Origin of the sequence: Quyinboa mangrovi (assembly GCF_042219825.1) — a bacterium.
Classification (GTDB): domain Bacteria; phylum Bacteroidota; class Bacteroidia; order Bacteroidales; family UBA5342; genus JBHJHP01.
This window is the reverse complement of record NZ_JBHJHQ010000003.1, coordinates 200,253-257,923: the sequence shown is the minus strand read 5'-3', so window position 1 is coordinate 257,923 and position 57,671 is coordinate 200,253. Positions and strand designations below refer to the sequence as shown.

General features: G+C 36.6%; 50 protein-coding genes and 1 riboswitch (1 of these 51 only partly in view). Of the genes, 15 read left to right on the top strand and 35 right to left on the bottom strand.

Translation table 11 applies throughout. The annotated features are described in order from the left end of the window. The 25 genes from ACE1ET_RS07155 to ACE1ET_RS07035 all read right to left on the bottom strand — a co-directional run. A protein-coding gene (locus tag ACE1ET_RS07155; protein ID WP_375727693.1) for an acyltransferase crosses the window boundary here: on the bottom strand, positions 1-312 show its 5' portion. The gene continues 429 nt to the left of window position 1, outside the view; only the first 312 of its 741 coding nucleotides appear in the window; its start codon is at positions 310-312; its stop codon lies off the left edge, out of view. A 60-nt stretch (positions 313-372) separates the two neighbouring features. Further along, a complete protein-coding gene (locus ACE1ET_RS07150) occupies positions 373-1,317 on the bottom strand; it encodes a sulfotransferase (RefSeq protein WP_375727692.1) in 945 nt (314 codons plus the stop codon). Further along, the gene (locus tag ACE1ET_RS07145; RefSeq protein WP_375727691.1) at positions 1,314-2,855 is read right to left on the bottom strand and encodes an MATE family efflux transporter; all 1,542 of its coding nucleotides are present in this window, start codon (positions 2,853-2,855) and stop codon (positions 1,314-1,316) included. The genes ACE1ET_RS07150 and ACE1ET_RS07145 overlap by 4 nt, the downstream gene beginning before the upstream one ends. A 58-nt stretch (positions 2,856-2,913) precedes the next feature. Then, complete coding sequence (locus ACE1ET_RS07140; protein WP_375727690.1) at positions 2,914-3,408, bottom strand: alpha-1,2-fucosyltransferase; 495 nt, start codon at positions 3,406-3,408, stop codon at positions 2,914-2,916. A 374-nt stretch (positions 3,409-3,782) separates the two neighbouring features. After that, positions 3,783-4,826, bottom strand: a complete 1,044-nt coding sequence (locus ACE1ET_RS07135) for a glycosyltransferase family 2 protein (protein WP_375727689.1) — start codon at positions 4,824-4,826, stop codon at positions 3,783-3,785. After that, positions 4,813-6,354: an oligosaccharide flippase family protein gene (locus ACE1ET_RS07130; protein WP_375727688.1), complete on the bottom strand. Its 1,542-nt coding sequence runs from the start codon at positions 6,352-6,354 to the stop codon at positions 4,813-4,815. Before ACE1ET_RS07130 ends, ACE1ET_RS07135 begins: the two co-directional genes overlap by 14 nt. Before the next feature lie 75 nt (positions 6,355-6,429). Then, positions 6,430-8,952 carry an acyltransferase family protein gene (locus ACE1ET_RS07125; protein WP_375727687.1) on the bottom strand — a complete coding sequence of 841 codons (2,523 nt, stop codon included), beginning with the start codon at positions 8,950-8,952 and terminating at the stop codon, positions 6,430-6,432. Further along, complete coding sequence (locus ACE1ET_RS07120; protein ID WP_375727686.1) at positions 8,945-9,898, bottom strand: polysaccharide deacetylase family protein; 954 nt, start codon at positions 9,896-9,898, stop codon at positions 8,945-8,947. The genes ACE1ET_RS07125 and ACE1ET_RS07120 overlap by 8 nt, the downstream gene beginning before the upstream one ends. 88 nt (positions 9,899-9,986) lie before the next feature. Continuing rightward, positions 9,987-10,724, bottom strand: coding sequence for a methyltransferase domain-containing protein (locus tag ACE1ET_RS07115; RefSeq protein WP_375727685.1), 738 nt, complete (start codon positions 10,722-10,724; stop codon positions 9,987-9,989). Positions 10,725-10,905: 181 nt separating this feature from the next. Next, positions 10,906-12,228 carry an NAD(P)/FAD-dependent oxidoreductase gene (locus tag ACE1ET_RS07110; protein WP_375727684.1) on the bottom strand — a complete coding sequence of 441 codons (1,323 nt, stop codon included), beginning with the start codon at positions 12,226-12,228 and terminating at the stop codon, positions 10,906-10,908. Between the two features lie 57 nt (positions 12,229-12,285). Next, entirely contained in the window at positions 12,286-14,001 is a 1,716-nt protein-coding gene (locus ACE1ET_RS07105; protein ID WP_375727683.1) for a nucleotide sugar dehydrogenase, read from the bottom strand. A 154-nt stretch (positions 14,002-14,155) separates the two neighbouring features. Further along, on the bottom strand, positions 14,156-16,036 hold the full coding sequence (gene asnB, locus ACE1ET_RS07100) for an asparagine synthase (glutamine-hydrolyzing) (protein ID WP_375727682.1): 1,881 nt from the start codon (positions 16,034-16,036) through the stop codon (positions 14,156-14,158). 1 nt (position 16,037) lies between these two features. Continuing rightward, positions 16,038-17,237, bottom strand: a complete 1,200-nt coding sequence (locus ACE1ET_RS07095) for a hypothetical protein (RefSeq protein WP_375727681.1) — start codon at positions 17,235-17,237, stop codon at positions 16,038-16,040. Positions 17,238-17,563: 326 nt separating this feature from the next. Continuing rightward, complete coding sequence (locus ACE1ET_RS07090) at positions 17,564-19,906, bottom strand: GumC family protein (protein ID WP_375727680.1); 2,343 nt, start codon at positions 19,904-19,906, stop codon at positions 17,564-17,566. Between the two features lie 34 nt (positions 19,907-19,940). Continuing rightward, positions 19,941-20,681 (bottom strand): polysaccharide biosynthesis/export family protein, encoded by a 741-nt coding sequence (locus ACE1ET_RS07085; RefSeq protein ID WP_375727679.1) that lies wholly within the window; start codon positions 20,679-20,681, stop codon positions 19,941-19,943. A gap of 120 nt (positions 20,682-20,801) precedes the next feature. Next, positions 20,802-22,202, bottom strand: coding sequence for a sugar transferase (locus tag ACE1ET_RS07080; RefSeq protein WP_375727678.1), 1,401 nt, complete (start codon positions 22,200-22,202; stop codon positions 20,802-20,804). Positions 22,203-22,386: 184 nt separating this feature from the next. Continuing rightward, on the bottom strand, positions 22,387-22,653 hold the full coding sequence (locus tag ACE1ET_RS07075; protein ID WP_375727677.1) for a transposase: 267 nt from the start codon (positions 22,651-22,653) through the stop codon (positions 22,387-22,389). Between the two features lie 643 nt (positions 22,654-23,296). Then, on the bottom strand, positions 23,297-24,073 hold the full coding sequence (gene trpA / locus ACE1ET_RS07070; RefSeq protein WP_375727676.1) for a tryptophan synthase subunit alpha: 777 nt from the start codon (positions 24,071-24,073) through the stop codon (positions 23,297-23,299). Positions 24,074-24,082: 9 nt separating this feature from the next. Then, complete coding sequence (gene trpB / locus ACE1ET_RS07065) at positions 24,083-25,291, bottom strand: tryptophan synthase subunit beta (protein ID WP_375727675.1); 1,209 nt, start codon at positions 25,289-25,291, stop codon at positions 24,083-24,085. Between the two features lie 44 nt (positions 25,292-25,335). Then, positions 25,336-25,980 (bottom strand): phosphoribosylanthranilate isomerase, encoded by a 645-nt coding sequence (locus ACE1ET_RS07060; protein WP_375727674.1) that lies wholly within the window; start codon positions 25,978-25,980, stop codon positions 25,336-25,338. A 161-nt stretch (positions 25,981-26,141) separates the two neighbouring features. Beyond that, the gene (gene trpC / locus ACE1ET_RS07055; protein ID WP_375727673.1) at positions 26,142-26,933 is read right to left on the bottom strand and encodes an indole-3-glycerol phosphate synthase TrpC; all 792 of its coding nucleotides are present in this window, start codon (positions 26,931-26,933) and stop codon (positions 26,142-26,144) included. A 2-nt stretch (positions 26,934-26,935) separates the two neighbouring features. Further along, positions 26,936-27,922 (bottom strand): anthranilate phosphoribosyltransferase, encoded by a 987-nt coding sequence (gene trpD / locus ACE1ET_RS07050; RefSeq protein WP_375727672.1) that lies wholly within the window; start codon positions 27,920-27,922, stop codon positions 26,936-26,938. Between the two features lies 1 nt (position 27,923). Beyond that, entirely contained in the window at positions 27,924-28,496 is a 573-nt protein-coding gene (locus ACE1ET_RS07045) for an anthranilate synthase component II (RefSeq protein WP_375727671.1), read from the bottom strand. Positions 28,497-28,540: 44 nt separating this feature from the next. Further along, a complete protein-coding gene (locus tag ACE1ET_RS07040) occupies positions 28,541-28,906 on the bottom strand; it encodes a four helix bundle protein (RefSeq protein ID WP_375727670.1) in 366 nt (121 codons plus the stop codon). Between the two features lie 54 nt (positions 28,907-28,960). Then, a complete protein-coding gene (locus ACE1ET_RS07035; protein ID WP_375727669.1) occupies positions 28,961-30,376 on the bottom strand; it encodes an anthranilate synthase component I family protein in 1,416 nt (471 codons plus the stop codon). Positions 30,377-30,856: 480 nt separating this feature from the next. On the opposite strand from ACE1ET_RS07035, the gene rho reads away from it, so the two are divergent. From rho to tamL, 5 genes are all read left to right on the top strand, one after another. After that, positions 30,857-32,584 carry a transcription termination factor Rho gene (rho, locus tag ACE1ET_RS07030; RefSeq protein WP_375727668.1) on the top strand — a complete coding sequence of 576 codons (1,728 nt, stop codon included), beginning with the start codon at positions 30,857-30,859 and terminating at the stop codon, positions 32,582-32,584. A gap of 67 nt (positions 32,585-32,651) precedes the next feature. Further along, positions 32,652-33,662: a UDP-N-acetylmuramate dehydrogenase gene (gene murB, locus ACE1ET_RS07025; RefSeq protein WP_375727667.1), complete on the top strand. Its 1,011-nt coding sequence runs from the start codon at positions 32,652-32,654 to the stop codon at positions 33,660-33,662. Between the two features lie 3 nt (positions 33,663-33,665). After that, positions 33,666-34,697 (top strand): thiamine-phosphate kinase, encoded by a 1,032-nt coding sequence (gene thiL / locus ACE1ET_RS07020; protein ID WP_375727666.1) that lies wholly within the window; start codon positions 33,666-33,668, stop codon positions 34,695-34,697. Positions 34,698-34,704: 7 nt separating this feature from the next. Beyond that, positions 34,705-35,175 (top strand): DUF4268 domain-containing protein, encoded by a 471-nt coding sequence (locus ACE1ET_RS07015; RefSeq protein WP_375727665.1) that lies wholly within the window; start codon positions 34,705-34,707, stop codon positions 35,173-35,175. 47 nt (positions 35,176-35,222) lie between these two features. Next, positions 35,223-37,511 carry a translocation and assembly module lipoprotein TamL gene (gene tamL / locus ACE1ET_RS07010; RefSeq protein WP_375727664.1) on the top strand — a complete coding sequence of 763 codons (2,289 nt, stop codon included), beginning with the start codon at positions 35,223-35,225 and terminating at the stop codon, positions 37,509-37,511. A 1-nt stretch (position 37,512) separates the two neighbouring features. Here the strand turns inward: tamL and ACE1ET_RS07005 are convergent, their stop codons facing one another. Continuing rightward, positions 37,513-38,739 (bottom strand): aminotransferase class I/II-fold pyridoxal phosphate-dependent enzyme, encoded by a 1,227-nt coding sequence (locus tag ACE1ET_RS07005; protein ID WP_375727663.1) that lies wholly within the window; start codon positions 38,737-38,739, stop codon positions 37,513-37,515. A gap of 146 nt (positions 38,740-38,885) precedes the next feature. On the opposite strand from ACE1ET_RS07005, the gene ACE1ET_RS07000 reads away from it, so the two are divergent. Next, entirely contained in the window at positions 38,886-40,058 is a 1,173-nt protein-coding gene (locus tag ACE1ET_RS07000; protein WP_375727662.1) for a PAS domain-containing sensor histidine kinase, read from the top strand. On the opposite strand, the gene ACE1ET_RS06995 is transcribed toward ACE1ET_RS07000, so the two are convergent. Next, positions 40,039-40,197 (bottom strand): hypothetical protein, encoded by a 159-nt coding sequence (locus tag ACE1ET_RS06995; protein ID WP_375727661.1) that lies wholly within the window; start codon positions 40,195-40,197, stop codon positions 40,039-40,041. The two genes, ACE1ET_RS07000 and ACE1ET_RS06995, sit on opposite strands and share 20 nt — an antisense overlap. A 104-nt stretch (positions 40,198-40,301) precedes the next feature. On the opposite strand from ACE1ET_RS06995, the gene ACE1ET_RS06990 reads away from it, so the two are divergent. Both ACE1ET_RS06990 and ACE1ET_RS06985 read left to right on the top strand, forming a co-directional pair. Continuing rightward, a complete protein-coding gene (locus ACE1ET_RS06990; RefSeq protein WP_375727660.1) occupies positions 40,302-40,805 on the top strand; it encodes a TlpA family protein disulfide reductase in 504 nt (167 codons plus the stop codon). Between the two features lie 185 nt (positions 40,806-40,990). Then, positions 40,991-41,659, top strand: coding sequence for an inorganic pyrophosphatase (locus ACE1ET_RS06985; protein WP_375727659.1), 669 nt, complete (start codon positions 40,991-40,993; stop codon positions 41,657-41,659). Here ACE1ET_RS06985 and mutY read toward each other — a convergent pair. Then, positions 41,656-42,711, bottom strand: a complete 1,056-nt coding sequence (gene mutY, locus ACE1ET_RS06980; protein ID WP_375727658.1) for an A/G-specific adenine glycosylase — start codon at positions 42,709-42,711, stop codon at positions 41,656-41,658. The genes ACE1ET_RS06985 and mutY overlap by 4 nt on opposite strands. Positions 42,712-42,830: 119 nt before the next feature. Between mutY and ACE1ET_RS06975 the strand changes: the two genes are divergently transcribed. Further along, a complete protein-coding gene (locus ACE1ET_RS06975; RefSeq protein ID WP_375727657.1) occupies positions 42,831-43,004 on the top strand; it encodes a hypothetical protein in 174 nt (57 codons plus the stop codon). 50 nt (positions 43,005-43,054) lie between these two features. On the opposite strand, the gene ACE1ET_RS06970 is transcribed toward ACE1ET_RS06975, so the two are convergent. The 5 genes from ACE1ET_RS06970 to ACE1ET_RS06950 form a co-directional block, all read right to left on the bottom strand. Next, complete coding sequence (locus ACE1ET_RS06970) at positions 43,055-43,759, bottom strand: 2-phosphosulfolactate phosphatase (protein ID WP_375727656.1); 705 nt, start codon at positions 43,757-43,759, stop codon at positions 43,055-43,057. Continuing rightward, complete coding sequence (locus ACE1ET_RS06965) at positions 43,756-44,463, bottom strand: tRNA1(Val) (adenine(37)-N6)-methyltransferase (RefSeq protein WP_375727655.1); 708 nt, start codon at positions 44,461-44,463, stop codon at positions 43,756-43,758. Before ACE1ET_RS06965 ends, ACE1ET_RS06970 begins: the two co-directional genes overlap by 4 nt. Before the next feature lie 3 nt (positions 44,464-44,466). Continuing rightward, positions 44,467-45,114, bottom strand: a complete 648-nt coding sequence (gene elbB / locus ACE1ET_RS06960; protein WP_375727654.1) for an isoprenoid biosynthesis glyoxalase ElbB — start codon at positions 45,112-45,114, stop codon at positions 44,467-44,469. Between the two features lie 114 nt (positions 45,115-45,228). Further along, on the bottom strand, positions 45,229-45,552 hold the full coding sequence (locus tag ACE1ET_RS06955) for a biotin/lipoyl-containing protein (RefSeq protein WP_375727653.1): 324 nt from the start codon (positions 45,550-45,552) through the stop codon (positions 45,229-45,231). 20 nt (positions 45,553-45,572) lie between these two features. Next, positions 45,573-47,117, bottom strand: coding sequence for an acyl-CoA carboxylase subunit beta (locus ACE1ET_RS06950; RefSeq protein ID WP_375727652.1), 1,545 nt, complete (start codon positions 47,115-47,117; stop codon positions 45,573-45,575). Between the two features lie 323 nt (positions 47,118-47,440). On the opposite strand from ACE1ET_RS06950, the gene gyrB reads away from it, so the two are divergent. Continuing rightward, the gene (gene gyrB / locus ACE1ET_RS06945; RefSeq protein ID WP_375727651.1) at positions 47,441-49,402 is read left to right on the top strand and encodes a DNA topoisomerase (ATP-hydrolyzing) subunit B; all 1,962 of its coding nucleotides are present in this window, start codon (positions 47,441-47,443) and stop codon (positions 49,400-49,402) included. Positions 49,403-49,639: 237 nt separating this feature from the next. Beyond that, positions 49,640-51,538 carry a S9 family peptidase gene (locus ACE1ET_RS06940; protein ID WP_375727650.1) on the top strand — a complete coding sequence of 633 codons (1,899 nt, stop codon included), beginning with the start codon at positions 49,640-49,642 and terminating at the stop codon, positions 51,536-51,538. A 90-nt stretch (positions 51,539-51,628) separates the two neighbouring features. Here ACE1ET_RS06940 and ACE1ET_RS06935 read toward each other — a convergent pair whose 3' ends face one another. Together ACE1ET_RS06935 and ACE1ET_RS06930 are read right to left on the bottom strand one after the other, a co-directional pair. Next, positions 51,629-52,684 (bottom strand): DUF5074 domain-containing protein, encoded by a 1,056-nt coding sequence (locus ACE1ET_RS06935; protein ID WP_375727649.1) that lies wholly within the window; start codon positions 52,682-52,684, stop codon positions 51,629-51,631. A 21-nt stretch (positions 52,685-52,705) separates the two neighbouring features. Next, complete coding sequence (locus ACE1ET_RS06930; protein WP_375727648.1) at positions 52,706-54,553, bottom strand: TonB-dependent receptor plug domain-containing protein; 1,848 nt, start codon at positions 54,551-54,553, stop codon at positions 52,706-52,708. A 117-nt stretch (positions 54,554-54,670) separates the two neighbouring features. Beyond that, a riboswitch (cobalamin riboswitch) is annotated at positions 54,671-54,886 on the bottom strand. 183 nt (positions 54,887-55,069) lie between these two features. On the opposite strand from ACE1ET_RS06930, the gene ACE1ET_RS06925 reads away from it, so the two are divergent. From ACE1ET_RS06925 to ACE1ET_RS06910, 4 genes are all read left to right on the top strand, one after another. Further along, a complete protein-coding gene (locus ACE1ET_RS06925; RefSeq protein ID WP_375727647.1) occupies positions 55,070-55,660 on the top strand; it encodes a LemA family protein in 591 nt (196 codons plus the stop codon). A 2-nt stretch (positions 55,661-55,662) separates the two neighbouring features. After that, positions 55,663-56,100 carry a TPM domain-containing protein gene (locus ACE1ET_RS06920; protein ID WP_375727646.1) on the top strand — a complete coding sequence of 146 codons (438 nt, stop codon included), beginning with the start codon at positions 55,663-55,665 and terminating at the stop codon, positions 56,098-56,100. Then, the gene (locus tag ACE1ET_RS06915) at positions 56,078-56,923 is read left to right on the top strand and encodes a TPM domain-containing protein (protein WP_375727645.1); all 846 of its coding nucleotides are present in this window, start codon (positions 56,078-56,080) and stop codon (positions 56,921-56,923) included. Before ACE1ET_RS06920 ends, ACE1ET_RS06915 begins: the two co-directional genes overlap by 23 nt. Before the next feature lie 260 nt (positions 56,924-57,183). After that, positions 57,184-57,671, top strand: a 488-nt coding sequence (locus ACE1ET_RS06910) for a DUF4859 domain-containing protein (RefSeq protein WP_375727644.1), incomplete at its 3' end; no start/stop codon positions are given.

Here is a 57,671-nt window from a genome sequence, read left to right as displayed (position 1 = left end):
AAAATCCCCTATTATAAAAGTTCCATTAATTATTATTGATAATGTGCTGGGACTTCCTCCTTTATTAATAATATTCCCTTTCCCAATATGAACATGTCCGTTAATGATGAAATTAACATCCTTAATATCAGAGTTTTCTTCAATAGTCAGAACAGAGTTCTTCCCAATGTAGATTGTCGAATTCCGGATCTTAACATTCCTTGCAATGTTGATTTTTGCACCCTTTTCTCCTTTAAAAGTAGTTCGTTTGAAAAAATAGCGAAATCCTATTCTTCGAAAGAACCAAGCCCTATTTATTAATTTTGATATCATAATTTCTTTAGATATGTGATGTGTTTTTTTTCGGATTTCGATTACTATCTTCTATAGCTTTCAACTCAAAGTCTTTTTAAATTTATCATACACTATTTGTGTTTCTTTCATTATCAGTTGAAGTTCACTTTTATTAAACTTCTTCCATTCTTCTTTTGCCTTAAAAATTTTCTTCGCGGTAATTCTTGATGTATTTCCACCAAGCAGATGATGCTCTGCCGAGTTCAAATTCAACATTTGATTTTCCCAAGCTAAATTCAAAGAAAGTTTTTGAAATATCATTTTGGGATTTTGTGTAAAATCTTCATATAAAACAAGATCAGCCTGTGTGTTGAATATCTTATTAAGATTAAGATAATTAATTGTGATTTTTTTCCATTCTTTAATTGCAGCTTGAATATTACTCTTTGGTATCCTTTTCATTTTAACTGTTTGATCATCAAAGCGAACTAAAGCATCTTTTTTTAGCTGAGAATAGACGTTGCTGCGAGGATCGCGCATAAGGATAATATAGTGAAAAGAAAATTCATTTTTTAGATATTTCTCCAGAAAAAGAGCTCTCACATAGTTTTTTGATGCATCCACCAGGTATTCTTCGGATTTTAGTTCTGAAATAGTTTTAAGTAGACAAGCCTCGTTTTTTATTTGGTAGAAATAATTTCTGAACATATACGGGAATCCAATCCAATAGTAGAAGTAAAGATTTAAATATTTTATGATTGTTAAAATTTTATTAGCATTAACAAATGCAACCTTACTGGTATTAAATTTTTGAATTTCTTGTGTTTGTTTTTCTATTTGGGAAATAACATTTTTCCAAAAGTTACATTGTGTATAAGTTTTTTCACAGGAACAATACTTATCTTCTTCTTCTTCCTTTATTTTTTTATCAAAATAGTGAGGTTCACACAATGAAAACACCTTACTATGCGTATTAATGAATTTTGAAAATACAGTTGAACCACTTCTTCCAGGACAAACTATAAAGATTATTTTCTTTTTCATGTTTTATGTTTTAAGAATTTTCTCTTTACTGTAGTTATCATTTCAGAAATTATTGCTCTCTCTTTTTTATTTAAGCCTAAAAAGTAGGCAAAGCTGATAAATGAAAGCATATATAATAAAACTGTTAATACTAATCTAAATAAACCCTGATCAAAGTAATAAAAAGGGAATAATATTATTATTATTGGAATAATTGTAACGATCACAGATCTTAATATTATTTCTTTAAAATAAAGCTTAATAGGGAATTCGCTATGTTTTTTTACATAATATAAAGACAGACCAAAAGAACGTATGAAAACTGAAATCAAAAATATGACATACATTCCTTGTGGAGGATAACCAAGTTTAAAGATCAGATATGAAAATAGCAAAACAGAACTTGTTAAAATGGAGTTGCCAATTTGGTAACCCTTTATTCTACCGGTTGCACTAATAAGTGTATTTATTGGTTTGAATGGTTGAGAGATTAAATTCTGCAATAGTATTAATGTTGCAAAAATAATTGTATAATCCGGAACTTTTTTTAGCCATAAGTTTAAAATATAAGGCATTTCAAAAATCACAGGTATAGCAAATATTGCAAACAAAAAATACGATATTTTACTACCGGTAAGAACAGCCTGTAACTTTAAATTAAAATTTTTGGCTCCTTCACTTTTAACAATTACGGGATTCAATGCTTTTATCATATTATCCGAAAAGTTCTGAATCTGACCCGAAATCTGGGTCGATACTCCCTGTGCAGCGTTAACAGCAGTTCCAAAAAACATGTTTAGTATAATTCCCTGGCCATGATTTGTAATAATTATTACTGAATTTCCTAAAAGACTCCAACCCGCAAAATTTGACATTTCTTTCATTAGTGACGCACTGTAGTACTTTTTAATATTAAAGTCTACCTCCGGATACTTGATGTGACAGTAAATACGAGCTATTAAAAGTAATATAATTGCCATAACTGCCATAAGGAGCCCATAATGTATTAACTGATTTTTTGTATAAATAGTTATAAAAATTGCAATCCCAAGTTTAATTAATGCCTCAACAATTCCCAGAATTGAAACAAGTAGCATGTTCTCATGTGCATTTATTATTGCGGTATAAGGAACTGAAATTATTCTAAAAAAAGTACTTACAATCAAAAATTGATAAATGTACTTTGCTGATTTAATATATAACGGATCAATGTTCAAGATATATTTAAATAAAAAATATCCTGAGCCTTCCAATATCAGAACAATAATCAATCCGATGATAAAATGATAAACAATACTCACATTGAATATTGCTTTCTGTTTTTTTTCATCACCCTCTCCTTCAGCATAAGATATAAATCTTTGAGTTGCAGAAGTCATAGCATTGTTCAGAAAAGTCAACATTGCTATGGCACCTCCTACGACGGTAAATACACCATATTCTTCCACCCCAAGAGCGGCGAGGATTAATCTGGTGGAATAGAGGGATATGAAAATTGTAATTGCCATTCTGGCATACAAGAATCCTGTATTGGAAATAATTCTACTTGATGTTTTCATTAATTAAATAGGGATATAATTCTATATTGAGTGGTTATGAATGTAAACCGTAAAAAATCTACATCCATTTTTCTTCGATATGAAAAAAATTGCTTTTTTTAATAGGGCTAATGATTTCCTCAATAAAGTACAAGGGAACATGATGATAAAGAGATGCCCATGCAGAATACGTGGAAGGCGGACCTAAAATGTAGTCACATAAACTGAGGCCAATAATGTCCTGAGCCATATTGCTGTTTTCAATATTAAAACATTTTTTACCGGTAACATCGTTGAATTCAATTTTTTCATTACTTGCTATAAAAAAAATATTTTTAGTGTCTTTAAACTGTAGATTAACTTTATTTATAATTCCTTCATACTCTTCAACTGAGTAATAGTATTTTCCGTCATTAAAATCCTTGTAATCACCACGTCTGACATGTATCCCAATAATATTATCAAATTGCGACCTGATAGTGTTAAATTGATCTTTTACGGATTCAACTATTGCTTTCTCTGGATTTAGAATTCTCAAAACCGAATTTAAATGTTTACGTCTGAATTTTTTCATTTTAGGATATATCTCCAGACTTTCAAAATTTAAACCCGGGATCAGCCAAAAAATAATTTTGGAAATGAATATGGCATATTTATTGGCAAATATTATTCGAATCAGTTTAACATATTTATCGTGCCCTAATTTATTTGCAAAGGAATTCCAGTATAATGGGAAATAGCAATATTGTGAATTCTTGAAATCTGGAAAGTATTTGAGAGAAATGTCAGGGATCCAAATAACGAATTTTTTATTTTTCTCAATACAGTCAGACAGGTAATAACTGTATATCCAAAATTGATTACATGATTGACCTCTGGCATATATGACATCCATAAAATAAGTTATTTAAAAGTAATTGAAGCTTTTTTTATCTGCACATGTGAAACTCACATGTAAACTCTCTTCCTGTAATGTGGGAAGTTGAATAACCTGATAAGTACTAGTTTAAACTGAAACGGGAGTATTTGTAATACTCTGTAATAAATATGTTTATTTTTCTCGTATTTTGAAAAATGGGTGTATTCGGAAACATTTAATCTGGGATACGTTAAAATTTTTTTTGCATAATTTTTATACAAGGCTGATAATGTTGACGATACTTTTATTTTGAATACATACATAATTCCAAATCCTATTATTTCAAGCAATGCCTTCTCTTTAATAACCTGATTTGTCATTTTATCTAAAATTGCATATTCAGAAAGCACTATTTCCATGGCAATATCAGCGGTTTTCTGCGACAGGTTTTTCCCAAAGCTGGTTCTGGAAATACTTGTATCATGCAGGACATATTTATATGTAATATTTGGTAAGAGAACACAAGATGTGGCTATGTTAAATAGAAGAAATGAAAAGTGAAAATCTTCCATATATGGATGGGTACATTTAATGTCATTCTCCTTTAATAAGTTAACATTATAAAGTTTATTCCACATATAGGGCGAAATTGATATTCCATCCAGATAGATACTCTCTGTAAGCGGTGTGTCTTTAATTACTTTGAATTCCGGGTATATGAAATGATCACTTATAATCTCATGCTCGAGATTTACGGAAGAAGCGCCAACAAAATCTACATTATAAGCTAATATTGTATCAACAAGTAGGGATATGCAATCCGGACTTAGTATATCATCACTATCCATGAAAAAGATGTAATCTCCTTTAGCTAGCTCAATCGATTTATTTCTAACAAAACCTTGTCCAAGATTAACTGAATTACGAATGATCTTTACCTGCTGTTTTGTGTCTTTGATTATAGATTCAGCAATTTCGAATGCCTTTGTTTTGCCCTTGTCATCAATAATCAGTAACTCTATATTGGGATAGTCCTGACACAATACAGAATGTAAAGAAGCTTCAATATAATTGTCTCCTTCAAATACCGGGAAAGATACTGTGATTAATGGTAAGTGCTCAGTTTCTCCCATTCTTTACCAGTTTGCTTTTAAGATATAATAATTTAGACTTTAGCATTTTTTTTTCAGAGCCATTAAATCCAACATAATAAAAGAGTATACTAAATGAACCCATACTCAATAATGCAACATAGATAAACCTGGCAAGACCTGATGGTACAATACTAATTAGTATCATACAGATGATAATGGCTGAAGTAAAAGATATTACAAAACCTGACAGAACACGATTTATGAAGAATTTTATGGATAATTGGTATAATCTGTTTGCAAAATATGAAGCTGAGATCAATTTCATAACAGAAATAAACAGCATTGAGATGTATATTGCATATGGAGGAGCACCCATGTAAAAAGCAAGCAGGCTTATAGTAATAGATAATATTGACAGGATACTGTAAACTATTTGAAATTTTTTTATTCTGCCCGTAGCACCTATTGTTATTGCTAAAAAGATATATGTAGTATCAATTAAATTTACAATTAAGAGTAAGGTTATAAAAATCTCTGCATTTGGTGGAACCTCTTTAAGCCAAAACTTTAGGATATATGATGTTTCAAGGATGATAGGAAGAAATAAGATGGCTTCAACAAATAACATTGCTTTTGTGCCAAATATGATGGATTGAAATGTTGATTCTTTGTCATTAACACTGACGCTTTTTACGATAACAGGTTCTAAAGATTTGCTTATTTGAGGGCCTAGTGCTCCGGCCTGTCCACTGATCTGGTTGGCAATTCCCTGAGCTGCATTGGCAATAGGGCCAAAAAAGATATTAAGAATAATGCCCTGTCCATATTGAGCTATCATAGAAGAGCTGGATCCAAGAAAGCTCCAACCTGCAAATGAAGTCATTTCTTTCATTAGTTTTTTATCCCAATATTTCACAGCGGCAAATTTACATTCGTCATATTTTTTATGAACATATATACGTACAATTATGAGGGTAATAAGAGATATCCCCATCGTTAATACACCAAATACTATAAGTTTATCTTTTAAAGTGTAAACTACCACAAATGCAACTATTAATCTTAACACCGACTGCACTATTCCAATTATAGAGTAATATAACATGTTTTCATGTGCATTTAAGATAGCTTCGTACGGAACTGCTATTACCGTGAACATTGTACTTAAAATCATAAAATTGTATATTACTTTGGCGGCAAAGATTCTGTCTGGCTGAATATTTAAGAATCCATTAAAATAGACTTTGCCTACTGCATAAAGAACGATTCCAATGAGGATTGAAATTATAAAATGAAGGATAATACTTACATTAAATATTTTTATCTGCTTTTCATTATCTCCTTCTCCTAGTGCAAAAGACATAAACCTTTGAGAAGCACTTGTCATAGCAGCATTTAAAAATCCCAGCAAAGCAATTGCTCCTCCTACAACGTTAAAAATACCATAGTCTGTGGCCCCCAGAGCTTCTAATAGAATTCGGGTCGTATACAAAGAAATAAAAACAGTTACCCCCATACGCGCATAGAGGAAAAGTGTATTCTTAGCTACTCTGTTGGCTGTTCCCATTTATTGTATTATGAAGATAAATAGATGATTTGGTGAAAAACTATCATCGCTAAATGTGGTTAATATCATTTGATTTTATCCCGGTTTCTTTTCAGTTAAAAGACTATACATAAAATTCCCTATAACTCTGTGTCCTTCTTTATTCCAATGCCAGGAGTCCATAAAATATACGGGTTGTTTAGGATGTTTTTTTAATTCGGGTTTTAGATTTATTAACGCGATACTGGTCTCATTACAGATTGTCTGCAAATGTTGAAAAGGTTTGTCTAAATTAAATTTTTGGAGTGATTCTGCGCTGTTTAAAGGATAATATTTAATTTGCTCAGGCCTTGACACTTCAACCTGCGGGGGAGTGTACATCACAATGAATTGAGAACCATATTTATCGCAAGCATTTCCCATTTCTTCAAGAGTGCTTTCCATCTTTTTCATCGTACTATCTGCATAGAAGGGACCATCATTGTCATCATATAAAAACATAAAAGACAACTGGTAATCATATGCTGGAATAAATGAAGGTTTTATAACCTTTTTAATTGTACCGCTAGTTTTTAATACATAGCTCTGGATTTGATTGAAACTTAAATATTTTTTCTTTGATTTTAAATCACGTTTAGCTAATCCGATCTCAGTTAAGCGTTCTTTTCTGCTTGTATTTACTTCAATAAATTCATTAACAAAAAACTGCATGTAAACCTTTACAGGTTTAAAGACCGGTAAAAGTTCTTTTAACTGAGCCAGTTCTTCAATCGGCCCGTATCCTGTAACACCAGCATTAATAATGTTATATTTAAGACCTGCGCTATCCAGTTTGTTTTGCAATAGCCCTACGTAGCTGTTCTTGTATTCAAATGCTTCAGGCATCGTAAATGCATCACCCAGGATAAGGATATTTTGATATGTACTATCCTTAGTTCGATTCAATAATTCTTCCGGGAATGCCAAACCCAGTGAATTTGTAACCAGTGTGTAATCGTAATTATTATATTTTAGATGCGTGGTCTTATCAGGTATTAAACTGTAGATTCTTGTTGGATTAACCTCCAGTGCTGGAAGCTCACCCCACGATCCGGCTTCAAGCGGATAATTTTTTTTAATCCAACTTTCTGTACCTACAATTATAAAAGTTGCGATTAAAACACTTACAATACTGTTTATCCAGACATTTTGTGTTTTCCCGGGAATTAAAAGAACTAGCAAGATTAGGATTAAAAAAAGCGAAAGGGCTTTCCCATTTCCGGTAGTTACAAAGAACAGCGAATAAAAGATCGTTGAAAATGAAGCTATAGCTATGTTATTGGCCAGAGCGTAGTTGGCTTTGTGTTGTTTAATAATTGAAATTAATAATATTCCGTTTATAACAAGGAAGGCATCAAAGAGGGCAGATTGATAGTGCGATTGAATTCGCGGTTCAACGAAATACAATAGAAGTATTAAAAAGCCAAGATAAGAAAACAATAATAGAAGTGTAACAACAGATTTTATTTTTAGCTGAGGAAATCGAAAATTTGATATTCTTGATTCGATCCAGATTCCTGTAGCAATAAGTACAGCAAATAAGACCGCAGATGCAGCCATAACGTATTTGATGTTGTCAAAAGAATTCGCCCAGATGAATGCCATCTGATGTGTGAGATAAATTGAGAATGAATATGTGCCAATCCAGATTAGAGCACTGTTAAGGTATTTGGCATGTCTGGAAATTCCCTGATAAAATGTGTAAATCAAACCCGTTAATCCGGTAGCAATCATGAAGTTTGAAATAAGTGTTGTTTCAATAAATATTGAACATATAAAGCCGATAAGATAAACAATCATAGAAACTCCAAAAATGGTTGATGTTCCGGGGAGTGATTTAGTTGTTACTATATATTGCGCAATGAACATTCCAATTGCAAACTCAGCCAAACGAGTGCCAAAAAATGCGCCGTTCATCCACATGTACATGTCTCCAAACGGGTAATATCCAAGAATTCCAACCAGTCTGGACAGTATCGTAAATCCGATTGTAATCATTAGAAATATTAAAGGTTTTGTTCGCCTTAGTAGTATATATAATGCAGGAAATACGACGTACAATTGCAGAATTAATGTTATAAACCACCACGAAGGATTAATAAAGTAAAAAAGCGATTCTGAAAACCGCAGGCCCAATAAACTTAACAGGACATCAGGGGATCCTACATCTATTGCCTTGTTTTTAAAGAACAGAGATCCAAATATAACGATCAGATGTATACTGATATAAACCGGAAAAATTCGTAATAGCCGTTTTCTGTAAAAATCTGACAGCAGAAATTGTGGTTTGTTAAGACTTGAGAGTGTCAGTAATAAACCACTTAAAAGAATAAAGACACCTACGAAATTATCTCCAAGCCATCCCAGAAGATAAAAGATTCTTTCAATAAGGAACTGTCCTTGTGGCAGAATATTGCCCAGTCTGGTCATCAGGTCAGGCCAGTTATCTGATGGATTTGTGAACCAGTTGTAGGACCCTAGTGCCTCAACAAAATGGTTCAGTATGATACCAAGAATCGCAATTGCTTTGGCAACCGTGATCCATTCAAGTTTTTTAGAATGTTCCTTATTGCTAATCATTTAACTCTGTTTTGGCATGATTGCTCATATTTCCAAGGGAAAAATGCTTGCCAAGTTTTAGAATAACTTCCTTAAAAACATCTACTTTAACATCACTGGAAATATTCATCCCGGGGAAAAAGGCCAGTTGTTTAATCTGATCACCACCTATAAGGTCCAATGGATGAAGCAGAAAGCTGGGATGGGTCCCCGTTATTTTACACAAGATTATAGCGATATCTAAATACAACCGCATTAATGCTTTGGATATTCCACTCAGATATAACAGGTAACTCAAATGAAATGGAACTTTTATTAATGGAATGGTTGTTACCGGTATCTCCAGTATTTCCTTACCACTATTTAAATATTTAATATGAGGTTTTAACTTATAGAATCCATCTTTCAGATTTCCAAAAAGGTCACTTCTGTCCTTTTTTTCTTCTTTCGTCAGTTTAGCCGTCATAAAATAATACCGTCTGGCAAAAGGTCCAATCCAGGTTGGAAGCGTTGAAGCGTCATAGCTATAACCCATTTCATTCAATACTTCAAGTACATCGTTACTCCAGCTAAATCCGGGTCCCCTGAAACCAATCGGTTTTTCTCCAGTAGCTTGTATTATTGCTTTTTCCGCTTTTCCTAATTCATTTCTGATCTCCTCTTTGGAGTATTTATGCAACCAGGATTCGTGATGAAAGGAGTGGTTGCCCACTTCATGACCACGGTCCGTGATCATTTTTAGATATTTTTCATTTTTGGGTAATATCGCATCCTGTCCAACGATAAAAAAAGTGATCTTTAAATTGAGATCATCAAGAACCTTTAAAACATGCGGAATGAAAATGTCCAAATAGCTAGGAAAATCTTCCCATCCTTTATCCCCATGTATCTTCATATAAGACCACTGGTTATCCAGATCAAGAGATATACTGGCTATTGGTTTTTTATTACTGTCAGAGTGTTTCAATGTTAGAGTGTTTTAATGCTGAAGAGTTTTAATGTTGCCACGTTCTCCATTTTTATGTTCCTGATTTTGTGAAACTGCAGGCAATGGATTATGGTGTAGTGAAATCATTATTCATCCTTTGAAAAAGACTCCATGAAATGTCTATTTCATAGGTTTGAACCGACTTGCTTAAAGTTTGACTTAGCATTTCTTTTAACCGAAGCATATAGTCATTATCAGAATGATGCCTCTCCAACAGATTAATCGCAACATCAATCATGATATTACTATTGGTATACCCGGTTTCAATCAGACTAAAACCTGCATTTGAGAAGCTTTCTGTAAGCGTGGACTGAGATAACCAACCCAGAAAATTATCATCGTGTGAATCATCTTTAATATCATTGACATGTCCGTTAATAAATCTGTCAAGATTCCAGTTCTCAATGAGTACATAACCGTTTGGATTCATGATATTGTACATTTTAGAGATTGCATTTTTCAAATTGAAAAATTGAGAGACAGGCTGAATAAAGGAAATCAGATCATATTTCCCCTTTACATCAAAAATTTCGAAACAAGAGTTTATTATTCTTAGGTTTAATTCTCTGATTCCGAAATCAGTCATGTTCTTGTCTGATTCTATTCCGATAACGTCCCATCGGTTGTTTGAAAAACCCTGCATAAAAAATCCGCCGGCAGCACCAATATCAAGCATTTTGCCTGGGTTAGTATATTTATTAAGAATTCCGGCATAATATTCGCCGTTCCTGATAATATTTTCGCCTTCCGCAAAATATTTTGAAATATTAAAACTGAATCCTCTTGAGTATTCTTCGTAATACACGCTACAGTTGTTTAAAAATAATTTAGAATAAGTTTTGTATTAAATTGTAAGGATAATTTTTTGGTAGACATTGATTTCAATTCATCAATGAATGTAAATACAACAATCACTTTTTATCTGAATCAAAATTTATTTACCAATCTCTTTTATAATGAAGTAAAATAAAGCGGGATATTAATTATTATTCTGCACCATTAATACCGGAAAGGATGGCACTTAATTTATTTTCTGCTAATTGTATGGTCTCATTAATATTTAATGTCCCATTAGTAATATGAGCGGAATTTAACAAGTACAGACCTTTTACAGATGATTCTACAGGAGGAAGACTGTTTGAATATCCTAATTTATTCAATGCAAATACATTTCTCGCTCTGGCAATTTCTACATGTTCAATGTCGTTCAGATGCAGGTGCGGGTACATTTTTAATAAATAATCTAAAAACATATCTGAAATCTCTTTGTCCGTCTTTTCAAAATACGGGTCATTCGATTGTAAATATTTTGGCAAGTATATTAGATGTTTATCACTAAAATCTCTTTTATCTACCAGAGCTGTCATTTCAATAACACCAGTGAACGGAACACCTGAATCTGTAATGTTAGTCACATAATAAGGTGATATAGCTTTTTTAAGAATTACATTTGGACAAATTACCCCAAGATATTCAATATCACTATGTTTTTGAATTTCTTCATCACTCAAGTCAGGCACCATTCCGGGAATGAACGAAGATGGAATTGTATTAATAATATTGTCAAATTTATAGTTTGATCCGTCGGTAAATTCAATGTTCACCTGATCATCGTCTCTGTAAATAGATTTAGCTTTAAATCCTGATTTTAGCTCAATGTTTTCTGCTTTTAACCTTGTGCTAAAGACATCAAGTATTCTTGCGTAGCCACCAGGTAAATAACCAAACATTTCCTTTTTCAAGCCGCTTTTTCTGGCTGAATACATACGTTGTATAGTGGCCCATATAAATGCTGCAGATGTGTTTTTATAGGTGTCACCCAGTTTTGCCCGTAATAGTGGAAGCCAGATCTTTTCAAACGTATTTTTACCGGATAGGCGTTTGAGAAACTTTTCGACTGTTATTCTCTCAAGTCTTTTCCAGTTTTTAAGTTTTGAAGTGTAGAATATAGTCCCTCCTAACCGTAACTTATCCAGGATATTTAACGGGGGAAATTTGAGAAATTCGAAGGTGTTCGACATAGAATACAGTTTCCCTTCGGTATAAAAACCGGTTTTTGTTTCTACCCACCTCATTTCGTTTTCAAGATTCAGATCTTTTAAAAGATTTCTGGTATAGGTATCAGACAAAAGAATAACATGATAGAATTTATCCCACGTAATTCCATCAATATTCCAGGCACTTGCCAGGCCTCCGAAGTTGGGAGCTGCGTCAAACAGGGTGACTTTATAACCTTTTTGAGAAAGACGGAATGCAAGGGTCATACCTAACATTCCTCCGCCAATAATTCCAAATGTTTGTTGTTTCATATTTCAGACCTCCCCCTTTGTTTCCCCCTCCTTATAAGGGTGGGGGTGGGGGTGGTATTATAATGTTTCGATTACAGGTGAAATTTGTGCATTGTAAGCATACTCAACAAGTTTTGACTGAAACTTATGGTACGAATATATTTGTTCAATTTTACCAGGGTTGACAATTTCACATCCGGTTGAACAGGTTGAGGCTAAATGTTGGACATCTTTAAATTTAGCTTTGTTAAACTCAGTATCTGCATAATGCGAATTTAAAAAGTCTATTAGAGACTTAACTTCATTTGCAACACCGGTTTCACAAGCTAAAAAACTGTTAAAAACGAATTCAACAAATTCATCGGATGGCTCTTCCTGCCCTCTACCTATACCGCAATAGGGTATTTCAAGTTTTCGAACAGTTTCGGAGTTATATATATTGCATCCGTCAAAAATTCCTTTGTTTGATTTATTCGAGATTACTGCGTCTGCATGATCCAGATAATATTTATGTGATGTGCATAAAAATGTATATTCGGCATTATTTAATGCAGTATCAAAATCATTAGTAAAAATACTTTCAAATCCGTATTTCATAAGGTTTTGATCATCTGGTTTTACAAATGGATCATGGATTGTTACAGAACAACCTTTTTCTATCAGAAGTTTAGCCAGTTCAAGAGTGGGGGAGTTCCTCGTATCCTCTGAGTTAAAACGATAGGCAGCACCTAAAAGGACTATCTTTTTACTGTTCAGTGATCCAAAGGTTCTTTCTGCCAGTTCAATACTCTTTAGTGGTGCTTCATCGTTTATGGCTCTTGAACCTACGATTAAGCTGTTCGTTGAATTGTGTTCTTTTTCAATTTTCCGCCACCACAAAAGAATACCATCCTTCGGTAAACAATGCCCTCCAACGCCAATCATTGGAATTAATAAACCACCAGAAGGGACTGCATTTGGATCAGCAGTAGCATTATCCGACTGTGAAAGTCTATTATTAATACTATCTCTTAACCTGAAAAAGTTGATGTTGTGATCATCGCAATATCTTACAATTTCAGCGGAGAATGCAATTCGTACATCTCTGTAAGCGTTTTCCAGTGTTTTTTCAATCTCTGCAGTCAGACTGTTAGTAGTAAATAACGTGCCTTTCTTTACAATGTGGGAATAAACTTCCTTAATCATCCTGGGCGTTTCCGGTTGAAGGCCACCAATTAATTTATCTGAAGCTGCTACACGTTCCACCAATCTACCCGGCATTACACGGTTAGGGCTGTTACCCAAAAGAATATCTTTTCCTTCAACTAACCCAAATTTTGCAAAATGATCCTTCATCACAGTCATCATGGATGATGGGGCTAAAGTTGATTCAAACACAATGATTGGCTTTTTATATGCAGGTTTGTTTTGGAGGGCTTCTGCCAGGCTGGTTAATCCCCCAAGCATAGGCCCGTAGTCAGGTTCAAGCCCTTTTTTATCAGTTTGTATGGACACCAGAATCAAATCTGCGTCTACGATATCATTAAAATCATGTGATGCACTAAGGATTCCTTCTTTCACACTTTTTTCAACAATATCATTTAATTCAGGCTCTATTCCTCCAATTACTGATTTTCCGGAATTGATCGCATCAACTTTCCAACCGGAGTTTTCTGAATTCCGCTGGATTACAACCACTTTAGCAGGCTGATTTGTTCCAATCTTTATTTTTGCATCTGCCAGTAATGCAGCCATTGGCATTCCAACAATACCGGGACCTACAACACCAATCTTTTCAACTTTCCAGTTATTCATATTCTAAATATAGTGTTTTTAAATTTTAGCTTTGTTTCAAAATGTTTTATTGTTCGTCTTTACGAATTATTCGTTAAAATAGCGAAGTAATCCCTTTCTATGAGGTATGAAATTACTTTATGGTACTTAGTATTCCTTACAAAAACGACAGCTTTTAATTATCAATAAAGGTTGTGAACCACAATTCAAGTGATAGAAGCCCCCATAATGATCTTCCAAAGGACCTTTCAGACTTAATCAGGTCTTCTATTGATGCGTGATTAAAGATCCCTCTCTCTTTGCTTCTCTTTGAGAGGAGAATATCATGGATGAAATCAGACGCACCGTTTTTTGCCCATAAATGAAGGGGTACAGGAAATCCCATTTTGTCTTTTCTGTTTTTTATTGATTCAGGTAAAATATCGTTTGTTGTCTTTTTTAACAGATATTTCATTCCCGCACCTTTATACTTCATGGCAGGTGGCATCTTGGCAACCAAATCTACAATTCTTCTGTCCAATAGAGGAACTCTTGATTCCAGAGAAACAGACATGCTGACCCTGTCTTCCACCTGTAACAAACCCAGCAGGCTTCCAAACATGTCAAAATGGGGCATCTTATTGTAATAGGACAACGTATCAGGGTGATTAAACAACTTTTGAAACCGTTCAAATACTGCTTCTTTATTAAATGTATTCTGAAAATCATTTGTAAAATATGACAGGCTGCTTCCACTTCGGTCAAGCAAATGGAAATACCTTCTGTCCATGGGCTCAAAAGCCCCTTTCTCCCAGAATTCGCGCATCATTGGAACATATCTGTGAATGTACGGCAAATTTGGTATTATTGATTCCAGAGATACAATATGCTCTCCTTCTTCAGTGGATTCAAACATAGCACCTTTCATAGCTTGTTCAAAATAGGCTATCATGTAACGTGCATACCCGCCGAAAATTTCATCACCTCCCTGACCTCCCAAGACAACAGTTACATTTTCCTTTGCCAGTTTAGAAACCATGAATTGGGGGAATATACCAGGTCCGGCAACCGGTTCATCCAGTTGATAAATAAGTTTCTGTAAGTTATCCGTAAAGTCTCTCTGAGTTGGATAGATTTCAAAATACTGACCATTAACCTCTCTGGAAACTTCTTTCGCGAATGATGTTTCATCAAAATCCAAACCTTCTCTGAATGCACCTGTAAATGTTTTTAATCTTCCATCATAATATTTGGAGGCAAGAATTGTAACAATCGATGAATCCATTCCCCCACTTAAATATGTCCCCAGGGGCACATCACTGCGAAGTTGAATCTTAATGGTATCTTCCAAAAGACTTCTTAATTCTTCTGTAAAATAAAGTTCTGTATGATGTTTATCAACATGAAAGTTAGGCTCCCAATAGCAAATTTGTTTGGTTCTATAATTATTCAGATCAATCAACATGTAATGTCCCGGAAGTACTTTATAAATGTTTTCAAACATTGTATTCTGACCCAGTGCGAACTGAAAAGTCAGGTATTCCTGTAGTGATGCGTAATTAGGTACTGCGCTGACAGATGAATGCTTCAACAGAGCCTTTATTTCTGAGCCGAAAATAAAATGTTCCTCAGAATTAAAATAATACAAAGGCTTAATCCCAAAATGATCTCTGGCAATAAAGATATTTGATCGTTTTGTATCATGAATCACAAAAGCAAACATACCATTCAGGTAGTTCAGGCAATCTGTTCCGTATTCATCGTACATCTTTAAAATAACTTCAGTATCTGAATTCGTTTCAAACTGATACCCTTTTTGTTTTAAAGACTCCCTTAATTCAACATAATTATATATTTCTCCATTAAACACAATAGTGCTATCTGATGAAGTCATTGGTTGATGACCACTCTTTAAGTCGATAATTGAAAGACGTTTATGTCCCAGGCCAACATTCTTTGACACATAATAGCCTTCATCATCAGGCCCCCGATGCGCAATTCTGTTTGCCATCTTTCTAAGTTGTTGCTCAGTAACACTTTTCTGTGTTTTATCTAATATTCCGACGATACCGCACATTTTATTTCCTGGTAATTTTTCTTAATCGGTAAAGATTATTGAAGTTTTTACTTTCAACAACATTAAATTTATCCACAATATACATGTCAAGTAGATTAAAATTCACTTTACACTGAAATCGTTTTTCTAAGGATGCTTCATATGTGGGATTCACCTCATTATCGATTATCAAGAATGTGTTTACGCTATCCAACTCAGCGAAGAATTTTGTTAGGTCACTTTCATTTTTTATAAACCAGCTGGGGTGATCGTACTGAATAGATAAATCTATTTCATTTGGAATGGAGTATAGTTCTCTTTTTTTATCTATAAAACTATACAGAATTTTAATGTCACCCGTATAAAACAAAATTGGATTATTCTCATGGTCCGTTGAATTTATATATTCTGAGATATTAGTCAAATCTTCATCTTTCCCAAATTCTGGTGCCTTGGACAATACATTCCCAATATTGAACAACATAAGCATTATGATAATTACTGTCCTAAGATTCTTATCGACTATCATATAGATAACAATAAAAAAGATTATTATAAATGGGGTAAGAAGGAATATGAAATGGCGGGGACTTGCAGTTGCCATTCCTAACTTAAACAGAAGGAAATGAATTATTAAGATTGTGGCTGATATTAATATAAGATTATACTTTTCACTGGTGAATAAGGTTCTAATTAAAGCTTTAAATTTTGGAAAAACAGAGATAATGATTAATATGATGAATGTTAAAAACAAAACAAAGTTCAACACATTGGAATGGAATACCTTCGGAATTGGAACAATGAAATCTCTAATAAAACGGAACCAGTACATGATGTAATCAGAAATGCTGTAAATCTTATTTACAGTCATGAATGAAATCTGATCGGGGATAAATAAAATATATGGTAACAAACTCAAAACCGGAATGATCATATCAATAAGGTATAGGAAAGCAACTTTTCTGTTGTTAAAATGTAAAAAAATGAAATTCAGAAAAAGAATAATTGCCAGATAGTATTGTGTGTGAATGGATAATACGGAAAGTATAATGAAAAATACTCTCCTTAAGGGAGTAATCTTATCTGATAAATATACCTTTTTGAAGTAAATTAATAGCAACAGAGAGAATAGCAAAATCATAGCGTAAACTCTTATTTCAAGTCCAGCCCAGATTAACATCGGATTGAATGCAAAGAAAACAGTAGTTACAATTGGATTCAATTTTGACCGGGTTAATTTTAAATAGGTATAAAAAACAGGGATTGATGCGGTAGCACACAGTATTGAGAAAAGACGCGCAAAAAAAATGGAACTGTTAATTTTTCTCCAGATCGTAAGGAGTAAAAAATACAGAGGAGGCTGACCTTCAAAAATAACAGATCTTCTAACAGATTCAGGAATACTCTGCATGGTAGTATTCAGTGTAAATCCTTCATCAAGCCATATGAAAATTCTGCTCCCTATTATTACTTCGGTTAGAAAAAATACCAAGGTAATAAGGAGTACATAATGTTTTTCTTTCATATTCAGTTTAAAGGGAGAAGCAATCAGGAATATTTCTCAGAGTATACGCCATATCCTTTTTTAACATACCCCTTGGAAATCTGACTTCCGTTCAGTCCGTTGACAAGTACAGAAACGTTTTCAAGTTTATTTAACTGAACAACATTATCCAGTTCCTGTATGTTTTTGCGCCTGGACTTGTTAATCCTTACAACAATCAGGGTTAAATCTGCCAGGTTACTTGTAATTAACCCATCTGAAACAAGTGAGAATGGTGCGTTATCAAGAATGATAAAGTCAAATTTGGATTTTGCTTCCCGAATAAATTCAGATAACCGGGTTTTTTCAAGCAATTCAGTTGGATTGGGAGGAACTTCTCCTGCCGGAGTAAAATATAAATTTCCAACTTTAGTTTCAATAATTACATCATTAAAACCCAAATTCCCAGATAGAAAGTCCGTAAGTCCTTTTGTATCCTTTGTATCAAAAATAACATCCAATTTAGGTTTTCTGATGTCAGCTCCAACAAGTAATACCTTCTTATCATTCATTGCAAATATTGCAGCTAAATTTGAGGATACGAAGGATTTCCCTTCGCCTGGCATCATAGAGTTAACAGAAATTACGGCATGTCCGTTTTCATGAACAAGTTTTTTAATCCGGTAACGTAAAGCTCTGAAGGATTCTGCCAAACCAGATCGGGGATTTTTTATTACGGGTAGTTTATCTTTTGTTGTTGAGAGAATAATTCCGTCAATCACAGGTAATTCTGTTAATCTATCCACTTCATCTTTTGTGCGAACTGTGGAACTGAAAGTCTCTAATAAATAAATGATTAAAAATGGTATAGCCAAACCTACTCCTAAGCCTATTGCCACTGTATTTTTCATATTGGGCCCAATCTGAGTTGCAGATTCAGGTAACGCTTTATCAATAACCTGAACCTTGGGGGCTGTTGATGCCTGTGATAGTTCAGCTTCTGCCTTTTTCTTTAACATGTAATTATACATGGTACTATTCAATTCAAACTCCCTTTGGATACCAATCAGTTCTTTTTCCGTCTTTGGGAGTTTTTCCAAACGGGCCTGTATTTCCCTGTTTCTTTTGTTTATTTCTGAAATCTCAGATTTTGTATTTGAAATTAAGTTATTAAGATTCTCCTTTAAACTATTTTTTATTAAGTTAATTTCCTTCTCAACTAAAATATAACTCGGGGACTTTTCTTTTACACTGTATGATAGTATCTCTCTTCGATTATATAATTCTGTTAACTTTGTTAACATGGCTTCCAGGTTGTTGTCATCTATTCCTGCAACAGAAGGAGTACTAATTTGCTTTATCTTATCCGAATCATCGATATAATTTTGAATGTTTGTATAGTAATTTAAACGCATATTAGCATCATAACGTTCGGATTCTATATCTTCGAGTTTCTTATATATAAAATCAGCCTCTTGACTAAGGTCAACAACTTGATTCTTACTGCGATAATCCGTAAATGCTTTTTCTGATCTATCCAGTGAATCTTTCAATTTTGTTAACTGATCGGAAATAAAACTTACAGAGTTTTCAGCATCACGTTCTTCTTCTTCCAGTCCTAACGTGATAAACACAGAGTTTAATTCATTCAAAAAATCCGCTTCTTTTTGAGGATTTGTCCCGGTTAGAGTCATTTGAATGACATCAGAATTTGTATTTGTAACATCTACCTGAACTTTTTTTAAATAATTCTGTGCCATCCGATTAAAGTTATTAAACACAAAATAAAAGTTCCCTTTGGGGCCACTTTCATTTCTATATAAAATAAAATTGTAGTATTCATTTACAAATGGTTGACCAAAAACACCACTTTTTTCAAATTTTATCTCTTTTTCTTCACCATCAATATTCGCTTTACCATCTACATTCACTATGAAGCTTTCATCATCTTTGATGGAAACATTAACTGCTATACTGTGAATATTTTTTGCATTTAATGGGATTGCAATTTCTGCAGGAGTCGTTCCATACACTTCTTTATCGTAATATTTCCCTTTTGTGAACCAACTTACCTGCCAGTTCAGGTTCTCCAATGCCTTTCTGTAATTGGTATAGGATTGAAGTATCTCCAATTGATTAGACATATTTGAATTTGTGGAACTTCTAAATATATTATCCACTGATATGCTGGACTTTAACGGATTGCTTTCGCCTTTTACTATAATTTTTGTAGATACTTCATAGGTTGGAGGTGTAGATTTATATTTTGCAAAACCTAATATTATACCAATCACACTAAGAGCTATAAACCAGGGCCATCTCTTCAGATATCTGTAAATAACTTCACTGTCATCTTGTAAAAGTTGCTTTTCAATTGTGTAAACGGTACTATCTTCTTTTTTCATCATTAAAATTTTAACTTAAATATTAGAAAGAAAACCCTTAGTTCCCTAAATCTATTGGTTGATATAGAAATTGTAATCCAACTAATGTACTTATGGTTGATAAAATTAATTGATAGGTTTGAACATTTAAACTATATTTTTTATTGAAACCTGGTTTTACATAAATCATATCATTGGGATACAAATAGTATGCTTCTGAACTGAAAGCTTTTTTATTAGTTAAATCAATATTGTAAATTTCATTAGTATTATTTTTTTGTCTGATAATATATACATTTCTAATATTCGCTTCATCTGTAATCCCCCCAGCCATTGTAATTGCATCCAGTATAGTCATTGATCCTTCATAATAATAGTAAATACCAGGTTTATTTACTTCTCCACTAATTTGAATTTTGAAACTTAACAACTTGACTGCTACAACAGGGTCCTGCAAATATTCATTAGCTTTGACGTATATTTTGTTTTTAGCTTCGTCAAGAGTCAAATTCATTATATTTATGGTACCTAATATTGGTAAAGTTATGTTGCCTACGGAGTCCAGTTGATAGCCATTAATGTATAACCCAACTTCATTTCCATACATCTGCGTAGTTCCGGTCATCATGTTTCCGGTTTGACCTGATGTACTAAATAATATATTTACTTCAGGATCTAAAGTTTTAATGTTAATATACAAGTTGTCATTTTGTCGTAATTTATATTCTGATATCATATTTTTACTAGGGATTATTACTTCTCTGTTAGAAATATCTTGCAGATATGTTATATCTTTCATACTCCTACAGGAGAGCAAAGAAACCAGAATTAAAAATAACAGGAGATTGGTGGGCTTTTTCATTTTTTCTTATTGAAGTTTGACATGTTTACATTTAAAAAACGTGTTAATATTTTAGTTTTATTGTCCATCTCCGGTTAAAACGACTTTAACTGTTTTAAGTAGGATAATAAAATCAAGTTTTAGCGACCAATTGTCAATATACTGCATGTCCATTTTCATCCATTCATGAAACGGGATATTGTTACGACCTGACACCTGCCAGATACAGGTTATCCCCGGTTTCATACTTAAACGTCTGGATTGCCAGCGAATATATTGTTTAACTTCCGATGGAAGAGGCGGTCTTGGCCCCACTATAGACATATCACCTCTTAGTACATTAATAAACTGAGGGAGTTCATCTAAAGACGTTTTTCTAAGGAAACGTCCTATCCTTGTAATTCTTGGATCATTTTTGATTTTAAATACAGGGCCTTCCTGTTCATTCAGATGCATTAATTTAGCTTTCAGTTCTTCGGCATTGGTTACCATAGTTCGAAACTTTAAGCAATCGAAGTTTCTGCCGTGTAATCCAAGTCTCTTTTGTCTGAAAAATACCGGGCCGCCATCCAGTTTTATTAATCCGGCTATGATCAGCATTAACGGAGAGACTAGAGTTAAAACAATAGCAGAGAATGCGACATCGCTGAACGCTTTCATCTTCAATGCCAAATAATTGTCGGGCGTATTTCTGAATGTTAAAAAAGGCATCTGGCTGAGATAGGATACTTTCGATTGTACTTTCACAAAACTTAATAGTTGTGACTGCATTCTGAAAACTACCCCAACTTCGGCACAAGTATAAATGTAATTCTGGATTTCATTCTGATCGAAAAAACTTTTACAGTATATGACCTCTTCAATAGCCACATTATCTATGATTTCAGATAATTGTGCATCTGGTTGGTATATTTTACATTCCCGTTTATACTTAGAAATTATATGCTCATCCTTAGTCATAATTCCATAAATCTTATATCCCCAGTCCGGAATCTCCACTAACCTTTCAATGAAATAGTCGGAGTGTTCATCAGCAATTATCAATACCAATCTGGTATTGTAACCCCTACGCCTGAAAAACTTCATTGTTGAATAAAGGAAAAATTTAAATGAGAATAAGGCAAGTAAATTTAAGAGTGCAAATACTCCCAGTACTCCCCTTGAAATATTGTTGAAATCCAATAATACAATGGCTGTATACAGTAATATATTCCCTACCAGAAGCGCAGTAAAATATTCCAGAAAGAGTGTCGAATACATTTTGAACCGTAACATCTTCCCAAGACCAAACTGATCTAGTAAAATAAACCAAATTAGCACAACCAAAATTGTTAAATACTGGTAATCTGTCACATCTTTGGGCAATGGCCGAATAAACTTGTCAGACAACCAATGTGCTGCTATAAATGTTGCAACGGTTAATAAGACCTGAATAAAGACGCTCGATTTTTCAAGGATGGGTTCACGCTCTTTAATCATGATTAAGATATTTTTTGTTATGTTGAGGATGATGGGTTTTACAATATAGAGAAGTACCAGTATCACAACCGGCATCAGGGTCAGAAAACAAATTTAAGATTTTATATTTAATATTAATCACTTGTGTAAATTTTATTAATATAACCAGATTTACTAAATCTGAAAATGTGTGATATATAATATCTTATAAAAGTTTCTCAAGTTTTTTACGTAAAGACATGTTTTCCAGACTGAGCTCCGCAAACATGCGTTTCAGCCTGTCATTTTCTTCTTCCAGTTCGAGTATTCTACAGTTTTCGGCAAGATTTAAACCTTCGTACTTTTTCTTCCAGTTATAAAATGTTGCCATGCTGATACTATACTTTTTAAGTATATCCTGAACAGATAATCCGACTTCATGTTCCCGGAGAATCTTTTTAATCTTTGATTGAGGAAATTTTGGTTTATTCATGCTGAAATCTTTATCTAAGAGTTTCTTCTAATAGTATTTTATTTATCAAATAAGATTCGAAATTTCGCTAAAAGACACAGGCAAGCCTACTGTCAGTCACATTTTCTTTCTTTTATTCTGACAAAATAGTTACTGGGAGCCAAACAGTATGATATTCAATTGAGTCAAGCCCCGTGACTGCAATTGTAGGTTAGCATTAATTCTAAAAACAAATTTAGAGTACAATAAAGGGTGTGACAATTGGTGATACTACTTAAATTATCATTTTTTTCATAGTAGGGAAAATACCTATTGATGGATATTTAAATTGTTTAAATAGAAATACTTAAGCTGATATTAAAATTTTGTTTCACTTAATATGCATATAGTAATCGATATATATAGAATGCGTGATATGTAATTTAAAACTGGTATAAATAGACGAATAAAATAGTCTTTATATTAGAAAAATAATTATAAATTCTAATATATGATTACTATAAATTCATTTAATTCGAAGTTAATCAATATGTTATGGTTTGTTATAATATTTAGAATATTTATTTTGTATTTATAGTATTTGTTTGTAGAACTTGGCTTAAATTGTTGTATTACAAATGTATATGAATCTGTAGTTTGTATAATCGACTATCATAAATAGATATTATTTGTTGATAACTGATTTTATAAATCTTTCAATATTTGAATTTATATCTCTGCTCAATTCTAATGACTTTACAAATGCACTTCCTATAATCGCTCCGTTTGCATAATTACATGCATTTTCAAAGGTTGATTTATCCTTTATGCCAAAACCAATTAATCTTGGCGAATTAAGTTTAAGATCTTTAATACGCTCAAAATATGCAGTTTGTATTTCATCGATACCGGTTTTTGTTCCGGTTGTTGATGCTGATGAAACCATATATATAAATCCACCGGTCAGTTCGTCAATTTGTTTTACACGGTCACTGCTGGTTTGTGGTGTAATAAGAAATATGTTATGCAGATTATTTGCTTCAAACAGTTTTTTAAAATCTCTTAAATATTCGCTGGCTGGAAGATCCGGGAGGATTAGTCCGTCTATACCAACCTCGTGACACTTCTTTGCAAAACGTTCAATACCGTATTTAAACACAGGATTCAGGTATCCCATTAAAAGCAGTGGGATTTTTACCTTATCACGGATATCTTTTAATTGTTCAAAAAGTCGGTCCAGGGTCATCCCGTTTTTTAAGGCTTGTTCACTTGTTTTTTGAATAACAGGACCATCGGCTAACGGATCACTGAATGGCATGCCAATCTCAATCATATCTGCACCTGATTCTTCAAGCTTTTTAATGATGGTAACAGTATCATTGAGATTCGGATGACCGGCAGTGAAAAATACCGATAATATATTGTTTTTCTTTTTCTGAAAAAGGATGTCTATTCTGTTCATTGATTTGTATTAAAGGATGTTTCGTTTCATCATTTCAGTCATATAAGCTTCCATGTCTTTGTCTCCGCGGCCTGATATTGTTATTACAACTGTTTCATCGGGGCCAAACTTTTTTAGGTCAAGTGCTGCCAATGCATGCGCTGATTCCAGTGCAGGAATAATACCCTCAATTTCGGTCAGGGTAAAAGCGGCATTTAATGCTTCCTGATCGGTGGCGCTCAGAAATTCAGCCCTTCCGCTGTTAAACAGATTGGCATGTAAAGGACCAATTCCAGGATAATCCAGTCCGGCAGAAATAGAATATGGCTCAATGATTTGCCCGTCGTTATCCTGCATTAGGAGAGTTTTGCTTCCATGAATAATACCGGTGTCACCTGTTTTGGTTGTAGCGGCAGTTTCTCCTGTATCAACTCCCAATCCGGCAGCTTCTACCGCAATCAGGTTTACATCCTCATCATTCAGAAAATGATAAAATGAACCAGCAGCATTACTTCCTCCACCAACACAAGCAATGACATGATCCGGTTTCTCATTGCCGGTTTTCTCTTTTAGTTGCCATCTTAATTCTTCACTGATCACCGACTGGAAGAGTGCAACCATATCAGGATAGGGGTGAGGACCGACTACGGATCCGATCAGATAATATGTATCTTCCGGATGATTAATCCAGTCACGTATTGCTTCATTGGTAGCATCTTTAAGCGTTTTATTCCCACAGGTAGCTGCCTTGACCTCTGCTCCCAGCATTTTCATTCTGGCAACATTCGGGGCCTGTCGTTTAATGTCGGTTTCACCCATATAAACAATGCATTGTAGTCCCATTAGGGCACAAACCGTAGCTGTAGCTACACCATGCTGTCCGGCACCGGTTTCTGCAATGATACGGTTCTTACCCATATGCCTTGCCAGCAGTATCTGGCCAATGGTATTATTAAGCTTATGTGAACCGGTATGGTTCAGATCTTCTCTCTTAAGATAAATCTTTGTATTATACTTCCTGCTCAGATTTTTAGCATAATAAAGTGGACTTGGTCTGCCGGCATAATCCTTTTGTAATTCTGCAAATTCTTTTTGAAACGCTTCCGAAAATATAACGGGTTCATATGTATCCAGAAGTTGGTCAATATTGGGTTGTAGCATTTCGGGTATGTATGCTCCTCCAAAATCGCCGTAGAATCCTTCCTGATTTGCAAGATATTTAGATTGTATTCTTCTCATTTTATAAATTTTCTTGTGCACTCAATATTTTAATAATAAGGCGGTTAAAAGTCCCATTTAGGTTCATTCGCCCTGATGTTTGTCAAAAAAGCAGTAAGTTGGTTAACATCTTTTAATCCGGGTTCAGTTTCAAATTTGCTATTCAAATCCAATGCATAAATATTCAGATTGCTTAGATCGGAAATTGCAGATTCATCACCGGGGCCTATTCCTCCACTCATGAAGATAGGTTTACTATTTTTATACCGGTTTAAAATATGCCAGTCGAATTTCGTTCCGCTACCCCCGTATGCCGAAGTTTTGGTGTCAAACAAAAAATAGTCGCAACTTACTTCATAAGACTTCAACTGATTAAAATCGAAATGTTCATCAATCCTGAAAGCTTTGATAATTATAAAACCCAGATCGTGTAACCGGTCGCAAAATTGAGGTGTTTCTTCTCCATGAAGCTGCAATGCTGTCAGATCATATATTTTAGCCAAATCCAGAATGTTTTCAAATGTTTCATTCACAAAAACTCCTGTCTTAATAATTGATGGAGGCAATGATCCCAGAATTTCAGGATTAAGTTTGCCGACTACGTATCGCGGTGATTTGGGATAGAATATAAAACCCATGAAGTCCGGATTTAATGCGGCAACATCTTTAATGCTGTCTTTATATAGCATCCCACATACCTTAATTTTCATTTTTTAAATTTTAGAATCAAGTATCAGGTATCAAGAATCATGATTTTGTTTAATGGAGTCAGTCAGTTGTTAAGTTGTCTTCACCAGACTTCTGGCTTGTTGCCATATTTTTAACTCCAGATAATTATACATCATATTAATTTTTATCTTGATTCTGGTGTCTAGATACCTGTGTTTTTAATGTTTTTTATAAAATCAATACAAGCTTGCCCCGGATCATTGGTTTTCATGAAATTTTCGCCAATAAGAAAACCTTCAAAACCAAATTGCTTCAGGTATTGAATGTTCTTTATATCGCTGATTCCGCTTTCGGCTACCTTAACACAATTCTCAGGAATAAACTTTCCAACTTCAACCGAGGTGTCAATATTAACCTCAAAGGTTTTCAGGTTTCTATTGTTGACGCCGACAATTTCGATGATGGGATCGTACTTTTCAAGTTCTTCAGCATTATGAACCTCAAACAAAACTTCAAGGCCAAGGGAGTATGCATACTGAGCCAGTGATTTTACTTCATCTTTCTCAAGTATCGCTGCAATCAAAAGGATAGCACTTGCCCCTATTGCACGGGCTTCCAGAATTTGAAACGGATCAATAATAAAGTCTTTTCTAAGAATTGGGATCGTTGTTACATCGCGTGCATCGGTGAGGTCCTGTGCGGTTCCTCCGAAAAATGCTTTGTCGGTTAGAACCGAAATAGCACTGGCGCCTGCTTGTTCGTAATTTCGGGTTACATCCTGAACCTGCGCATTCCCATTTATCAGTCCTTTTGAAGGTGATTTACGTTTAAATTCGCAGATAATTCCCGACTTTTCCGGATCCTGTAAAAATGTTTTTAAAGACGGAATAGCAGCGGAACTGATGCTTTTCTCCAGCTGTTTTTCAGAAATCATCACCTTTTTTTCGGCGACTTCTACTTTTTTATTGGCTACTATCTTATCGAGAATATTCATGATCAGTTCGTAATCTGTTTTAGTACGTTTAGCGCTTTACCACCCATAAGTGATTCGCGTGCATCTTCTATGCAGCCCTCGAGTGTTTTGGAATTTCTGACGCATTTCAGGGCCATTCCGGCATTTGACAAAACGGCGTTGTTCTGAGCTTCGGTTCCTTGGCCGGTAAGAACGGATTCGAAAATTTCGGCGGCTTCCTTTACAGAGTGTCCTGCAAATAGTTCTTCCTCTTTCAGTTGTCTGAACCCAAGATCTTCCGGTCGCATCACTTCTTCGGTTACGTTGGTTGTAATTTTGAAGTCTCCTGTGAGGGAAATTTCATCATAACCGTCAAGCGAATGAATAATAATATAGTTTGTATCAGTCTGCTGAAGAATATAATTGTACATCCTCATTGTTTCAAGGTTGTAAACACCGGCCATCTGATTTTTCGGTTTCGATGGATTAATAATAGGACCAAGTACATTAAAAAAGGTCTTCATACCAAGCTCTCTGCGTATCGGTGCTACAGCTTTCATGGCAGGATGAAACAACGGTGCATGCAAAAAACAGATGTTGTGTTTATCTATCTGATTCTTCAGCTTATCCACGTCGTCGGTAAACTTGTAGCCAAAATATTCCATCACATTGCTGGATCCGCACGAAGATGAAACGCTGTAATTTCCGTGCTTAGCAACCTTTTCGCCGGCACCGGCAACCACAAGGGATGAAAGGGTTGAGATGTTGAAGGTATTTTTACTGTCACCTCCGGTTCCGCATAAATCAATAGTATAAAAATCACTAAAATCAACTGGAAGGCACAGCTCCTGAAGGGTTTCGCGAAATCCACTCAATTCGTCTACCGTGATGGAACGCATCATGAATACGGTAAGGAATGCTGCAATCTGAGAATTATTAACTTCTCCTTTCGAAATGGCGTACAAAGCCTCTTTCGCTTCTTTTTTAGTCAGCGTTTGATGTTCTGCAAGTCGTTGTAATATCTTTTTCATCTCAGCAATTTTCTAACCAGTTTTTAATCATTTTCTTTCCCTCCGGTGTTAGTATTGACTCAGGATGGAATTGTACGCCTCTGACATTATGTGTCTGGTGGCGTATTCCCATAATCGCACCCTTGTCATCAACAGAGGTAATATGCATTTCTTTGGGAAGGTCTTCTTTGCTTACAACCCACGAATGGTAACGTCCCGCTTCAAATTCTTCTGAAACATTTTTATAAAGCAATTCTTCTTTATCAGTAATTCGCATGGTAGTTGCCACACCGTGGTAAACCTTGTTCAGGTTGTAGATGCTTCCGCCATAAACCTCTGCGATAGCCTGACATCCCAGACAGACACCAAAAATGGACTTGCTTTCGCCCCATCGTTTAATCAGGGGTTTAAGAATTCCTGCTTCGTCAGGAATGCCAGGTCCCGGAGAAAGAAGTATTTTATCATATTTCCCGACTTCCTCAACTGAAATTTCATCATTTCGATATACATCAACCTGCGCAGTACTTAATTCCTTTAAATAATGTACCAGGTTGTATGTAAAACTGTCGTAATTATCAAGCACTAATATTTTCATCTTTTGATAATTTATATATTTAATATTGTATCAAGTATCAAGTATCAGGAATCAAGACTCTGTTTTAGTGATTCACTGAGACGATAAATCATTTTTTGAATTTCTTTAAGATCATTGATGACAGAGCTAACATTTTCTTCTGATACATAACCCAGATCAATGCATAAAAATAATTGTGTCTCTAATTCAAAAGCTGAGCCGTTTGCGATTGAATGAAATCGAACAAATTCTTTATTTGTATGTCTTCCTGCACCTTCGGCAATGTTTGATGGTATCGATAAAACCGCACGTTGCATCTGACTAATTAAAACATATTGTTGATTTTGATCTATCGAATCTGTTAATGTATAAATAGATTTTACTAAACTTCTGGCTTGTTGCCATATTTTTAACTCCGGATAATTATGCATCCTAAATTATTTTAGTTAATCTTGATACTTGTGTCCTGATACTTGTGTCTATAGCTATATTTCTTTGGCTGTTTCTATTGCTTTCTTCAAAGCCCCCAGCTTATTATTAACTTCGTTAAGCTCGCTTTCTTCCTTCGATTCCGAAACGATTCCTGCACCGGCCTGATAATAAAGTGTATTGTTTTTACATAAAAATGAACGAATCATTATGGCATGGTTCACATCGCCATTGAATCCAAGAAAACCGATGGCACCACCATAATAACCTCTTGCTTCAGATTCATATTTATCAATCAGTTCCATTGCTTTATACTTTGGTGCTCCGGATAATGTTCCTGCCGGGAATGTGTTTCCTAAAACTTCTATAGGGTTCGTGCCTTTATTCAGCTTGCCGCTAACCTCAGAAACCAAATGAAGTACGTGGGAATAATATTGAACTTCCCTGTAGGTTTCTACAATAACATGGTCCGAATTCCGACTCAGATCATTTCTTGCCAGGTCTACCAACATTACATGCTCGGCATTTTCTTTTTCATCCTTACAAAGCTTATCTGCCAGAATTCTGTCTTGTTCGTCATTTCCGGTTCTTTTAAAGGTCCCGGCTATCGGATTAATAATTGCTTTGCCTTTTTCAACCTTAATTTCCGCCTCCGGGGATGATCCGAATATTTTATATCCGCCAAAGTCGAAATAAAACAGATAAGGAGAGGGATTGATGTTTCTTAAAGCACGATACACATTAAACTCATCACCTTTAAATTTCTGAGAAAACCGTCTTGAAAGTACGATTTGAAAAACATCGCCTCTAAAGCAGTGTGACTTTCCGTGCGTAACCATATTCATATATTCCTGATCTGTCAGGTTGGAGACTTCATCCATTGAAGGATTGAATTTATGGGCGCCCAGTTTTTTATCGTTCAGGATCACCTTAATTCTGTCCAGTGTCCTGTCTTCGCCTTCCATAAGATTTTCGGTCAGATATATCCGGTTGTTAAAATGGTCGAACGTAATAATATAACGGTAAAAGAAATAGCGCATCTCAGGAATGTGATATCCTACCGGCTCGGGCGAACTGAATTTGATGTTTTCGAAATACTGAACGGCGTCATAGGCACTGTACCCGAAAATGCCGTTGTTATCCATGTCTTCACCCAATCTGAAAATGTCGAATGAATCCAGAAACTTTTTAAGCTCATCCACAACTTTAACTGAGCCGGTAATTTCCCTGTCTTCTTTAGATCCGTCAGCGTATAGAATTTTTATCAGGTTTTGGTTGACCTCAAACCCACCTTTGACATCGAAACAGATAAAACTGCGGCTGTTACGGTTCCCGTGATAATCCGAACTTTCCAGTAGTGAAGTGTTGGGGAATTTGTCCCGCAACTTCAGGTAAATGCTGACAGGAGTTTCCGTGTCCGTTATGCCTGCAGGTAATGCCTGTGTGTGTGCTAAAATCTTTATCGGCTTCATATGTTGTTATTTTTAAATAAAAAAAGACCTGCCGGGAATTCCGACAGGTCTTATATTTTTAACATAGAACGACCAGCTTATTTCCCGGATTTAAGAAATAATCTGTGCCACCACCATGTATTTGTTTCGAAAAATGTCATTTTGTTTGTTTCTTTTGCAAAAGTAAGACAATTTTTAAAAAAACAAAATATTCTGATTTGCAATGCTGTTAAATGAAAATATGCATCGATATAAACAAAATGTAAATCAGGATGTTATTAGATTATTGTAACGTGAAATTATGATTACGAGATATAAGTTTTGTTAAACCTTATTTGAAAATCCTTCGGGTTGCTAAAAAAGTTTTGCACAATTGTTAATTTGATTTATATTTGCACCCACAGGACTACAACGTTTTTGATTCAAACTCACAACGTTTTTCTAAGATAATCATATAAATTTATTTATCCTTTCATTTACTAGTGATATAATCATTTAATTATGTATGACATTATTGAGTTAAGCAATAAGCTTTTACCAGATTTGAGGGCAATTGCGAAAGACCTGGATATCAAAAGTGTTGAAAAATACAGGAAACAGGATTTGATTTATAAAATTCTTGATGTTCAGGCTGTAAAGGCTTCGGAAGGATCCGGAGCTGATGCAGATAAAAAGCAAAGACCCAGAAGAACACGAATAAAAGTATCTGGAGAAGCTGCTGCTTCTGCAACTTCTGAAGGGAAGTTTGTTAAACGAAATGCCGTTAAACCTGAAGAAGACAAAAATACCAAAGAAGAAAAGGAATCATCCAAACCTGTGATCAACACCCGTTATGAATCTCAAAGTAACGATGATTACAAGGCACCTCCAAAGGTTGAGAAAAAAAGAGAGATCACAACTTCTTCATTTAAAAAGGCAAATAAAGAGAGACCGGGTAATGGTAATGGCAATAGTAAGCCTCAACCCTGGCAACAAAACGGGGATAACAGGCCCCGTCAGCAAAGCAATAATAATGGGAATGTAGGTTCTCAGCAAACGAGACCTGCTGCGACTAAGGAGAAAAAGCAACAGGATCTTCCTGATGGATTAGACAAGAACTTTGAGTTTGATGGAATTATTTCAAGTTCTGGTGTTCTTGAAATCATGCAGGATGGTTACGGATTCTTACGTTCTTCGGACTTTAATTATTTGAATTCTCCGGACGATATATATGTATCGCAGTCGCAGATTAAATTATTTGGGTTAAAAACCGGTGATACAGTTACCGGAACTATTCGTCCTCCCAAAGAGGGCGAAAAATATTTCCCGTTGATTAAGATCAGTACCATCAATGGTCGCTCACCTGATGAGATACGCGACAGGGTACCGTTTGATCACCTTACACCGTTGTTCCCAAATGAGAAGTTCAACTTATGTGGTGGAAAACATTCCAATATTTCGACAAGAGTTGTGGATATGTTTTCTCCAATCGGTAAAGGGCAGCGCGGTTTAATTGTGGCTCAGCCGAAAACCGGTAAGACAGTACTATTGAAAGACATCGCCAACGCTATCTCGGAAAATAATCCGGAAGTTTATCTGTTGATCCTGTTGATTGACGAACGTCCGGAAGAGGTGACAGATATGGCACGCAGTGTAAATGCAGAAGTTATTGCATCAACATTTGATGAACCTGCAGATCGCCATGTAAAAGTAGCCAATATTGTATTGGAAAAAGCCAAGCGTATGGTTGAATGTGGTCACGATGTCGTTATTCTTTTAGACTCTATTACACGTTTGGCACGTGCTTACAATACTGTAGCTCCGGCATCAGGTAAAGTGTTGTCCGGTGGTGTGGATGCAAATGCATTACACAAACCAAAACGGTTCTTTGGTGCTGCACGTAATATTGAAGAAGGCGGATCACTTACTATTTTGGCAACAGCGTTGACCGAGACCGGTTCAAAAATGGACGATGTAATTTTTGAAGAGTTTAAAGGAACCGGTAACATGGAATTGCAGCTTGACCGCAAACTTTCAAACCGTCGTATTTTCCCTTCTGTGGATATCATTGCTTCAAGTACACGTCGCGAAGATTTGTTGCTTGATTCTGAATTCCTCAACAGAATGTGGATACTGCGTAAGTTCTTAAGCGATATGACTTCCCTGGAAGCAATGGAATTCCTGAAAGACAGACTGGTAAAAACCAGTAGTAACGAAGAATTCCTGATTACAATGAATCAGGGCTATTAATATTAAACAAAAGGATTTTAAAGGTCTGCTCTATAAGGGGCAGACTTTTCTGTATATATAACTTAGTATGCTGCATCGGAAATTTTCGTTAAAACAATACAATACGTTTGGCCTGGATGTTACCGCAAACTATTTTTTTGAATATGAGGCGGTGCATGATCTGGTGGACTTTTTGTCGGAAACCGATCTGAAGTCACATCCGGTGTTTTTTCTTGGTGGTGGCAGCAATGTGTTGTTCACTAAGAACTTTGACGGTTTGATCCTTCACTCCAGAATTGAAGGAAAGGAAATTGTATATGAAGATCACGACAACGTTTATGTACGTGTAGGAGCCGGGGAAGACTGGGATGAATTTGTGGGGTGGTGTGTGGAGAATGAATACGGCGGTGTAGAAAATCTTTCACTGATTCCAGGTCATGTAGGGGCATCGCCGGTTCAGAATATCGGAGCTTACGGTGTGGAGGCGAAGGATGTGATTGATGTTGTGGAAGCCGTGAATTTTAATACTGGTAAAATCAGTAAGTTCTTAAATGAAGAATGTGAATTTGGTTATAGGGACAGCATTTTTAAGAATGCTTTGAAAGATAAATTTATTGTTACACGGGTAACCTTCAAGCTTTCAAAAAAGCCAGGTTTTGTTCTTAATTATGGCAATGTTTCAAATTACCTGAAAGAAAAATACGGTGAACCGACATTGCAGAATATCAGGCAATCCATCATTGAAATCAGGGAAAGTAAGTTGCCCGATCCTGAGAAGACTGGAAATGCAGGAAGCTTTTTTAAAAACCCCGTGGTTTCTGATGATATTTTTTCTGTATTAAAAGAACAAAACCCGGATATTCCATCGTATGAAGTTGAAAACGGGTTTAAGATTCCTGCCGCATGGCTTATTGATCAGTGTAATTTGAAGGGATATAAAATTGGTGGAGCCCAGGTGCACGATAAACAACCGTTGGTTATTATAAATACTGGCAAAGCAACAGCTGATGATATTGTAGCACTTTCTGATCACGTAAGACAAAAAGTAAAAGATAATTTTGGAATAACACTTCATCAGGAAGTGATATTTATAGGATAGATTATGGCTGATAAAAAAAGCATCAAAGATTTAGGAGAATTTGGATTGATAGATTATCTGACGAAAGATATCGTTCCAATCCACAAATCAACGTTGAAAGGTATTGGCGACGATGCTGCTGTTTTGGATTATAAGAATAAGCAGGTCGTTGTTACTACAGATCTCCTGCTGGAAGGCATTCACTTTGATCTGGTTTATACGCCCTTAAAGCATCTTGGGTATAAAGCCGTGGTTGTTAATTTGTCGGATGTTGTTGCCATGAATGCTACACCAAAACAGATTACAGTGTCAATCGGCATTTCTTCCCGGTTCACCCTTGAAATGGTTGAGGAATTATACAGTGGGATCAGGCTGGCTTGCGAAACTTATCAGGTAGATTTGGTCGGTGGTGATACTTCGGCATCATTAACCGGCTTAACCATTAGTATTACCTGCATTGGAGAAGGAAAGAAAGATGAGCTTGTCTATCGTTCGGGAGCAAAAGATACGGATATTATTTGTGTAACAGGAGATTTAGGTGCTGCCTATGTGGGCTTACAACTCCTGGAACGCGAAAAAAAGGTGCTTGAAGATGTTAAAGGTGTTCAGCCCGATTTTGAAGGATTTGAATATGTGCTTGAGAAACAACTTAAGCCTGAAGTTCGGTTGGATATTATCAAAAATCTGCGTGAGAAAGAAATTCCGGTCACTTCGATGATGGATATTTCAGACGGGCTTTCGTCAGAATTATTACATATTTGTAAGCAATCCGAATGCGGATGCAGAGTGTACGAAGACCGGATTCCGATTGATTACCAGACAGCAAAACTTGCAGAAGAGTTTAATATGAACCTGGTAACTGCAGCCCTGAATGGTGGAGAGGATTACGAGTTGTTATTCACCGTGCCGATAGATTATTATGACAAAGTAGTTATGATTGAAGGGGTTAAGGTGATTGGTCATATTACTACGCCGGAGCTTGGAGCGTACTTAGTAACAAGAGGAGATCAGGAAATTCCCCTAATTGCGCAGGGATGGAATAGTATGGCAGAATAATTACCTGATGTACAGTAAAGAAGAAGAAAAGGAAATTAAGCTTGAATTCTGGCAGAATTTCAACGAATATTGCAGAAAACATCCTAAACTCAAAAGACAGAAGGTGCCTTTTATTCTGCATAATACAGGTATTAACCATGTAGATCTTAAGTTTGATGTGGGACGTGAATGGATCAGGGTGGCAATTGAAGTGAACCACAGAAATGAGGCTCGTCGGTTGGATGTGTATGAGTACGTTGAAGCTTTTAAAGTAATTTTAGAGCAGGACCTTGAAAATGTTATCTGGAATTTTGCGTTTATCAGGGAAAACGGACAGGAAGTGGGGAGAGGTTATGTGGAAAAAACAGGGGTTGATTATCTTAATTCTCCGGATTGGCAGGAGATTTTCAGGTTCATGGTGGACAACATGATTATATTACAACAGAATTTCTTTGAGATCAGGGATACATTAAAACAACAATTACGATCAGTTATGTGAGGTAAAAGCTTTAATAAATTCATTATTTTTACAAAAAACTGTCGGGCTTGAGACCACAATACATCTTAATACTACTATTCATTTTGCTTTTAGGTGCATGTAAACCAACCAAATATGTGCCTGAGAATGAATATCTGTTGAGCGATGTAAAAATCAATTTTGAGGAACTCGAAATGAATCCTTCAGACTTGAAACCTTATCTCAAACAAAAGCCAAACCTTAAAATCTTAGGTCTTTTTAAATTCCATCTTGGATTATATAATATGTCCGGTTCAAATATGGATAGGTGGTGGAACAGATGGTTCCGCAGAATAGGAGAGGAACCTGTTGTTTACGATGAATTTTTGGTTGAAAGGTCAGCACAGGAGCTGCAAAAATACCTCAATAACAAAGGATATTTATATGCAGATGTTGAGGACACCACCATATTTCTTGAAAGAAAGCACAAGGCAAAAGTAATTTACGATGTAACGCCAAATAAACCATTTACCATTCTGGATCATAAAGAGCGAATTGATGATCCAAATATAAAATCGTTAGTTGATGCAGATTCAGCAAATACTCTGATAAAGGATGGTGACAATTTTGATGTTGATATATTAAACCAGGAGCGTGACCGAATTACCAATTTATTACGCCAAAAAGGGTATTACAATTTTTCCCGGGATTACATCTATTATATGGCTGACAGCAGCATACAACCTTTAAGTATTGTTGATACACTTATCTTGCGTAATCCTACAATAGTTAATGCATTGAACCAAAAGGTGGAATCCACACATCTGCAATATACCATCAGGGATATTTATTTTATAACCGATTTTGATCCCCAAAAAGCATTAAAAGAACCGTCTACCTATTATGAAGCATTCGATACAACAGAGTATAACGGCCTAAAAATCCTGTATCAGGATAAATTAAAAATTAAACCGCTTATTCTGTCTGTCAATAATCTGATAAGGCGAGGAGAGTTATTTAATTATCGCAATGTGGAAAGAACACATGCTTTGCTGGCAGCAATTCCTATCATAAGATATGTCAATATCAGGTTTAATGAAAATAAAACTATTGAACCAACACTGGACTGTTTTATCCAGATTACATACGCAAAATCTCAGGGTTACTCATTTGACATTGAGGGTACAAATCAGTCAGGTAATATTGGGGCAGCAATAAACCTTGGATACAATCATAAGAACCTTTTTAAAGGAGGTGAGATGTTCAATACCAAGCTTAGTGTGGCACGTGAAACCCAGACCGGATTAAAGGATAAAACGGCATTTAACTCTGATGAGCTTGGGTTTGAAACTTCGCTTTTATATCCACGTTTTCTGTTTCCATTCCTGAGTAATTATTTTGTGGATAATATAAAGTCGAACACAAACTTTAAGGCCTCAATTAACTTTCAGCGGCGCCCGGATTATGAACGCTATATTGCCAGTCTCGGGACCCAGTATAATTTAAAAAATAAAAGTAACTGGAGCCATCAGTTTATTTTTCCGGATCTGAATTATGTCAGTATCCCTTTTATGACCGATACGTTTAAACAGTACATAAATCCTACATTTCTGAAATACAGTTACGAGAATCACGTGATTCTTGGAGCCGGTTATAACGTGGCATTTAACGATCAGGAAATTAGAAAATACCGCGATTCCAAATATTTCAGAATTGGCTTTGAAAGCTCCGGTAATTTTATGTATTTGTATAATCAGATAGCCGGAACGACGAGACCCGAAAACGGTTATAATTTTCTTGGCATCAAATATTCGCAATATGTAAAATTTGATTTGGAAGGCACCTACAACCGTCGAATAGATGATAAGAATGCTATTGTTTATCACGCGGCATTTGGCTTAGGCCTGCCTTATGGTAACAGTGATGTTTTGCCTTTTGAAAAACGCTATTTTGGTGGAGGGGCCAACGGAGTAAGGGGTTGGCAGGTACGGCAATTGGGACCCGGTATATTTAAAGAAGCCAATTCAATTTATATGAATAAAACCGGAGATGTGAAATTGCAGTTCAATCTGGAATACAGGTTTAAGCTGATTTGGGTGGTTGAGGGAGCTTTATTTTCTGATGTCGGAAATATCTGGACTATCAGGGATTACAACGAAGATCAGCCCGGTGGCGTGTTCCGGTTCAATAGCTTTTATAATCAGCTGGCTATGGCTTATGGAATTGGAGCCCGGCTCGATTTCAGTTTTTTCGTTTTCCGCGTAGATCTTGGAATCCGGGGATATGATCCGGCCCGCCCTGCCGGAAACCGTTGGGTAAGTTCACCATCGTTTACTAACGATATGGTACTGAATCTTGCAATCGGTTATCCTTTCTGATCTAACTTAGTGCCTGACGGATATCTTCAATTAAATCTTTACTGCTTTCAATACCAACAGATAAGCGCATCATTGTTGGTCTGATACCCATTCCTGTACGTTTCTCTTCAGAAAACTCACAATAAATTGTTGACCACGGATGTATAATCAACGATTTGTTATCGTTTAAATTTGTTGCGCGTCGTATAATATTCAACTTGTTCATAAACCGGAAACACGCTTCTTCCGATTCCAGATCAAAAGTCATAATTGTTCCGGGAACTCCGGTAAAATATTTTTGAGCCAGATTGTAATATGCTGATGATTTAAGGCCGGGATAGTCAACGCGGGAAATTGAATTCTCTGCTTCCATAAATTCACCCAGTTTTATGCAATTTTCATAACAGCGTTCCAGACGAAGTTCAAGAATATCCAGACCCTGTATCTGGTAATGTGCGGTTTGGGCAGACATACATGGACCAATATTACGGAATATGTTTTTACGTAGTTTTGCAGCAAATGCATTTGGACCAAATTTCTCAGAATAAATTTTCAGATTCGGATTTTTATTCCAATCGAATGTGCCGTTATCCATAACTGCACCACCAACAGACGTTGCGCCACCCGAAATATATTTGGTTGTTGACATCACTTCAATATCAACACCGTGCTGTATTGATGAAAAGATATTCGGAGGAGTTAGCGTACTGTCCACCACCAATATTATTCCTTTCTCCCTGGCAAGTTCCGATATCATATTAAAATCGGGAATTTCAAGTTGAGGGTTAGTGACTGATTCAAGATAAATTAACCGCGTATTTTGGTCAATCCGGGACATGATACCAGCTTTGTTCTTGAAGTCTACTATTCTGTTTTCGATCTTAAAGGCTTTAATCGTTTGATTGAAAAAAGCATAGGTATGTCCAAAAAGATTTGCTCCTGAGATAATATTATCTCCGGCAGCACATAATGTGAGTATTGTTGTTGATATTGCCGCCATTCCTGATGCCATTGCTATAACCTGATGGCTGTTTGTAAGTGTTTTCAATTTCAATTCAAGGTATTCAACAGTTGGATTTCCGGTTCTGCTGTAGGCATGTGCCGGTAATTTCCCCTGAAAATTATTGGCGATATCTTCCGCTGAATCAAATTCAAAAGCTACCGCATTATAAACCGGCATTTGCAATGCATTATATGGTTCATTTTTAGGATAATCCACGTTTAAAGACCTTGTTGTAAAACTTTTCATATGATACGTTTTTGTTTGATCCCGGCTCAATGTATTCAGAGACTGATGATTAATAATCTTAAATAAAATGGTTATAAATACAAATAATTAAATATGCGTTTACTAATACTCATATATTTTTGCTATTTTGACACAAAAATAATAATATGCCGGTTTCACCGATAATCTTCAGTGAAGATTATAACAAGTTTAAGGATGATGTTGTGCCTAAAAGTGAATATTTGTATTTGCTTCAGAGGTATGATGCCCTTTTTAACGGAAATTTCGACATTGTTTATTTGCATGATGCAAAAGGGAAGCTGTTAGATATAAACGTAGCCGGAACCGATGTATTAGGTTATTCAAGGGAAGAACTTCTTACAATGAATCTGTTGGATGTTGTTTGTCCTGAACACCATTCTGAGATAATTGAGATCATTCAGCGGGTGGCCGATGAAGGTTCGAAAGGATTATCGCGTGAATATAAAGTTAGGACCAAAAATGGCAGAATCATGTGGCTTTATACCCGCTCGAATGTTTTGATTAACGAAAATAACCAGACGTTTATTCAAGGATTTGCTCACGATGTAACACATCGTAAAAAGTATGAAGCCGAATTGCTTGAAGCCAGAAAAAGAGCAGAGGAAAGTGATTTACTGAAATCAGCTTTCCTGGCTAATATGTCGCATGAAATAAGAACTCCTTTAAATGCTATTCTCGGATTTGCTGAACTTATCTCCAACGATGAGTTGGAGTTGGATCAAATAAAGGACTTCAGCACTTTAATTCACAAGAACGGGGAGTACCTTTTGAATATCCTGTCCGATATTATTGACGTGGCAAGAATAGAATCAGGTCAGGTTGAAATTAACAAGGAGAAAGTAAAGATTAATTCGTTGTTAAAAGAGGTGGAGGAAACCATTAGGAATAGTCATCATTACAGGGAAAAGAGAGATAAAGTACAGTTTGAAATTTCTACTAATGGTTATGATCCTGTTATTTACACGGATTCAATCAGACTGAAGCAGGTTTTGTTTAATCTTATCAATAACAGTATTAAATTCACTAATTCAGGTTACGTGAAGCTTGAATATCATCTGAATGAAACACATATGGGAATAACAGTATCGGATAGTGGAATCGGAATTAACAAGGAGTCCCAGGAGATTATTTTCGAAAGATTTGGTCAGGCTGAAGATACAGGAAAAAATAAACTTCCTGGAACCGGATTGGGGTTGTCAATTTGTAAGGGATTGGTTGAATTAATGGGAGGACAGATCTGGATGGAGTCAGAAGTTGGCAAAGGGAGTAAATTTTACTTCACGGTTTCGGTTGAGTAAAAGCCGGTAGCATATTTACGCTGCCACATTCAGGACACATTTCGGTCTGATCAGCACCCATACATGTATCTACCTGATCGTACTCCACATCTTCACCTTCCCAGCCACACTCCAAACAACGGTATTTTTTATCACCCATGACTTAATTTTGAGCTAAAATAAGCATTGAACTCTGTTAAACCATCTAAAAGTAAAATATTCTGAAAATTTATTGGCTATCTTTAGCAACATAAAGCAAAGCATATGATTAAAAAGATATTCGTGTTATTATTCCTGATTCCTGTATTTGCATATGGCCAGGATAAAGAGGTAGAAGTAGGAGACAAGGTCCCTGATTTTACATTTGCGGTCAGCAAAACAAAAAATGCAAGTATTAAGGACTACAGAGGCAAATATGTGCTAATTGTATTTTTTGCAACCTGGTGCGGTCCTTGTATACAGGAATTGCCACATGTAGAAGAACAGATATGGGATGTATATAAAGATAATCCCGATTTTGAGCTTATGGTATTTGGTCGGGAACATACCTGGGAGGAAGTGGATAAATTCAAAGCTATGAAAAATTTTGATATGCCTTTTTATCCGGATCCGGACAGAAATGTATTTTCAAAGTTTGCTACGAAGTATATTCCACGATCATTTTTGATAGATAAAGATGGAAATATAATCTATAAAACCATAGGATTCACAACAGAGGAATTTGAAAAACTGGTCGCAAAAATTAAATCGGATTTAGCATCACAGTAGTCCCGGATACAAAAAAGTGAGCCGCTGGCTATCAGACTTTTATTATCTTTTTTTGTCTTTACAGCATTTAACTCCTTCCTTATTAATTTTAGTTTGGAATAATCATTTTATAGACAGTTATAGTCTGAACACTTTTTTTAAAAGGGTGTTTATATGGTGAACATTAAAACCTTAATAAAATTTATATGGATAAAGTAATGAATCCGATTGGCCGCCTGATGGGTTTAAGGTATAAATCTCATCCATGGCATGGAGTAGAAATCGGAAAGGAGGCACCACAAAAACTAACTTGTTTTGTAGAAATGGTTCCAACGGATACAGTAAAGTTTGAACTGGATAAAAAAACGGGTTACCTGAAAATAGACCGGCCTCAGAAGTATTCTAACATTATCCCTGCGCTTTATGGATTTATTCCACAGACATACTGTAGTGAAAAAGTGGGGGAATATTGCCGTGAAAAAACGGGAAGAGAGGGTGTTCATGGGGACAGGGATCCTCTGGATGTTTGTATTTTAACCGAAAAGGTTATTTCGCATGGCGACATTCTGGTTGATGCCCGTCCAATAGGTGGTTTCAGATTTATTGACGGTAATGAAGCCGATGATAAAATTGTTGCGGTATTGGATAACGACGCGGTGTATGGCAGATATAACGATATCAGTGATTGTTCCAGTGAAGTAATCGACCGTCTTCAGCACTATTTTCTTACATACAAAGATTTGCCGGGGAAACCTATTCAGGCGGAAATTACACATACGTATGGAAAGGAAGAAGCTTACGAGGTGATCCGACGTTCCGTAGAAGATTACAAGACCAAATTTGAAAACCTCTACGAGATTCTTTCGGAAGTTTAGAGATTCCGGTCTTCAAGGAAACGTTCAATAAGCCGGGATACAGGAAAACCCGTTATCTCGCTTTTTTTTATCCTTACCGCATCTTCATCCGATTTGGGAAATTTATCGTTTATTACTGCAAAACGTGCAAAAATAACCTGATGCGACAAGATGTGCTTATACATTTCAGAAAGGAAAGTAATTTCATTATTTTCTGATTCTTTTTTGGCATAATTACTGATTGTAGTCAGAACTGTTTCGTCCTCCAGATTGTCCGTTTCAATTAAAGGAAATTCATACAAACCCTGCCAGATATCATTCCCATTTCTTTTGGTGATCCAGGTTTGTTCCTGATATTCATATACCAGGTAAAGAAAATATCTGGTACGCTGTTTAATACGGTTTTCTTTCACAGGTAGTTTATCAACAAGGTTTTTATGAAATGCTTCGCAACAATCGTTTAAAGTACAGCGGTTACAGTCCGGGTTTTTGGGAATGCAGTATAACGCTCCAAATTCCATCATAGCCTGGTTGTGTTCTCCCGGCTCATGAAGGTCCAGCAGTTCGCCAGCCAGCTCGTTTAAAACCTTTTTCCCTTTCGTGGAATTAACCGGCTCGCTAATGGCGAATAATCTTGAAATGACCCGGGCAACATTGCCATCAAGTACTGCATGAGGAAGATTGAAGGCGATGCTGCCAATAGCTGCAGCAGTGTATTCTCCGACACCTTTTAACGATAAAACAGATCTATAATCAGTTGGGAATATGCCGTTAAATTTTTGGGCAATCTGTTTTGCCGCAAAGTGAAGGTTTCTTGCACGGCTGTAATAGCCCAGGCCTTGCCAGAGTTTTAAAACATCCTGTTCATCTGCATTTGCAAGTGTGTTAACATCAGGAAACTGATTTACAAACCTGAGGTAATAATCCATTCCCTGCTTTACCTGCGTTTGCTGAAGAATAATTTCGGAGATCCATATTTTGTACGGATCAGAAGTTTGTCTCCATGGTAAATCCCGTTTATTCTTTTGATACCATTCCTGAAGTGAAAACCTTAATTTATTAAATGCTGTCATAAATAATATCCTGCCCTTCTGTTACGTTCACAAATAAAATGAATTAAAAGTTTTATTTTTAACCGATTTGTTGTTTTTTTGTAAAGCAAATTAATTCGCAAACATAAATACATTTTCTGATGAAAAATTTTCTTAAATACTTAGGAATTTTTATAGTGGTAATCGGTGTATTGCTTTTAATAATTCCTGCATTTCTTAATACAACAAGCAATATGAATCTTGCTATTGCCGCCGTTTTGATGGTAGTAGGATTAATTGCCCACATCATTCTGAATAAGTATATTACAGAATAAAAATCTGCATGAAAATGAACAGGAATCAGTATAACTGTATTCCTGTATTTTTATATCCTTACTTCCCCGTTGATCCAAACTGGAACAATATTTAAAACATCCAGGGAAAGACAGTAATCCAGATCTTTTTGCAATCCTTTCTTTTTAAGAATATTGTAGTGTTTGCATTCCGCAAGTGCTTTATGAAGATCCGGTTCGGCTTTGAAAAGGTGCAAATGTGCCGTTGCAATGTCTGTCAGTACATAATCTTTTTGGGTCATTAACTTATTTATAACAGCTCCGGCACACAATGCATCATCCAAAGAAAACTCGCCATTTGTCCCCGAACATAAAATTACAATGTCATTTGTGTTCTGATCCAGATAATTTACCACGGCCTCTAAATTTATAAATGAACCAATAATAACTTCCTGCGCACCAGTGGTTTTTAGTAAGGCACTTGTTCCGTTGGTGGTCGACATTATAATGACTTTGCCCTGTATGCTTTCGTTATTAAACTCGAAAGGAGAATTTCCTGCATCAAATCCCGGAACTTTATCTGCATGACGTTCGCCGGCTTTAAGCGGCTCTTCATAGTTTTCCGCAATACGGAAAACTTCTTCAGCTGTTTTTACCGGAATAATCTTTTTTGCGCCGTTGGCCAAAGCTGTTGCCATGACTGATGTTGCCCTCAGTACATCAATAACCACAACTGTTTTGCCTTTGATTTTGGCTGTATTTACATGTTCCGCTGATATTTCAACATCAATCGTCATAAGTTTAAATAAAAATCTTTGGTTAAACTTTTATACGCTTCACTGTATGTTCTGTCTGTATTTCTCAAAACGATTTTTTCAACAGAAAGTTGATTTGTGGTTTCTTTTTTTAATGTGAGCATTACCCGGTTTGGAGCTTTATCAGGTATTGGAATTACATTGCAGATTCCGGTTTTATATAACCCGTATTTAACCGCTTTTAAACTAAAACTATCGGCTTCCTTAACCGGAAGGATAAGATTCAAAGCCCCTTTTTCATTAAGCAATAAAGCACTAACCGAAAGTAATTCTTCGTGGGTAAGCGTATCATTATGTCGGGCAACTGAGCGTTGTAAGGTTGGTGATTTATGTCCGCCGGAAAAAAATGGAGGATTGGTGATGATCAGGTCGTAAGTTCTGTCGGGATTAAAATCCTGAATTTTCTGGTGATAAACAGATACTCTGTTTTGGAAAACAGAATTTTCTGCATTTTTCACAGCACATCCGTAGGCTGTCTCATCAATTTCTACAGCATCTATAAGAGCTTCAGGGAAACGTTGTGCCATCATCAGGGCCAATATACCTGTTCCGCAACCTATATCTAAAACTGATTTACACGAATGCTGTTTTATCCAGGAGCCCAAAAGTACGCTATCGGTGCCAACTTTCTGAGCTGCTCCTTCCTGATCAATTTCGAACTGCTTAAAACGAAAGCTTTCAGACATTAATTACATCAATTCAATCATGGCTTTTACCACATTCTCGGCATTTTCTGCCACCTGCAAAATAGTACTGTCAAGCATGTAACATGGTCCGGTAACAACCTTATAGTTTTTATCCACGACAACCTCCGTATAATCGGCAGGAATATGTTTGGCTCCCATAGTTTCAATGGCATTTGCCGTTTCTTCGTCCTCGCCGATGGTGACCTCAACCTTTGACAAAACTTTCGCGATTACCGTTGGAGCAATACACAGAGCTCCAATCACCTTTTTGCTTTCAGCAAATGCCTTAACAATGGCCGCAACCTGGGGATCAACCTCCATGTCAGCCCCTTCAAACGCAAAAGAACTCAGGTTTTTAGCAACACCAAATCCTCCCGGCATCAACAATGCATCATAATCTTCCGGGTCAAGTTCGGTTAATGCCGAAATATCGCCTCGGGCAATCCGGGCTGATTCAATTAACACATTTCTGGATTCAGGAATCACTTCTCCGGTTAAATGGTTAATAACGTGAGCCTGCAACTTGTCAGGAGCAAAAATTGAATAATCCAGGCCATTTTTGGCTAATGCCAGCATTGCCAAAACAGATTCATGAATTTCTGCACCGTCGTAAACGCCACAGCCTGAAAGGATAATTGCAACCTTTTTCATTACTTATGGGTTTTGTGTTTATACCTATCAAAGGTAAATGAATTAAAATAAACCCCAAAACCAAAAAATCCCCGGCTCATAAAAACCGGGGATTTCATATTCTGATAAATTTGATTACTTAATATCAGCTAGAATAAATTCTTTAGGGTACTTGTCGCCCAACCCAACGTGTAGTTTGACAAGTTCTCCATCGTAAGGCATTGTAATTTTTGTATGCATTTTCATGGCCTCGAAAACCAAAATGGTATCTCCAAACTTTAATTTCTGGCCTTCTTTTGCTTCAATAGCAACTACAGTACCGGGTATGTAAGAAACAATCTTGGTAGGATCAGGATATTCCCAAACCTTACGGTTATTAAATTTCCGTGTAGTTTTTGTGTGGTATACGGTATCGCCTATCCTAAAAGATTTCAATTCGGACTTTTGTTTGTCATCCATAATAAATCAAGCTTTAAATTTTAGAATGGAGGAATCCCGTGTTTTTTAGCCGGACGATGATCCTCTTTATTTTTACTAACTTCAAGAGCGTGGATGAGTAATTCCCGTGTTTCTTCCGGTTCAATTACTGAATCGATATATCCTTTTGCAGCGGCCACATATGGATTAGCAAATTTTTCACGGTACTCTTCAACTTTCTTAATACGCATTCCTTCGGGATCTTCCGCTTCCATGATTTCTTTTTTGAAGATAATGTTAGCTGCACCTTCAGGACCCATAACTGCGATTTCAGCGGTTGGCCATGCAAACATAAAGTCTGCTCCCAGGTGACGTGAGTTCATGGCAATGTAACCACCACCATAAGCCTTACGAATGATAACTGTAATTTTAGGTACAGTTGCTTCTGAATAGGCATAAAGTACTTTAGCTCCATGACGGATAACACCGGAATGTTCCTGATCTACACCTGGTAGATAACCTGGCATATCCTCAAGAGTTACGATTGGAATATTGAACGAGTCGCAATAGCGGATAAAACGGGCTGCTTTATCTGAACTGTCACAGTCTAATACACCTGCAAGCACAAGCGGCTGATTTGCTACGAAGCCAACAGTTTCGCCATTCATGCGGCCAAATCCGATAACAATATTTGAAGCCCATAGTTCCTGGATTTCAATAAAGTCAGAATCATCTACAATTGCTTTGATCAGATCGCGCACATCATAAGGTTGTTTCGGATCGCCGGGAACAATTTCATCAATCCTGCTCTCAAAAGTTGGATCTTTAGGAGGAAATGCTTTTGCTTTCGTTGTATTATTCCAGGGAATATAAGTAATGAGTTTTTTAATCTGATCGAAACATTCCTGTTCGCTTTCTGCAAAGAAATGAGCATTACCTGTAATTTCAGCATGTACACGTGCACCTCCAAGATCTTCCATGGTAATTTCTTCGCCCAATACAGTCTGAATCACGCTTGGGCCAGTAATAAACATTTTGGATATATTGTCTACTACAAATACAAAGTCTGTCAGTGCTGGTGAATAAACAGCACCACCTGCACAAGGTCCCAGAATTACTGAAATCTGAGGAATTACACCGGAAGCCATTGTATTGCGATAGAAAATTTCTCCGTAACCGGCAAGTGAGTTTACGCCTTCCTGTATACGGGCACCCCCTGAATCGTTAATACCAATTAAGGGAACCCTCATTTTAAGGGCATGATCCATTATCTTGGTGATTTTGCGGGCATGCATCAGACCAAGAGATCCTCCGGCAACGGTAAAGTCCTGAGCAAAAATACATACAGGAGCACCATAAATTGTACCGGTTCCGATAATTACACCATCGCCATGAAGAATTTTTTTGTCCATGTCGAAATCGCGAGACTGATGCTCAACGAAAAGGTCGTATTCGTTGAATGAATCCTTGTCGAGCAGAGCGAGAATACGTTCGCGGGCGGTCAGTTTCCCCATAGCAGCCTGTTTTTCGATTGCTTTGTCGCCACCACCCTTTTGTACAAGGGCTCTACGCTTTCTCAGATCTTGAATACTACGTTTTAATGACATAATCTAAATTTTAGTTAAACATGCAAGTTTTTAATTGCCTGTTGACCTTGCAACGCGGCAAAAGTAAAGATTTATTTTTAAACCCGACTGATGTGGTGTCATACATTATTCATAAGCAATTATTAATTCACCGCTAACTCTCTGTTCATCCCTTTATTAAGGCCTTATTGGTAACTTTTCTGGTTCAGCCGTAATAGTGGAAAATTTGTGGAAAATTTATTGCTTTTTAACCCTTTGTCAGGGCGGTTGGAGGGTAAGTTTTGTTATCTTTGTTTGATGTACAAAAAGGAAAACGGTTCCTTTTATTTAAACTACAACTTATTATGAGTGAGGATATTGAAAAGAAAATTGAAGGTAAAGAGTATTCCGCGGAAAGCATTCAGGTATTAGAAGGTCTGGAAGCAGTGCGCAAAAGACCTGCGATGTATATTGGTGATGTGGGTGTAAAAGGTCTGCATCATCTTGTTTATGAGGTTGTTGATAATTCAATTGATGAAGCTCTTGCCGGACACTGCGATAACATTGATGTTATAATAAACGAAGATAATTCTATTACCGTAACAGATAACGGAAGGGGAATACCGGTAGAAATGCACAAAAAGGAGGGAAAATCAGCCCTCGAAGTCGTAATGACCGTATTGCATGCCGGTGGGAAATTTGATAAGGATTCTTACAAAGTATCAGGTGGTTTGCATGGTGTTGGTGTATCCTGCGTTAATGCACTCTCAACACATTTAAAGGCCGAAATTCATAAAAATGGTAAAGTTTTCGTTCAGGAATATGAAATTGGGAAGCCGGTATATAACGTTAAGGAAGTAGGAACATCCGATAAAACCGGAACCATCATCACGTTCAAACCTGATGCTTCAATTTTTATTACAACAGAATACAAATTTGATATACTTGCTGCGCGTTTACGTGAATTGGCATTCCTGAATGCCGGTATTAAATTAAAACTTACTGATCTTAGGAATAAGGATGAGAATGGTGAGCCCAAAAGCACGTCTTTTTTCTCGGAAAACGGGTTGTCAGAATTTGTAACCTTTATTGATGAATCCAGAGAGCCATTAATAGAAGAGGTTATTCATATTTCTACAGAAAAGAATGATGTTCCGGTTGAGATTGCCATTTTATATAACACTTCATTTTCAGAAAATGTGTACTCCTATGTTAACAACATCAATACTATTGAAGGAGGAACACATCTGACGGGTTTTCGTCGTGGTTTGACCCGAACATTAAAGAACTTTGCCGATAAGTCCGGAATGTTGGCCAAGTTAAAATTCGATATCAATGGTGATGATTTTCGTGAAGGATTAACAGCAGTCGTATCTGTAAAGGTTGCTGAGCCTCAGTTTGAAGGTCAGACCAAAACAAAACTTGGAAATTCAGAAATCAGCTTGTCCGTTGACCAGGCAGTAAGTCAGATGTTATCCAACTATCTGGAAGAACATCCGAAGGAGGCTAAAGCCATTGTCGAGAAAGTTATTCTTGCTGCAACAGCCCGCCACGCGGCACGTAAGGCACGCGAACTGGTTCAGCGTAAAGGGGCATTAACCGGAGGAGGTTTACCTGGTAAGCTTGCAGACTGTTCAGAAAAAGATCCGTCACAGTGTGAGATCTTCCTCGTTGAGGGAGACTCTGCAGGGGGTACAGCAAAACAGGGACGTGACAGACGATTCCAGGCTATAATGCCTTTACGGGGTAAGATCCTTAATGTGGAGAAAGCCATGCAGCACAAAATCTTTGAAAACGAAGAGATAAAAAATATTTTTACGGCACTGGGTGTCTCAATTGGAACCGAAGATGACAGTAAAGCGCTGAATGTGGATAAACTCAGGTATCATAAGATAGTGATCATGACCGATGCCGATGTGGATGGTAGCCATATCGCAACGTTGATCATGACTTTCTTTTTCAGGTATATGAAAGATTTGATTAAAAGTGGTTATCTGTATATAGCAACGCCACCGTTATACTTATGTAAAAAAGGGAAAGTTGAGGAATATTGCTGGAACGAGCCTCAGCGTCAGAGATTTGTGGAAAACTACGGTGGTGGAAATGAAGGGAGTGTGCATATTCAGCGCTACAAAGGTTTAGGTGAGATGAACGCTGAACAGCTTTGGACTACTACCATGAATCCGGAAATGAGAACCCTTCGACAGGTGACCATTGAAAGTGCTGCAGAAGCAGACCATATTTTCTCAATGTTAATGGGTGATGATGTAGGTCCTCGTCGTGAATTCATTGAACAGAATGCTACGTATGCAAATATTGATGTATAAACTTTGCTGAAAAATACTTTAAAACCCTGCCAACGCAGGGTTTTTTTTACCCTGTAAAAATCATTTATTCACCGATTTTATTACACTTTAATGAACTCATTGTCTTAACTTTGTGTTTATAGGTTAATTGTATTTTTTTAAACATTTAACCACCAGACTTTTATATCTAATCCCAAATAAAGACAATTGAAAACTTTATTAATCGAATATCCTTATTATCAACTAAAAATTAATCACATGAAACTTACATTAATCAGTGCAGCTATGGTATTTTTGCTTGGCTTTATGGCCTGTAGTCCTGGTTCTCAGAAAGCAGAGAAAATTTCGGTTGAGGACTTCTTTAAAAATCCGGAGAAATCATCTTTTAAATTATCACCAAACGGGGAGTATTTTTCTTATATGGCGCCGTTCGAAAGTCGTATGAATGTATTTGTACAAAAAATTGGTGAAGATAGTGCGACCAGAATTACCAATGAAACGGAACGTGATATCGCAGGCTATATGTGGGCAAATAACCAACGAATTCTTTATTTAAAGGATACAGGTGGTGATGAAAACTTTCACCTTTATGGAGTTAATCTCGATGGAAATGATTTTAAAGGTTTAACTGTTTTTGATGGTGTAAGAACACAGATTATTGATGACCTGGAAGAAATTGATGATGAAATCCTTATAGGACTTAATAAGAGAAATCCGAGAGTATTTGATCCTTACAGATTAAATATAGTAACTGGTGAAATGACGATGGTGGCTGAAAACCCGGGAAATATTATGGGTTGGATGACAGACCACGACGGCAAACTAAGAATAGCAGTAGCCACGGATGGTGTAAATCAAACTATTCTATACAGAGATACTGAAGAAGAGCCATTTAGGCCAGTAATTACTTTGAATTTCAAGGAGACCTTAAGTCCGGTTCTTTTTACGTTTGACAATAAGAAGGTTTATGCTTTGTCAAATCTTGGTAGAGATAAAACAGCTGCTGTTGTTTATGATATAGCCAATGCAAAAGAGGATTCCGTTATTTTTGCGACTGATGAAGCAGATGTTTCAGGTATTTCATACTCCAAAAAGGATAAAAAGTTATTGGCCATAACTTACACCACTGCTAAACGTAATATTCATTTTCTGGATGATGGTTACAAAAAAATGGTCGAACAGGTTGAATCTGAATTACCAGGACTTGAAGTCCGGTTCACCAGTGAAAATAAAGCAGAAGATAAGTTTATGGTTCGTACGTTCAGTGATAAAACCAGGGGTGCATATTACTTTTTCGATAAAACCACAGGAGATCTTTCAGAACTGGCAGAGTTGAGCCCCTGGTTGGATCCGACTCAGCTATGTGATATGAAACCGATTGAATATAAGTCGAGAGACGGGCTGACCATTCACGGTTATCTGACTTTACCGAAAGGTTACAAAGCAGAGAATCTGCCTGTGATTGTTAATCCTCACGGTGGTCCATGGGCACGCGATTACTGGGGATTTAATCCCGAAGTACAGTTGTTGGCCAACAATGGGTATGCCGTACTTCAAATGAACTTCCGTGGTTCGACAGGTTACGGAAAAGCATTTTGGGAAGCATCCTTTAAACAATGGGGAAGAACCATGCAGGATGACATTACAGATGGTGTGGAATGGCTGATTAAACAGGGAATTGCTGATTCTACAAGAATCGGAATTTATGGTGGCAGCTATGGTGGTTACGCAACTCTTGCCGGTGTTACGTTTACTCCGGACCTGTATGCAGCTGCTGTAGATTATGTTGGCGTTTCAAATATGTTCACGTTTATGAATACGGTTCCTCCATATTGGAAACCTATGATGGATATGATGTATGAAATGGTGGGTGATCCGGTTAAAGACAGCCTGATGATGGCAGAAGTATCGCCGGTATTTCATGTGGATCAAATTAAAGCACCATTATTTGTGGCTCAGGGAAAGAATGACCCACGTGTAAATATTGACGAATCGGATCAGATTGTTGCAGCATTAACCAAACGTGGCGTGGATGTGGAATATATGGTGAAAGAAAACGAAGGACATGGATTCCACAACGAAGAAAACAGGTTCGACTTTTATAAAGCGATGATTAATTTCTTTAATAAACACCTTAAAAAGGAAGCCGCAGAGTAATAATATAACGGTATGAATTAAGAAAAGCCTTAAGGAATTTCCTTAAGGCTTTTTTATACCTGCAAGGCAGGTTGGGCTGATAATAAAAAACTATTCTACAAAAACAACTCCGTTAGGTGATATTCCAACATTATACTCTGCAAGTCTGTTGCCGCCGGTGTTGTAAACCTGAACTTTACCGGAAAACAAAGATCCCCAGATATAGCCGGTTTGCGGATCTACATCAATGCCGTACCAGTTTGTGTTGGAAATAAGCGAGGTTAGGACATCATTTTCAATGTCGTATTCCTTTACATTTCCATCGTTGATGTAAAGTTTGGTTCCTTCGTTGTTGATGGCAAGGTTATTTGTACTGAAGCCGGCAACAGGAGCAGAAAATGTGATGGTTTTTTCCACACTTTTTGTTAGCGGATCGATTTTTTTAAGGCAACCCGGAACGGCCTTCAAAACGGAGACCCAGTCTGTATCATATACTATTCTTCCGTTACATAATACCCAAATGCTTCCCCATGCATCCCTGACCATTTCAACCGGAACTTCACCAACCGGAATTGTATGGGTAATTTCATCTGTATTGGCGTTGATGACATATACAGTACTATCGGTCAGGTATCCACCTTTACAGGCGACATAAACATCTGGACCATCTTTCAAAAATGTTTCGGGGCCGGTAGAAATTTTAATAGAATCCGATATTACATCTGTCGCGGTATTCAATACGTAAATGTAATCCTGGTTATACCCGTTGCCATTACTGATGTAAGCTTTGTCAGTTCCGGACTTGATCATGTACCTGGGGTAGCTTAAATTGGTAATTCTTGTATTCTCGTATGTACTCAGGTTAAGTATTTCAATTTTCTGACTGGCATTAAGTACAAGGTATGCTTTATCACCAATGATGGTCATACTTTGCAGAATGTTTCCAAGTTCGTTTCCGGTAAGGCTTTTGTAAATGTTGTTGGTCATGGTTGTTGAGTCTTTGCTGAAGAATGACAGTGACGCGTTATTTGCACCAAAACTTCCTTCGTTCAGAATGAAGGCTCCATTTCCTAATCCACTGATTTCTTCAGGTTGAGGGTTTTCTGACTCACAGGCCACAAGCCCTGCTATGAGCACAACTAAAAATAAATGAATTAACTTTTTCATGATTGAATATTGTATTTGTGATTAATATTTATGATTAAATTTCAATTTCAAACCGAGAAGATAATTCCTGCCCGGTACAGGAAAGTCCTTTACATAAGGTTCTGTCTGATTCAGTACATTATTTACTTTCCCCGAAATACACAGGATAAAAGCATTTAGCTGAATGTCATATTGAATAGCAATGTTGGATGTGTAAAATTCAGGCAAAGTAAAAGACGATTCATCATACCGTCTGCGTGACAAATATGAGAAGTTCAGTACTGAGCTCACATTTCTGAATTGCAAAATTGTTGTGGTATTTGCCCGGTATTTTGGGGTGTAGATAAGTTGTAAATCTGAGGTATCATTTTGTGACCGGTTAAGGTCGAAGGATGCAACTTGTTTGAAGTGTAAATACCGAAACAAAACGGTGGAAATTCCGGCACGGGTTTCTATTCCCCTGCTTAAAACCGAGGTGTAATTTTGTGGTCGCCACAGCCCGTCTTCCGCTGGTACCCAAACAACCATTTGATTTATATCATTTCGGTAAAGAGATATATCGGCCGATATTGAAGTTTCCCTCGTCCGTTTCATGAAATTAACTCCTGTTTCTGCCGTGTAGCCCGTTTCAGGCTTTAAATCTGGATTCCCGCTTCCAGGCCAGTATTTGTCATTGAATGTCGGTACCCTGTATTTTTGATTCAGGTTGATCCGAAATTTTAATACATCATTCAGTATGCCGTAATCGGCCCCAAAACCGAACCTGACCGGTGGAGCATACTGGGTATGAAATTCCTTACGTACAGATGCCACCATTCTGAGTTGATCCAGATGAAACCGCCAGGCGGAGAATAATGCCAGATTTGTCTCTGAAGGAGCGGAGGTATAATTCGTCCCTTTTGTCAGATTATAATATACGCTTGAACCAAAATCGGCTGTGAGATTATCGTTGAAAACATAACGTGCATCAGCATCAAGTCCGAGCTTAACCGGATGAATTTCAGAATAAATGGAGTAGTTCACATCTTCCGGTGCGAGTTTTTGCGTGTATAGCAAAAATTCGTCCAGATAATAGGATTTCACCGTTACATAAAGGTCGCGGTGTTCAATATTCCATTTCAGATAACTTCTGAATGACCGGTCGGACTGATTGCTGCGTTTCAGGTTGGGATGTGAACCGTTTTCGGGTGGTAATTTCGCCACATTATCCTGGTACCAGATTCCGGCAGTTATCATTTGTTCTGATCCTATTCGGATGCTGTTGTTGCTTATTAATCCGTAATTTGAATGATCGGCATATGTCCGGTCCATCGTTTTATAGTAATACTTATCGAAGTATGGAAAGTTATTCTTTGAATGATAATTCCACAAGTTGGTTTGACTGAACAACTTCCTGGTCGAATACTTCAGCCCTGCTGTAGTTGAACCAGTTTTAAAACTCCCATAATACTGACTTAGTTCGGCAGATAATTCAGGGTTAAATTTTGGATAATTATTTAACTCCACTACGCCACCAAATGAATTCCCTCCGTATAAAGTAGAAGGTGCAGTGTAGTTCAGCAGAATTTCATTAAAGGCTGAGGTGTTTAAAAGAGAGAGGTTTACATCGCCTGAAGTCAGTGAGTTTAGGGGAATTCCGTTCCATGTTACTAACGTTCTTGCACCACCGGCTCCTCTCAGGGATAATGTAGAAACAGCGCCTGTTGTACCACCTGATTTTAGGTTCAACGGAGCCAGGGTACCTAATAATGTGTTAAGTGATGATCCGGCAAACTGCTCAAGTAAAAGAGTGTCGGCATAGACTTTTTTGTTGCCTATATCGAAGGTATGCTGCCTGGGTTGTTCAATGGTAAATGCTTCAAGTTCCAGCGTATCAGTAATAAAAAACATTTGTCCACAAACATTCGTGTTCCAAATGAACAGTAAAAGGCCAGTTATGGCAGTTAAATGAAATTTGTAATTAAACATTGCTTTTTAAGTAATACATGCAGGTTTGCCCGACCGTTATGTATTAATATTCAACTGGCAGGTCTTCTGACTTTCCCATCTCAGGCGCCTTCCCTACAATCCTCCTGCGTTAAAACTTCGGAGGATGAAAGTGGCCGAGTATTGCCTGAAACACATCAGGGATTACAGCTGCGGCAACAGTCCCGGATTTTCACCGGGTTCCCTTTTAATCCGGCTCATGAAAATGAACCAGACACCAATCTGATGCAAAGGTAATAAAATAACCATTCGGTTTTAAGATGTTAAAATCTGGTTGAAATAAATCAAAAAAAGCAAGATTAGTATAATCTAATCAAAGCGATAATATTAAAGGTATTAAGCAATTTGAGACAATTTGGCGGGCAGCGTTATTTGGAATAATTCTTGTAAATTGCAATGCAAACAATAAAAACTTAAGAAATGAAAAAATCGTTAATTGCTATTATTGCTGTAGCAGTCTTTATTTTTATAGTGGTTTCTTGGGGTGTTGGAAAAACCAATAAACTAAAAGTTGCCGACGAAGCCGTATCAGCTCAATGGGCTCAGGTTGAAAATGTGTATCAGCGTAGAATGGATTTGATACCAAATCTTGTGAATACGGTAAAAGGCTATGCCGCACATGAGCAGGAGACTCTGACTGCCGTTGTAGAAGCCAGAGCTAAAGCTACAAGTACTAATATTAACGCGGATAATATGAGTGCAAGTCAACTTGCACAGTTCCAGCAAAGTCAGGAAGCCTTATCATCTGCATTAAGTCGTTTGATGGTGGTAGTTGAAAAATATCCTGATCTGAAGGCTAATCAGAATTTTCTGGAACTACAGGCTCAGTTGGAGGGAACTGAAAACAGAATTGCTACAGAACGGAGAAGGTTTAACCAAGCCGCACAAAACTTTAATACGTCTATCAGAACATTTCCAGGCAGCTTCTTTGCCAATATGGCAGGGTTGGAGAAACGGCCTTATTTCTCGGCTCAGGAAGGCGCATCACAGGCACCTGAAGTAAAATTTTAAACATGGGAGCTCGAAGTTTTTTAACAGAACAACAACAGAAGCGGATTGTTAGCGCAATAGCCGAAGCAGAAAATAAAACGTCCGGTGAGATCAGGGTCCATTTGGATAGTACCTGTAAGGGCGATGTACTGGATCGTGCAGCAGAATTATTCGAAAAGCTGAAAATGCATGAAACGGAGCTTAGAAACGGGGTCTTAATTTATCTTGCTACCAATGATAGAAAATTGGCCATAATTGGCGATGCAGGTATTAATAGTAAGGTTCCTGAAAATTTTTGGGAAGATGCTAAGGAAGCAATGGTGGAAGCATTTAAAGATGGCAAATATGCGGAAGGTCTTGAAAAGGCTATAACAATGGCCGGTGAAAAACTTAAAATCTTTTTTCCGGTATCTAAAGACGATATAAACGAATTATCTGATGAAATATCTTTTGGAAAATAGAACAAATAGAATAAAGCATGTTATCTGGTTACTCAGTTTAATCTTTTTTCTGGGAAGTTTCAATACCGTGGCTCAGGATGGCATTCCTGACAAGCCAAAAACCAAACAAATTGTGACTGATTTTGCCGGGTTATTATCCAGTAGTGAAAAACAAAAGCTGGAGCAAAAGCTTGTGCGATATGACAGTGAGACATCAACTCAAATTGCAATTGTAATTACCAATACCCTGAATGGTTATGCCATAAGTGATTATGCTACACGTTTACTTACAAAGTGGGGCGTTGGAATGAAAGGCAAAGATAACGGTATTGTGATTGTTGTAAAACCTAAAATATATAATGCCAAAGGCCAGGTCTATATTGCAACAGGCTATGGACTTGAGGATGTGGTTCCGGATGCTTTAGCCAAAAAAATTGTGGAATATGATATGATTCCACTGTTTAAGGATGATAATTATTATGCAGGTCTGGACAAAGCTACGAATACACTCATTGGGCTGACCACGGGAAAATTCACGGGAAGTCAGTATCTGGATAAAGCCAGAAGAAACAGCGGTAGTGGCAGGGGGATTGGTGGAATAGTATTTTTAATCATTGCTATTCTTGCCATTATTGGATCGAACCGTAGAAATAACATGCAGCAGTTCGGCGGACGACGCAGAAGCAGCCTGCCTTTCTGGTTACTACTTGGAATGATGGGTAGTGGCCGTGGAGGAGGTTCATTCGGAAACTTTTCCGGTGGAAGCGGTTTTGGAGGCGGAGGTGGCTTCGGAGGTTTCGGCGGCGGCATGGGTGGCGGCGGCGGAGCCGGTGGAAGCTGGTAAAACAATATCAAAAAGCGATCAGATTTATGATCGCTTTTTTTATGGATTTTTTATTACCGTGTGGATGTTGAATTTCGTGTAAACCGCATAAGAACAATGACCTGTAAAACGAAAATGGACTAAATGAATTGTTGAATCTCAGTAATTTATGATATGCACATATCTACTACTATTTTCAACATATATTGCCTAAAGGCAGAACTTATTTTATCTATTTCAACCTGTAAATTATATTTTTTACTAACTAAAAATCAATAATTATGAGAAAGTTTACAATTTTATCCTTAATCCTATTGATGAGTACATTTATGATTTGTGCTAAGGCACAGGTTACCGGTACAATCGTAGATACACAAAATTTTAGCGTAGAAGTTATTCCAAACACTTCTTACGCCATTGATACGGTGGAGTTTGACTTAAGTAAAATTTTGACAGATCTTGGTATTACCTCGATTAGCGAAGCAACCGTAATTGGTTTTAATGAAGACGGTTCTTATACGGATAGTTATACTGCCGATGATGGTTACTGGACTGCACGCAACGGTTACGTGTCAACCTGGGGCGGTGGTGGTGTAGCTTTTACTGCATATGGTGTTTTATCTGATAACCAGATTGGTGTTGGACAGTTCCCCGATAGTTTGCATGTTGGCGAAACAGCCAAAACCTTCATAGGTTTCCTTGCCAATGAAAAAATTGAAAAGATTGTTATCAACATATCTGTTGTTGCTGCTCCTGAAATTACGGCAAC

What these genes read in the sequence shown, in the direction of transcription:
- ACE1ET_RS07150 (WP_375727692.1), bottom strand. Translation starts at nt 1,317, where the DNA reads ATGAAAAAGAAAATAATCTTTATAGTTTGTCCTGGAAGAAGTGGTTCA.
- ACE1ET_RS07145 (WP_375727691.1), bottom strand. Translation starts at nt 2,855, where the DNA reads ATGAAAACATCAAGTAGAATTATTTCCAATACAGGATTCTTGTATGCC.
- ACE1ET_RS07140 (WP_375727690.1), bottom strand. Translation starts at nt 3,408, where the DNA reads ATGAAAAAATTCAGACGTAAACATTTAAATTCGGTTTTGAGAATTCTA.
- ACE1ET_RS07135 (WP_375727689.1), bottom strand. Translation starts at nt 4,826, where the DNA reads ATGGGAGAAACTGAGCACTTACCATTAATCACAGTATCTTTCCCGGTA.
- ACE1ET_RS07130 (WP_375727688.1), bottom strand. Translation starts at nt 6,354, where the DNA reads ATGGGAACAGCCAACAGAGTAGCTAAGAATACACTTTTCCTCTATGCG.
- ACE1ET_RS07125 (WP_375727687.1), bottom strand. Translation starts at nt 8,952, where the DNA reads ATGATTAGCAATAAGGAACATTCTAAAAAACTTGAATGGATCACGGTT.
- ACE1ET_RS07110 (WP_375727684.1), bottom strand. Translation starts at nt 12,228, where the DNA reads ATGAAACAACAAACATTTGGAATTATTGGCGGAGGAATGTTAGGTATG.
- ACE1ET_RS07105 (WP_375727683.1), bottom strand. Translation starts at nt 14,001, where the DNA reads ATGAATAACTGGAAAGTTGAAAAGATTGGTGTTGTAGGTCCCGGTATT.
- asnB (WP_375727682.1), bottom strand. Translation starts at nt 16,036, where the DNA reads ATGTGCGGTATCGTCGGAATATTAGATAAAACACAGAAAAGTGTTACT.
- ACE1ET_RS07090 (WP_375727680.1), bottom strand. Translation starts at nt 19,906, where the DNA reads ATGATGAAAAAAGAAGATAGTACCGTTTACACAATTGAAAAGCAACTT.
- ACE1ET_RS07085 (WP_375727679.1), bottom strand. Translation starts at nt 20,681, where the DNA reads ATGAAAGATATAACATATCTGCAAGATATTTCTAACAGAGAAGTAATA.
- ACE1ET_RS07080 (WP_375727678.1), bottom strand. Translation starts at nt 22,202, where the DNA reads ATGATTAAAGAGCGTGAACCCATCCTTGAAAAATCGAGCGTCTTTATT.
- ACE1ET_RS07075 (WP_375727677.1), bottom strand. Translation starts at nt 22,653, where the DNA reads ATGAATAAACCAAAATTTCCTCAATCAAAGATTAAAAAGATTCTCCGG.
- trpA (WP_375727676.1), bottom strand. Translation starts at nt 24,073, where the DNA reads ATGAACAGAATAGACATCCTTTTTCAGAAAAAGAAAAACAATATATTA.
- trpB (WP_375727675.1), bottom strand. Translation starts at nt 25,291, where the DNA reads ATGAGAAGAATACAATCTAAATATCTTGCAAATCAGGAAGGATTCTAC.
- ACE1ET_RS07060 (WP_375727674.1), bottom strand. Translation starts at nt 25,980, where the DNA reads ATGAAAATTAAGGTATGTGGGATGCTATATAAAGACAGCATTAAAGAT.
- trpC (WP_375727673.1), bottom strand. Translation starts at nt 26,933, where the DNA reads ATGAATATTCTCGATAAGATAGTAGCCAATAAAAAAGTAGAAGTCGCC.
- trpD (WP_375727672.1), bottom strand. Translation starts at nt 27,922, where the DNA reads ATGAAAAAGATATTACAACGACTTGCAGAACATCAAACGCTGACTAAA.
- ACE1ET_RS07045 (WP_375727671.1), bottom strand. Translation starts at nt 28,496, where the DNA reads ATGAAAATATTAGTGCTTGATAATTACGACAGTTTTACATACAACCTG.
- ACE1ET_RS07040 (WP_375727670.1), bottom strand. Translation starts at nt 28,906, where the DNA reads ATGCATAATTATCCGGAGTTAAAAATATGGCAACAAGCCAGAAGTTTA.
- ACE1ET_RS07035 (WP_375727669.1), bottom strand. Translation starts at nt 30,376, where the DNA reads ATGAAGCCGATAAAGATTTTAGCACACACACAGGCATTACCTGCAGGC.
- rho (WP_375727668.1), top strand. Translation starts at nt 30,857, where the DNA reads ATGTATGACATTATTGAGTTAAGCAATAAGCTTTTACCAGATTTGAGG.
- murB (WP_375727667.1), top strand. Translation starts at nt 32,652, where the DNA reads ATGCTGCATCGGAAATTTTCGTTAAAACAATACAATACGTTTGGCCTG.
- thiL (WP_375727666.1), top strand. Translation starts at nt 33,666, where the DNA reads ATGGCTGATAAAAAAAGCATCAAAGATTTAGGAGAATTTGGATTGATA.
- ACE1ET_RS07015 (WP_375727665.1), top strand. Translation starts at nt 34,705, where the DNA reads ATGTACAGTAAAGAAGAAGAAAAGGAAATTAAGCTTGAATTCTGGCAG.
- ACE1ET_RS07005 (WP_375727663.1), bottom strand. Translation starts at nt 38,739, where the DNA reads ATGAAAAGTTTTACAACAAGGTCTTTAAACGTGGATTATCCTAAAAAT.
- ACE1ET_RS07000 (WP_375727662.1), top strand. Translation starts at nt 38,886, where the DNA reads ATGCCGGTTTCACCGATAATCTTCAGTGAAGATTATAACAAGTTTAAG.
- ACE1ET_RS06995 (WP_375727661.1), bottom strand. Translation starts at nt 40,197, where the DNA reads ATGGGTGATAAAAAATACCGTTGTTTGGAGTGTGGCTGGGAAGGTGAA.
- ACE1ET_RS06990 (WP_375727660.1), top strand. Translation starts at nt 40,302, where the DNA reads ATGATTAAAAAGATATTCGTGTTATTATTCCTGATTCCTGTATTTGCA.
- ACE1ET_RS06985 (WP_375727659.1), top strand. Translation starts at nt 40,991, where the DNA reads ATGGATAAAGTAATGAATCCGATTGGCCGCCTGATGGGTTTAAGGTAT.
- mutY (WP_375727658.1), bottom strand. Translation starts at nt 42,711, where the DNA reads ATGACAGCATTTAATAAATTAAGGTTTTCACTTCAGGAATGGTATCAA.
- ACE1ET_RS06975 (WP_375727657.1), top strand. Translation starts at nt 42,831, where the DNA reads ATGAAAAATTTTCTTAAATACTTAGGAATTTTTATAGTGGTAATCGGT.
- ACE1ET_RS06970 (WP_375727656.1), bottom strand. Translation starts at nt 43,759, where the DNA reads ATGACGATTGATGTTGAAATATCAGCGGAACATGTAAATACAGCCAAA.
- ACE1ET_RS06965 (WP_375727655.1), bottom strand. Translation starts at nt 44,463, where the DNA reads ATGTCTGAAAGCTTTCGTTTTAAGCAGTTCGAAATTGATCAGGAAGGA.
- elbB (WP_375727654.1), bottom strand. Translation starts at nt 45,114, where the DNA reads ATGAAAAAGGTTGCAATTATCCTTTCAGGCTGTGGCGTTTACGACGGT.
- ACE1ET_RS06955 (WP_375727653.1), bottom strand. Translation starts at nt 45,552, where the DNA reads ATGGATGACAAACAAAAGTCCGAATTGAAATCTTTTAGGATAGGCGAT.
- ACE1ET_RS06950 (WP_375727652.1), bottom strand. Translation starts at nt 47,117, where the DNA reads ATGTCATTAAAACGTAGTATTCAAGATCTGAGAAAGCGTAGAGCCCTT.
- gyrB (WP_375727651.1), top strand. Translation starts at nt 47,441, where the DNA reads ATGAGTGAGGATATTGAAAAGAAAATTGAAGGTAAAGAGTATTCCGCG.
- ACE1ET_RS06940 (WP_375727650.1), top strand. Translation starts at nt 49,640, where the DNA reads ATGAAACTTACATTAATCAGTGCAGCTATGGTATTTTTGCTTGGCTTT.
- ACE1ET_RS06935 (WP_375727649.1), bottom strand. Translation starts at nt 52,684, where the DNA reads ATGAAAAAGTTAATTCATTTATTTTTAGTTGTGCTCATAGCAGGGCTT.
- ACE1ET_RS06930 (WP_375727648.1), bottom strand. Translation starts at nt 54,553, where the DNA reads ATGTTTTTTATTACTGATACGCTGGAACTTGAAGCATTTACCATTGAA.
- ACE1ET_RS06925 (WP_375727647.1), top strand. Translation starts at nt 55,070, where the DNA reads ATGAAAAAATCGTTAATTGCTATTATTGCTGTAGCAGTCTTTATTTTT.
- ACE1ET_RS06920 (WP_375727646.1), top strand. Translation starts at nt 55,663, where the DNA reads ATGGGAGCTCGAAGTTTTTTAACAGAACAACAACAGAAGCGGATTGTT.
- ACE1ET_RS06915 (WP_375727645.1), top strand. Translation starts at nt 56,078, where the DNA reads ATGAAATATCTTTTGGAAAATAGAACAAATAGAATAAAGCATGTTATC.